40 protein-coding genes, 1 tRNA gene and 1 pseudogene (1 of these 42 running past the window's edge) are annotated in these 57,671 nt (G+C 65.7%); 28 read left to right on the forward strand and 14 right to left on the reverse strand.

Features of this window, described 5'->3' with window-relative positions; all coding sequences use genetic code 11:
• The 3 genes from ACTHN1_RS08780 to ACTHN1_RS08790 form a co-directional block, all read left to right on the forward strand.
• A partial coding sequence (locus tag ACTHN1_RS08780; RefSeq protein ID WP_440470570.1) for a sigma-70 family RNA polymerase sigma factor occupies nt 1–456 on the forward strand: 456 nt, incomplete at its 5' end.
• Between the two features lie 95 nt (nt 457–551).
• Nucleotides 552–627: transfer RNA gene (locus ACTHN1_RS08785), tRNA-Ile, on the forward strand.
• Between the two features lie 169 nt (nt 628–796).
• The gene (locus ACTHN1_RS08790) at nt 797–1,171 is read left to right on the forward strand and encodes an Arm DNA-binding domain-containing protein (RefSeq protein WP_440470571.1); all 375 of its coding nucleotides are present in this window, start codon (nt 797–799) and stop codon (nt 1,169–1,171) included.
• Here the strand turns inward: ACTHN1_RS08790 and ACTHN1_RS08795 are convergent.
• The 3 genes from ACTHN1_RS08795 to ACTHN1_RS08805 are packed head-to-tail and all read right to left on the reverse strand — an operon-like array spanning nt 1,105 to nt 5,525.
• On the reverse strand, nt 1,105–3,954 hold the full coding sequence (locus ACTHN1_RS08795; protein ID WP_440470572.1) for a TonB-dependent receptor domain-containing protein: 2,850 nt from the start codon (nt 3,952–3,954) through the stop codon (nt 1,105–1,107). The two genes, ACTHN1_RS08790 and ACTHN1_RS08795, sit on opposite strands and share 67 nt — an antisense overlap.
• A gap of 21 nt (nt 3,955–3,975) precedes the next feature.
• Nucleotides 3,976–4,968 carry a FecR family protein gene (locus ACTHN1_RS08800; protein ID WP_440470573.1) on the reverse strand — a complete coding sequence of 331 codons (993 nt, stop codon included), beginning with the start codon at nt 4,966–4,968 and terminating at the stop codon, nt 3,976–3,978.
• On the reverse strand, nt 4,965–5,525 hold the full coding sequence (locus ACTHN1_RS08805; protein ID WP_440470574.1) for an RNA polymerase sigma factor: 561 nt from the start codon (nt 5,523–5,525) through the stop codon (nt 4,965–4,967). Before ACTHN1_RS08805 ends, ACTHN1_RS08800 begins: the two co-directional genes overlap by 4 nt.
• 563 nt (nt 5,526–6,088) lie before the next feature.
• On the opposite strand from ACTHN1_RS08805, the gene ACTHN1_RS08810 reads away from it, so the two are divergent.
• The 5 genes from ACTHN1_RS08810 to ACTHN1_RS08830 all read left to right on the forward strand — a co-directional run bounded on the left by ACTHN1_RS08810 (nt 6,089) and on the right by ACTHN1_RS08830 (nt 17,572).
• Nucleotides 6,089–6,337 carry a helix-turn-helix transcriptional regulator gene (locus tag ACTHN1_RS08810; RefSeq protein ID WP_440470575.1) on the forward strand — a complete coding sequence of 83 codons (249 nt, stop codon included), beginning with the start codon at nt 6,089–6,091 and terminating at the stop codon, nt 6,335–6,337.
• A 188-nt stretch (nt 6,338–6,525) separates the two neighbouring features.
• Nucleotides 6,526–10,332 carry a DUF7507 domain-containing protein gene (locus ACTHN1_RS08815; protein ID WP_440470576.1) on the forward strand — a complete coding sequence of 1,269 codons (3,807 nt, stop codon included), beginning with the start codon at nt 6,526–6,528 and terminating at the stop codon, nt 10,330–10,332.
• A 12-nt stretch (nt 10,333–10,344) separates the two neighbouring features.
• A complete protein-coding gene (locus ACTHN1_RS08820; protein ID WP_440470577.1) occupies nt 10,345–14,052 on the forward strand; it encodes a hypothetical protein in 3,708 nt (1,235 codons plus the stop codon).
• Between the two features lie 134 nt (nt 14,053–14,186).
• Nucleotides 14,187–16,988, forward strand: a complete 2,802-nt coding sequence (locus ACTHN1_RS08825; RefSeq protein WP_440470578.1) for a beta strand repeat-containing protein — start codon at nt 14,187–14,189, stop codon at nt 16,986–16,988.
• A 362-nt stretch (nt 16,989–17,350) separates the two neighbouring features.
• Complete coding sequence (locus ACTHN1_RS08830) at nt 17,351–17,572, forward strand: helix-turn-helix transcriptional regulator (RefSeq protein ID WP_440470579.1); 222 nt, start codon at nt 17,351–17,353, stop codon at nt 17,570–17,572.
• Between the two features lie 763 nt (nt 17,573–18,335).
• On the opposite strand, the pseudogene ACTHN1_RS08835 reads toward ACTHN1_RS08830, so the two are convergent.
• From ACTHN1_RS08835 to ACTHN1_RS08850, 4 genes and pseudogenes are all read right to left on the reverse strand, one after another.
• Nucleotides 18,336–18,506: pseudogene (locus tag ACTHN1_RS08835) on the reverse strand (GMC family oxidoreductase N-terminal domain-containing protein); the annotation flags it as partial.
• Nucleotides 18,507–18,617: 111 nt separating this feature from the next.
• A complete protein-coding gene (locus ACTHN1_RS08840) occupies nt 18,618–19,406 on the reverse strand; it encodes an alpha/beta fold hydrolase (RefSeq protein ID WP_440470580.1) in 789 nt (262 codons plus the stop codon).
• Nucleotides 19,407–19,624: 218 nt separating this feature from the next.
• Nucleotides 19,625–20,407, reverse strand: coding sequence for an SDR family oxidoreductase (locus tag ACTHN1_RS08845; RefSeq protein WP_440470581.1), 783 nt, complete (start codon nt 20,405–20,407; stop codon nt 19,625–19,627).
• On the reverse strand, nt 20,404–20,733 hold the full coding sequence (locus ACTHN1_RS08850) for a nuclear transport factor 2 family protein (protein WP_440470582.1): 330 nt from the start codon (nt 20,731–20,733) through the stop codon (nt 20,404–20,406). Before ACTHN1_RS08850 ends, ACTHN1_RS08845 begins: the two co-directional genes overlap by 4 nt.
• A 100-nt stretch (nt 20,734–20,833) precedes the next feature.
• Between ACTHN1_RS08850 and ACTHN1_RS08855 the strand changes: the two genes are divergently transcribed.
• On the forward strand, nt 20,834–21,769 hold the full coding sequence (locus ACTHN1_RS08855; RefSeq protein ID WP_440470583.1) for a LysR family transcriptional regulator: 936 nt from the start codon (nt 20,834–20,836) through the stop codon (nt 21,767–21,769).
• A 66-nt stretch (nt 21,770–21,835) separates the two neighbouring features.
• Here ACTHN1_RS08855 and ACTHN1_RS08860 read toward each other — a convergent pair whose 3' ends face one another.
• From ACTHN1_RS08860 to ACTHN1_RS08875, 4 genes are all read right to left on the reverse strand, one after another.
• Entirely contained in the window at nt 21,836–24,829 is a 2,994-nt protein-coding gene (locus ACTHN1_RS08860; protein WP_440470584.1) for a sensor histidine kinase, read from the reverse strand.
• Between the two features lie 688 nt (nt 24,830–25,517).
• On the reverse strand, nt 25,518–26,030 hold the full coding sequence (locus tag ACTHN1_RS08865) for a hypothetical protein (RefSeq protein WP_440470585.1): 513 nt from the start codon (nt 26,028–26,030) through the stop codon (nt 25,518–25,520).
• Nucleotides 26,031–26,144: 114 nt separating this feature from the next.
• Nucleotides 26,145–26,903, reverse strand: a complete 759-nt coding sequence (locus ACTHN1_RS08870; RefSeq protein ID WP_440470586.1) for a hypothetical protein — start codon at nt 26,901–26,903, stop codon at nt 26,145–26,147.
• A 14-nt stretch (nt 26,904–26,917) separates the two neighbouring features.
• Nucleotides 26,918–27,448, reverse strand: a complete 531-nt coding sequence (locus ACTHN1_RS08875) for an HD domain-containing protein (RefSeq protein WP_440470587.1) — start codon at nt 27,446–27,448, stop codon at nt 26,918–26,920.
• Nucleotides 27,449–27,742: 294 nt separating this feature from the next.
• On the opposite strand from ACTHN1_RS08875, the gene ACTHN1_RS08880 reads away from it, so the two are divergent.
• The gene (locus ACTHN1_RS08880) at nt 27,743–28,369 is read left to right on the forward strand and encodes a LuxR C-terminal-related transcriptional regulator (protein ID WP_440470588.1); all 627 of its coding nucleotides are present in this window, start codon (nt 27,743–27,745) and stop codon (nt 28,367–28,369) included.
• Between the two features lie 121 nt (nt 28,370–28,490).
• Nucleotides 28,491–29,945: a catalase gene (locus ACTHN1_RS08885; protein WP_440470589.1), complete on the forward strand. Its 1,455-nt coding sequence runs from the start codon at nt 28,491–28,493 to the stop codon at nt 29,943–29,945.
• A 13-nt stretch (nt 29,946–29,958) separates the two neighbouring features.
• On the opposite strand, the gene ACTHN1_RS08890 is transcribed toward ACTHN1_RS08885, so the two are convergent.
• Nucleotides 29,959–30,147 (reverse strand): hypothetical protein, encoded by a 189-nt coding sequence (locus ACTHN1_RS08890; protein WP_440470590.1) that lies wholly within the window; start codon nt 30,145–30,147, stop codon nt 29,959–29,961.
• Here ACTHN1_RS08890 and ACTHN1_RS08895 point away from each other — a divergent pair.
• The 6 genes from ACTHN1_RS08895 to ACTHN1_RS08920 all read left to right on the forward strand — a co-directional run bounded on the left by ACTHN1_RS08895 (nt 30,146) and on the right by ACTHN1_RS08920 (nt 37,240).
• Nucleotides 30,146–30,973, forward strand: coding sequence for an alpha/beta fold hydrolase (locus ACTHN1_RS08895; protein WP_440470591.1), 828 nt, complete (start codon nt 30,146–30,148; stop codon nt 30,971–30,973). The two genes, ACTHN1_RS08890 and ACTHN1_RS08895, sit on opposite strands and share 2 nt — an antisense overlap.
• A gap of 84 nt (nt 30,974–31,057) precedes the next feature.
• Complete coding sequence (locus ACTHN1_RS08900; RefSeq protein WP_440470592.1) at nt 31,058–32,149, forward strand: SMP-30/gluconolactonase/LRE family protein; 1,092 nt, start codon at nt 31,058–31,060, stop codon at nt 32,147–32,149.
• Nucleotides 32,146–32,793, forward strand: coding sequence for an isochorismatase family cysteine hydrolase (locus tag ACTHN1_RS08905; protein WP_440470593.1), 648 nt, complete (start codon nt 32,146–32,148; stop codon nt 32,791–32,793). Before ACTHN1_RS08900 ends, ACTHN1_RS08905 begins: the two co-directional genes overlap by 4 nt.
• A gap of 32 nt (nt 32,794–32,825) precedes the next feature.
• Nucleotides 32,826–33,404, forward strand: a complete 579-nt coding sequence (locus tag ACTHN1_RS08910) for a hypothetical protein (RefSeq protein WP_440470594.1) — start codon at nt 32,826–32,828, stop codon at nt 33,402–33,404.
• A complete protein-coding gene (locus ACTHN1_RS08915; protein ID WP_440470595.1) occupies nt 33,401–34,198 on the forward strand; it encodes an SDR family NAD(P)-dependent oxidoreductase in 798 nt (265 codons plus the stop codon). The genes ACTHN1_RS08910 and ACTHN1_RS08915 overlap by 4 nt, the downstream gene beginning before the upstream one ends.
• Before the next feature lie 303 nt (nt 34,199–34,501).
• Complete coding sequence (locus ACTHN1_RS08920; protein WP_440470596.1) at nt 34,502–37,240, forward strand: TonB-dependent receptor plug domain-containing protein; 2,739 nt, start codon at nt 34,502–34,504, stop codon at nt 37,238–37,240.
• 129 nt (nt 37,241–37,369) lie between these two features.
• Here the strand turns inward: ACTHN1_RS08920 and ACTHN1_RS08925 are convergent, their stop codons facing one another.
• Nucleotides 37,370–38,443, reverse strand: coding sequence for a LacI family DNA-binding transcriptional regulator (locus ACTHN1_RS08925; protein WP_440470597.1), 1,074 nt, complete (start codon nt 38,441–38,443; stop codon nt 37,370–37,372).
• Nucleotides 38,444–38,898: 455 nt separating this feature from the next.
• On the opposite strand from ACTHN1_RS08925, the gene ACTHN1_RS08930 reads away from it, so the two are divergent.
• From ACTHN1_RS08930 to ACTHN1_RS08960, 7 genes are all read left to right on the forward strand, one after another.
• A complete protein-coding gene (locus tag ACTHN1_RS08930; protein ID WP_440470598.1) occupies nt 38,899–42,075 on the forward strand; it encodes a TonB-dependent receptor in 3,177 nt (1,058 codons plus the stop codon).
• Between the two features lie 158 nt (nt 42,076–42,233).
• Entirely contained in the window at nt 42,234–42,971 is a 738-nt protein-coding gene (locus ACTHN1_RS08935; protein WP_440470599.1) for a SapC family protein, read from the forward strand.
• 3 nt (nt 42,972–42,974) lie between these two features.
• Nucleotides 42,975–43,997, forward strand: coding sequence for a cupin-like domain-containing protein (locus ACTHN1_RS08940; RefSeq protein WP_440470600.1), 1,023 nt, complete (start codon nt 42,975–42,977; stop codon nt 43,995–43,997).
• Nucleotides 43,998–44,029: 32 nt separating this feature from the next.
• Nucleotides 44,030–45,550 carry a tryptophan halogenase family protein gene (locus ACTHN1_RS08945; protein ID WP_440470601.1) on the forward strand — a complete coding sequence of 507 codons (1,521 nt, stop codon included), beginning with the start codon at nt 44,030–44,032 and terminating at the stop codon, nt 45,548–45,550.
• 209 nt (nt 45,551–45,759) lie between these two features.
• A complete protein-coding gene (gene xylB / locus ACTHN1_RS08950) occupies nt 45,760–47,253 on the forward strand; it encodes a xylulokinase (protein WP_440470602.1) in 1,494 nt (497 codons plus the stop codon).
• 35 nt (nt 47,254–47,288) lie between these two features.
• Complete coding sequence (xylA, locus tag ACTHN1_RS08955) at nt 47,289–48,623, forward strand: xylose isomerase (RefSeq protein WP_440470603.1); 1,335 nt, start codon at nt 47,289–47,291, stop codon at nt 48,621–48,623.
• A gap of 50 nt (nt 48,624–48,673) precedes the next feature.
• Nucleotides 48,674–50,083 (forward strand): sugar porter family MFS transporter, encoded by a 1,410-nt coding sequence (locus tag ACTHN1_RS08960; protein WP_440470604.1) that lies wholly within the window; start codon nt 48,674–48,676, stop codon nt 50,081–50,083.
• 68 nt (nt 50,084–50,151) lie between these two features.
• Here ACTHN1_RS08960 and ACTHN1_RS08965 read toward each other — a convergent pair whose 3' ends face one another.
• Entirely contained in the window at nt 50,152–51,210 is a 1,059-nt protein-coding gene (locus ACTHN1_RS08965) for a LacI family DNA-binding transcriptional regulator (RefSeq protein ID WP_440470605.1), read from the reverse strand.
• Between the two features lie 113 nt (nt 51,211–51,323).
• On the opposite strand from ACTHN1_RS08965, the gene ACTHN1_RS08970 reads away from it, so the two are divergent.
• From ACTHN1_RS08970 to ACTHN1_RS08985, 4 genes are all read left to right on the forward strand, one after another.
• Nucleotides 51,324–53,501 (forward strand): alpha-glucuronidase family glycosyl hydrolase, encoded by a 2,178-nt coding sequence (locus ACTHN1_RS08970; protein ID WP_440470606.1) that lies wholly within the window; start codon nt 51,324–51,326, stop codon nt 53,499–53,501.
• Entirely contained in the window at nt 53,498–55,498 is a 2,001-nt protein-coding gene (locus tag ACTHN1_RS08975; protein WP_440470607.1) for a sialate O-acetylesterase, read from the forward strand. The genes ACTHN1_RS08970 and ACTHN1_RS08975 overlap by 4 nt, the downstream gene beginning before the upstream one ends.
• Nucleotides 55,499–55,599: 101 nt before the next feature.
• The gene (locus ACTHN1_RS08980) at nt 55,600–57,303 is read left to right on the forward strand and encodes a glycoside hydrolase family 43 protein (RefSeq protein WP_440470608.1); all 1,704 of its coding nucleotides are present in this window, start codon (nt 55,600–55,602) and stop codon (nt 57,301–57,303) included.
• Nucleotides 57,304–57,316: 13 nt separating this feature from the next.
• On the forward strand, nt 57,317–57,671 hold the start of the coding sequence (locus ACTHN1_RS08985) for a glycoside hydrolase family 3 C-terminal domain-containing protein (RefSeq protein WP_440470609.1). 2,348 nt of this gene lie beyond the right edge of the window; 355 of the gene's 2,703 nt are visible here — the first part of the coding sequence; it begins with the start codon at nt 57,317–57,319; the stop codon falls past the right edge of the window.

Consider the following 57,671-nt stretch of genomic DNA (forward strand, 5'->3'; position numbering starts at 1 on the left):
AACCGCATTTCCCGCCAGATGCTCCAGCAGTACGGCCGCGAGGCCACCCCGGAGGAGCTGGCCAAGGAAATGGACATGCCCGAGGACAAGATCCGCAAGGTCATGAAGATCGCCAAGGAGCCGATCTCCATGGAAACCCCGATCGGCGACGACGAGGATTCCCACCTGGGCGACTTCATCGAGGACACCAACGTGGAGTCCCCGATCGACAACACCACCAACATCAACCTGCAGGAAACCGTCCGCGACGTGCTGGCCGGCCTGACCCCGCGGGAAGCCAAGGTGCTGCGCATGCGCTTCGGCATCGACATGAACACCGACCACACTCTGGAAGAAGTGGGCAAGCAGTTCGATGTCACCCGCGAGCGCATCCGCCAGATAGAGGCCAAGGCCCTGCGCAAGCTGCGCCACCCCAGCCGCTCCGAGCAGCTGCGCAGCTTCCTGGACATCGACTGATTCCAGCCAGCAGGCAAAACAAGCAATGCAAAGAACCCGCCGCAAGGCGGGTTCTTCGTTTCCACCCCTGCCCCCCGCTACAATGGCCCAGCAGCGGGCCTATAGCTCAATGGTTAGAGCAGAGGACTCATAATCCTTTGGTTCCAGGTTCGAGTCCTGGTGGGCCCACCAAAAAGAAGTCCGAGGATGTCCATATACATCCAGAAAATCTGGAAACCATCGGAAAAATAGTTGAGGTTTCCGTCCGGATTCATCCAGGGATATCCGGTTGCATCCAAAGGAAAAGTGAGTCAGGACGTGAGTCGCGGGATAAGAGGGTGCTGCTCTGACTCACAGACGTGTGACTCGCATACTCACGGATACCAAGCCGCGCGCGCTAATGCCTAAAGATGCCCCCTGCCGGGTGGCTGATTCCAACGACCTGTGCATCGAAGTGCGGTCTGCTGGGGCGAAAGCATGGCGCTACTGCCATGCCGGTAAGCCAGGCATCGTGACGGTCGGCGAGTACCCTGCGATGTCGCTCATGCAGGCGCGTTCCGAACGAGACAAGTTGCGTGTGTTGCTGAAGGCAGGAGCCAATTCGGCCCATGTCGTCCGGGCCGAACGAGCTATTCAAGCAGGGCGGGCGAATAGTACGTTCGGAGCGATTCAGAATCTAAAGGTCGCACCGAGGCTGAAGTATCGTCCTAGGACGTCGTCGAATCCGATGTTGTAACCATCGGAGTATGCGCGGTAGTTGACCGGATCCCGGTCAAGCAGGTTGCTGACGGAGAATGAGTATGACCACCCGTTCCTGGCCTGATAACTCGTGGACAAGCCCAGCAGCGTCACGGGTGGGTTGTTGCATCTTCCTGCGATGCGATTGCTTGGAGGACAGGATCCGCCTGCGGGATACGCGCGTGAGGAGGAAAAGCGGTGGAGGCTCAAAGCGGAGGCCCAACTGCCGCGGCGCCATTCTGCACTGCCATGGAGCGTCAGCTTCGGAGTGTCGTGCCCGGCGTGGTCGACAGGTTTGCGCTGCATGGCGCTTGTGGTGATGTGCTGCGCAAGGTAATGACCCGTCACGCGGAACCTCCACTGCCCGAACGTGTCCTTGCGCAGCAGATAGTTCGATTCCAACTCCCAGCCGCGAATTTCGGATTTTCCAATATTCGCAAGATACCTGTTGACGCGATAAAGCACGCCGTTCGCATCGCGTACCAATCCATCCACAAAAATCGCAGGGTTGCTGAAAGCATCCGCGATACCGAACTCATTGGTGCGTTGGATGCGATAGCTGTCCAGACCAATGCTGAACTCCTGCGTGGGGGCCCACAGGATGCCCGCGGTCAGGCTGCGTGAGAATTCGGGCCGCAGTCTAGGGTTTTCGCCAACGCCGTATTCCACCACGCAGTAACGCGGGTCATCCTTATCCTGGACACATGGCAGAAGTCCGGGTCTGATGCGCATGCGGCGGGGATAGGTCATTCTGTCGAATGGAACCCTCTCATCGTTCAGGCCAGGGGGGCGATAGCCCTGGCCGACGCTGGCGCGCATCACTATCGACTCACCGGGATTCCATTTGATTCCGAAGCGGGGAGAAATACGGGTTTTGAAGCCCTGATAGCGATCCAGGCGAATCGCGGCATCCGCCTGTAGCGCGCGGTGCAGGGGCAAATCAATCTCGGCGAACATGGCGGAATCGCGGCTGCGAAGATTGTACGGTTTGATGCCGATCGCACCGGAGCTCAATTCGCCTTTGATCTGCCGGGGATCCGGCGTGTTTCGTCGACGCGTGGAATGAAACGACACGCCCCACTCGAGTTGAATGGGGCCGCCCGGTGCGTCGAAGATCCGACGGTTCGATGTCGCCTCCAGGGAATCGACAGAATAGGCGCCGGAAAAATCTATTGAATCGCGAACGGAGTTCATCAGATCGGCATTGTCCGAACCATCGATACGCAGCCTGCGGGCCATTTCCAAGTATTTCGATCTCAGGTAGACGTTGTCGACATGGCTGCGGACGCCGTTCTCGCTATGAGACAGACCGATGTTCCAGTGCCATTCGCCCGCGCTCCCTCCCAGATTGGCCGCAATGTGGTGGGTCACGCTCTGGCTATGGTTTCTAGCACCGCCGAGTTCATACAGCGGGTAGTAGACAAAGTCCGTATTCACGGGCGCCTTCGCGTAATCAGGATGAGCCGGCGTCAGCGTCAGATCGTAGACGCCGGGCTGATGCTGCAGTGTTTGCTCGCTTTCGGTGCGCAGGGCGGAGAGATTGAATGAGAATGAGTCACCAAGCTCCTGGTCCCAACGCGCATAAAATGAGGTGTTGCGTAAGGCGGGCTGTAGAGTTCGATATCTTTCGGTGTCGAAACGACAATAGGGGGAGTCCGGGTTCCCTCCCGCGGCTTGGCATTGGGGAAGCGGGAGCAGGAGCTGGGAATTCCAGGTAAAGAACCCGAGGAGCGGACGCCGGTCAGGTAAACCGAATCTGCTTCCATCCAGCGTATGCCAGTCGCGGCGCTCCCCCGCGAGTTCATCCTGGGAACTTGAGCTGGCCGCCAGCAAAAACTCGCCCCCCCAGCGGGTTCTCATTCCGTGGATCGCGGAAGCTTTGCGGAAGTGTGCGTCTCCCCGTTGCGAGACACCGGAGCGGTAGGAAATCTCGCTTCCCGAGTAATCCTTCTTCAGGATGATATTGACGGTGCCCGCCATCGCATCCGCACCATAGACCGCCGAGGCCCCTTCCCGCAGGATTTCGATGCGTTCCACGAAGTCCAGAGGAATGGCGCCCAGGTCCACGATCCCGCCGAGGTCGCTGGATGCAAGGCCGTACTGGGCGGCCCGTCTGCCGTCTATCAGGTACAGGGTCGCCCGTGGGCCAAGGGAATACAGGCTGGCCCCGGTGGGCGCCACCATCGGATAGGTCTGGAGCTGGTTTTCACGGGCAACCGCGATGGGCTGGTGGCTGACGAGGCCTGGTTGTTCGGCCAATAAGTCGTGCAGTGTCGTGCGCCCGCTGCGCTCGATGTCGTCAGCAGTGATGACCGTCATGGGAAAGGTCAACTCCAACGATGTCCGGGGAATACGTGTCCCGGTGACATCGACGGAAGCAAGCTCGGTCACGTGGGCCTGGGTGGACGTCTGGGGTAGCGTCGCGGCAGCCGGGGCGAATGTGGGTTTATTCGCGCCCTGCAGGAGATACGTGTTTGAACTGGCCGCGACTGCCGTCAAGCCATGTTCCGCCAGCAACCGAGCCAATCCCCCCGTCGGCGTGAAGTCGCCATGAAGGCCGGGGCTCTGTTTTCCGCGAACCAGCAGGGACGAGTAAATCAGTTGAAGATTCGATTGGCTGGCGAACGCCCGCAGTGCTTCATCAAGCGAACCAGCGGGAATTTCATAGCGAGCGCTGGGTTGCTGGTTGGCTGGATGTGCGACAACGTTTCCAGTCGAGAACGCCAGGCATGCGAGCGCGAGCAGACGCATCAGCGACGTGCTGGAAAACGGTTTCGGCATGGATGAATGCGCTCCCCAGCATTACTGTTTCGATTCGGACAACTCGATCCGATTTCCCCCAACAGGTCTTGCCTGCAGGCCCCAACCTTGGCGCAAGGCGGCGAGCAACGACGCCTGGTCACCAGCATGGAACACGCCACTGACCCGAATCTCCCCCAGCCCGCTCCCGGATAGAATCAATTGCTCATGTGAGTATCGATTGAACTGCGCGATCAGATCCGCAAGGCGTTCTTCCTTGAAGATCAGCCGCCCTTGCGTCCAGCTTTCGGTCACACTGCGGTCAATGCTTCTGGGGGAGCCGAGCTCGCCATCGCCGCCATAGGCCAGTTGCTGCAACGGATACAGCTCGATGGCATGACCGGATTTACCGTCCTCCGTACTGACGATGACACGCCCTTCCAGCAGGGCAACGACCGTGCCGCCATCCTGTCGTGCCACCTGGAAGAGGGTGCCTACCGCACGGATACGCCCAGGTCCCGAGGTCACCACGAACGGCCGATTGCCATCGTGCGCGACGCTGGCTTGCACGCGTCCCCTTAACAGGGCGACACGGCGCTGCGAACGTTCGTAAGTCACCTGAACGAGCGTGTTGGTATCCAGGACCAGCATGGAGCCGTCCGGCAGTTCGACACGGCGCTGCTTGCCTACCTCCGTCACGTACGAAGTGGATGGGGTGGTCCGGAAATCAGCGAGCAGCCAGAGCCCGCCGCTCACGGCCAACATCAGCGCGGCGGCCCAGGCCAAGGGGCGATACCAGGTGCGCTTGCGCCTGGATGTTTCCATGCGCGCCGGGGGAGATTCCGCGCCACGCCGCGCTGAATCCATCCCCAGAGCGCCGGCCAGTTGGTGAATACGTTCGACCTCGGCGTAGTCGAGTGCATTCCGGGAGGACATGGCCAGCCAGTCCTCAAAGGCCGCGTGGTCGGTCGCGCTGCAATCGGGTGACAGCAGGCGTGCCAGCCAACCTTCAGCCGAATCCGGAAACTCTTGGGAAGAAGGTGTCGCGGTGTTCATGGGAGCTGCCCAGGGGCGCCCATCGGGCGCGTTTGGTTGGAGAGCGTCTTCCTCAATGAGGACAGTGCCTTCCCGATATGTTTCTCGACCGCCTTGACGGAGATGCCGCAATGCCTGGAGATTTGGCTGTAACTCATCCCTTCGATACGGTTGAGCAGGTAGATCTCCCGGCAGCGTTCCGGAAGCAGAGCGATGGCGGCGCGCACACGTGCAAGCTCTTCCCGGTTTTCCGCCCATTGTTCCGGTCGTGGCATCTCGTCCTGGATGTCCTGCGCCTGGAGATCCATATCGGACAGGGAAGTCTGATACATGCCGGATTGCCGCCGCCGGGCATCGTGGAGCGCGTTGAGTGCGATCCGGTACAGCAGCGGCTTCAGGGCTTCGACCGGCAGATCGCGATAGCGCGTCAGCTTGTACAGGCTTTCCTGCGCGATGTCCTGGGCATCGTCGAGCGAGATCCCCCGGCCACGTAGATAACCGATCAGCATCGGGCGTTGCTCGCCCAGAAACCGCTCGAAGACCTGGCGGCTGATACCGGTATCTAGAATGGCACTCATTTGCCCCGGTCCACGGACGGAAGTCGCCTTTGTGACTGATTTTAACCAGCCAACAAAGCAATTTCACTATTCCGTGAGACGGCGGTCTTCGCCGGATCGACCCAATGACGGTACCGCCCCACGCGGACGGGGCGAGCCGCGACGGTGGTTTGTCCATGCCAGCCAACTGCTTCCCGGACGCCTATCGCATTTTTCGGTCCGCGCGGGTTGGAGACGGTAGGGAGGTACGGGCGGTTTTGCGTTACTGGAAACCGGGGCTGGTCCCGCCTCCCTGCAGACGATGAAGACGCAGGACCGGAACGCCAGGGGGCCGTGGCATGCGCGAGCGGTGGACGCGCGGCGGGACCCGTCGCGCGGGGCAGTCGCGAGGGGGTGAGTATCAATCACAAGGGGTGATGAGCAGCGCGATTTTTCGGTGTTTCCACAGCGGGTCTCCGCTGCCGGCCCTCAGGCCGCCGGAATCGACCGTGCGGATCCTTTGCAAGGGAGAACGGCGTGCGCGAGGGAAACTCCGGCCCGTTATCCGAAGGTAGGGATGGGAGTGTGGTTTTGCGTTTCCGCAGGTGAAGCTTGATTCGGGGCGAACGATGGAAGATATGGCGACGCGCATACGCACGGCGCGCCTGCGGGCGGCAATGACGCAAAGTCAGCTGGCGGAACGGATCGGGGTGACCCGCAGCGCGGTTGCAAATTGGGAAATCAGTACGCGCCCCAAGCCGAACGTCGCAAATCTGATTGCAATCGCGATTGAAACGAATGTGTCGTTCGAGTGGTTAGCCTTGGGGCGTGGCGACATCGAACTCAAGGTGTGAGTGTTCGGGCCGTTGGGGAGGGCATGAATCACCAGGCGTGATTCACGACTGACTTCTCCGCCCGCAGGGGACCAGGTTTTCTTCAGTGCCGCCTGCTCTCGGCTGATGGGAGCGGCCGCATCCGATTTTCTGTCTTGCGCGCGTCCAGTTCCGGGGAGTCATTCCGCGTGTCGCCTAATTCCAGGTTCATGATGTGGACGCGCCGCATTCCACTCTGTGTATTCGCGGTGGGGCTGCTGCTCGCCACAGCGTCCTCGTTCGCGCAGACAGCGAGCAATACGGTCACGGTCACTCCGCCGACGGGTGTGATTGATCCCGTGTGCGATGTCGGGAACGCGCTGTGCAACGGCGCGACGGATACCGACACGGTCCTGTATGGCATCACCCTGGGCAAGCGATGGTCGGGCGGGGCGGCCGGCGACACCATTGCCTTGACCATTGGTGGCGCGGGTATCGTCAACGCGGCGACGGGCAGCTCGAACGCGGCGGGCACGACCACCCCTGCGACGGCCAATGCGCCGGGCGGTACTTCGATGACCCTCACGGAAGCCTTCTCCGTCGGCGATGTGGCCGGCTACGCGATCACGTTGAGCTGCAACGGCGCCGCCGTACCGGTGATTGTCGATGCCGGCACGCATACCGCGACGGCGACTTTCACCACGCCAGCCACCGGCGCCGTCGCATGCGAATACGTCAATACCGCGTTGAACCAGGCGCTGACGAAAGCGTTGACCAGCTATGTCGACGGTGACAGCAGTGGCACGGTGAGCCTGGGTGACGTGCTGACCTATACGGTCACGATGACCAACACCAGCGCCGCCGGCGACCTGAGCAACGTGGTGGTGAGCGACAGCAAGACAACGCCTTCCGCAATCACCTGCGCCAGCGTCGCGCCCGGAGCGACGTGCGTGCTGACGGGTACCTATACGGTGACCGTGGCGGATGTGGCGGCGGGCAGCATCAGCAATACCGCGACCGTGACCAGCCCGATATGCACCGTGGGCAGCACCGATCCGGCGTGTTCCACGACCATCGATACACCGGCCGCGCATCGGGTCATCGATGCCGTGGACGACGCCTATGCAGGCCTCAGCGGTGCGACAGGCAATGCCAATGCGGGCAATGCCTACACCGGAAACGACAGGCTGAGCGGCCAGCCAGTGAATCCGGCCGGCATCGCCGGTGTGGTAACGACGCCGGCGACGCCGATCAATGGCGGCCCGGTGCCGGCACTTGATCCGGCCACGGGCGTGGTGGGCGTGCCGGCGGGAACATCGGCGGGAACCTATGCGATCACTTATCGGATCTGCGAGCGAGCGGATCCGACGAACTGTGACACGGCGACGATCACGGTGACGGTCGTCGCCGCGGCGATCGATGCGGTGGACGACACTTTCCCGTCGATCGACGGCGGCACGGGCGGCATGACGCCATCGGTGCTGATCAACGACACGCTGGGCGGCCAGCCGTTGAATCCGTCCGATGTGACGCTGACGCCGGGGGACAGCCCGAGCCTGGGCCTGACGATGAATCCGGACGGCGCCATCGCGGCGGCGCCGGGTACGCCAGCGGGTACGTATATCTATCCTTACCAGATCTGCGAGGCGCTGAATCCGACGAACTGCGACAGCGCCAACGCCATCATGGTGATCGGGACGGCTCCCATCGTGGCCAACGACGATACGTATCCCGGCATCAGCGGGGCGACCGGCAACGCCAACGCAGGCAACGCGTACACCAACGACACGTTGAGTGGTCAGCCGATCATGGATGTTTCCCTGATCACGGGTGCGGTGACGACGCCGGCGACACCGGTCAACGGTGGTCCGGTACCTGCGCTGGATCCGGCAACGGGGGTGGTAAGCGTCCCGGCCGGCACGCCCGCGGGGGCTTACACGATCACGTACCGGATCTGCGAAAGGCTGAATGCGGGCAACAGCGATACCGCCAATATCACGGTAACGGTGCTCGCACCCGTCATCGACGCCATGGACGACATGCCGGAACCGATCGGTACCGGCGCCGGCGGCGTCGCGCCCAGCGTGCTGGTCAACGACACCCTGGATGGCGGCCCGGTTTCGACCGTCACCGTCACTCTGGTACCGGGCACCCGCCCGCACGCGGGTCTGACGATGAGCCCCGATGGCACCATCACGGTGGCGCCAGGCACGCCGCCGGGTCTCTACCGCTATCCATATGCGATCTGCGACAAGGTCAACCCGACCCACTGCGATACGGCGGTGGCCACGGTGACGGTCATTGGCCAGGCGCAACTGCGCCTGGTGAAGACGGCGGGTATCCGCGAAGCCAGGATAGGCGATCTGGTCCGCTACACCCTCACGGCCGAGAACGTGGGCGATGCCGATCTGATCAACGGCTACTTCGTCGATACGCCGCCGGCGGGCTTCAGTTACGTGGAAGGTTCGTTGTCGGTGGTGGACGGCGACGATGCGGGTACGGTGTCCGGCGGTAGCCCGGTTCGTTTCGGTGGACTGGACATCCGGGCCGGCGAAACGGCGACCCTGGTCTACCTGATGCGGATCGGCGCGGGCGTACGTCCGGGCACCCATGTCAACCAGGCGCAGGGCTACTCACCCACGGATCGGCCGCTCTCCAACGTGGCGACGGCTGAAGTCGCCCTGGTCGCGGATCCACTGGTGGACAACAGCCTGATCCTCGGCACGGTGTTCGACGATCGCGATGGCGACGGCTGGCAGGACAGCGCGGCATTGAGCGGGATCCGCGTGCAGGGGGGCTTCAGTCGCTCGGTCTACGTGCCCGATTCCACCAGGATCGACCGCGGCGCGGGTCCGCAGCCCGAATCTGGCGCGGATTCACCGATGCCGGGCGGCATCGCCATCGGCGCGATCAGCGGCCGCCAGTCGGTAGCCGACCCCGAGAGCGCGCATCAGGTAGTGATCCGGCAGACGCTCAGGTCGCCGGACTTCACCGACGACTTCGTGCTCACCAGCGCGCAGGGCGTGACCGTGCGCATGGACAAGGCCGGCAACACCACGCTGGAGAAGTCCGGTGAAGCGGCCAAGGGCCTGAACGCTGCAACGCCTAAGGTCGAGCGCAGGATCGCGCAGGGCGAGGGCGGCTATGTGGTGGACTACACCATCTCCAACGCCGGCATCGACGAACGCGGCATTCCGGGCGTGCGCATCGCGTCGGTGGAAGGCCTGTTGATCGAGACCGATCAGTTCGGGCGCTATCACCTGCCGGATGCGTTCGGGGGTGCCGACCGCGGCCGAAACTTCATCCTGAAGGTGGACCCCTCCACGTTGCCCGCCGGTGCCGGGCTCACCACCGACAATCCGTTGCTGCGTCGCCTGGTGCCGGGCTTGCCGGTGCGCTTCGACTTCGGTGTGAAGCTGCCGGTGGAGCAGATCCCGGGCGGCAGCGAACCGATCGAACTGGAGATGGGCCAGGTGTTCTTCGCCCCGGGCAGCGCCGGCGTGCGCGCCGAGTACCTGCCAGTGATCGGCCGGATGGCCGACAAGGTCGAGCAGCACCAAGGCGGCGAAGTGGTCATAGCCGCCAACGGTGAGACCGACGCGCTGGCGTTCGACCGGGCCATGGCGGTGAAGGCCGCGTTGATGGACAAGCTTGACACCGAATCGGCCAAGGCGGTGCGGATCAGCGTCCGCACGCAGGTCGATGATCCGGCCTCGCTGCTGGTCGGCGTGGAGGATGGCGGCGCCCTGCTGGGCACCGTGCTGTTCGACACCGACAAGGCTGCGATCCGGCCCGAGTTCGAACCGCTGCTGGACAAGGTCGCGGCGACGCTGGAAGAGATGGGGGGCGGCCGGATCGGCGTCACCGGTCATGCCGACGTGCGCGCCTCGCGCGAGTACAACCTGGCGCTGGGCCTGCGCCGGGCCAGAGCGGTGTACGAGGCATTGGCCAAACGCCTGAGCCCGGCGATGCGGGCCAAGGTCCGTGTGGAAGCGAATGACGATCCGGTCGCCGCTGTCGGCGCGCAGCGGAAGTAGGGGGCACGGATCATGAAGACGCAAATGAAGCTGCTGGACTGCACCCTGATCGCCATCCTGGCGAGCTTGACGTGGCAGGCGGGCGCGCAAGACACGACGGAGCGGGCAGCGGCGCCGCAGGGCAAGGCGGAAGACCCGCATCAGCCGTTCGATTGCACCCATGAGGCCTGCACTTCGCAGGAAGGCCTGCTGTTTCGCTTGCGCAGCCGCAGCTACGACACGCCGGTCAGCGAGGGCACCAGCAAGCAATCCTCGTCGCTGGAACTGCAGCCTGACCGCCGCGTCACCGTGGCGGTCGAACCACCGGGCCAGGCGAGCGCGCTGGGAAAATTCTCGATCCAGTTGCCCAACGGCGGTGCTGTCTGGGCCACCGAAGACCCGACGCTGGGCGATGCCACCTTGACCGTGTCGGCGCCCTCCCTGGTGCCGTTCGACGGCAAGGCGATCGTCAATCCGGTGCGGTTCTACGTGCGAAGCAATTACTCGGCCTTCGTGCAGCGCTATGAACTGGTCATCTATCGAGCGGCGGACGCGGACCTGATCGAGCCGATCGCCACGCTGCCTCTGACGGTCGGCAACGTCGCCAGCGCCGAATGGGACGGCAAGCTGCCAGGAAAGTACCCGTTCCGCCTGGGCGACGAACTGGTCTATGTACTGCGCGCATACGACGCTCAGGGAAACTTCGACGAGACTTACCCGGACAGGTTGCAGCTGGTCAAGCCGGAGGAGTTCGAGCGTGGCGCCAGGCTGCTGCGCGACAGCAGCCAGAAGAGCCTGGGCATGTCGCTGAGCATCGAACAGGCGCAGACCAGGAGCCTGCTCGACGCGACGTTCGCGAAGAACGGCCTGCGCCAGCAGAACATCCCGTTGCACGGTTCGCGCATCCGCATCCAGGGACGCAATCTGCCTGACCTGGCGCCATTGAAAATCAACGGCGAAAGCTATCCGGTCGACATGGAGCGAAAGTTCGCCGCCGAATACCTGGTGCCCGTGGGAAGACACCGTTTTGAGATCGCGGTGGGCGAAGGGCCCGCCGGCGGCGGCGCATCCCATGCGCTGGATGTGGACGTCACCGGAAAGTACTTCTTTGGCGTCGGCCTGGCCGACGTGACCTTCGCGAAGAACGAAGTCAGCGGTTCACGGGCGACGTCCAACGCCGACGTGCGCTACGACGACGACATGATCAGCGATGGCCGTCTGGCGTTCTATGGAAAGGCCAAGTTGCGCGGAAAGTACCTGGTTACCGCACAGGCGGACACCACCGAGAAGGATCTGGAGCATCTGTTCGATGGCTTCGGCCGGGCGTACCCGCAGGACATCTTCCGCCGGCTCGATCCGGACCTGTACTACCCGGTGTATGGCGACGACTCCTCGGTGTATCGCGATGTGGACACCATGGGCCGGTTCTACGTGCGTGTGGACTGGGACAAGAACCAGGCGCTGTGGGGCAACTATCAGACCGGCATCGCCGGGACCGAGTTCGCGCAGTATGTGCGTTCGCTGCATGGCGCGGCCCTCGACTGGCGCTCGCGCGGCGCCAACCCGTGGGGCGATCCGATGCGCGAATTGCGCCTGTTCGGCTCGGAGGCGCAGAGCGCACCGGGGCACAACGAGTTCATCGGCACCGGGGGAAGCCTGTACTACCTGCGCCACACCGACATCCTGCCGGGATCCGACGTGGTGGTGGTGGAAGTGCGGGATCCGACCACCGGCCGCATCGAGGAACGCGCCACGCTGACCCGCGGTGCGGATTACGAAATCGATGAACTGCAGGGCCGCATTCTGCTGACCCGGCCGCTGTCAGCGATCACTCGCGACAACGTGTCCACGCTGACGCGCGATACGCCATTGGGCGGATTCGAGCAACGTCTGCTGGTGGACTACGAATGGATCCCGTCCGGATTCGATCCGGGCGACGTCGCCGCCGGCTTCCGCGGCAAGCAATGGTTCGGCAACCATTTCGCCGTGGGCGCCACTTACGTGGACGAGAACAGCGCCGGGGATGATTACAGCATCGCCGGCGCCGATCTGACGTTGCAGGCGGGCAAGGGTACCTATCTCAAGGCCGAATACACGCAGACCGAAGCGTCCGTCGCGCCAGTGTTCTTTTCCGACAACGGCGGCCTCAGCTTCAGTCGGATCAACGATGTCACGGGCCGCCGCGAAGGCGACGCCAAGGCGATCGAGGCGCGGGCCAACTTCAAGGAACTGGGCTGGACCGAACAGGATTGGAGCGCTGGCGCGTGGTGGCGGGAGGTCGGTGCCGGCTATTCGACCGGGCGCCATGGTGGCGGCGAACGGATTGCCGAATACGGCGCGGAAGTGCTGGGTCAATTCACCTCGAATGTCGGTGTCTACGCGCGTTTCAGCAAGGCCGAGCGCGACGATGAAAGCCTGACCCAGGTACAGCTGACCGGCGAATGGCGCATTGAAGAATCCAGGCTGCTCAGCGGTGAACTGCGACGCGTCGAGGAACGACGCATGGGGGGCGGTGTCGCCGGCACCCTGGCCGCCCTGAAGTACACCCAGCGCCTCGGGACAAGCGTCGACCTGTACGGGCAGGCCCAGTTCACGGTGGACGACGATGGCGGCCGCTACGCCGACAACGATCTGTACACGCTGGGCGCCAAGTATCTGTTCGGCGACCTGTCCAGCGTAGGCGCGGAAGCGAGCCATGGTGACCGCGGTGACGCGGCCACGGTCAACGCCGAATACCGGCTCGGTCCCGAGAACACGATCTATGGTGGCTATACCTACAGTACCGATGCCACCGATTACGACCCGCTGTTCAATCCCCACCGGCAGACGGGCTGGACCCTGGGCCAGCGTTGGCGCCTGTCGCATCAGGTCAACCTGTTCAACGAAAGCCAGATGCTGAAGGAGCGCGGCGAGTCGGGCCTGGCGCATACCTTCGGCATGGATTTCTACCCGGCGCAGGGCTGGAACCTGGGCTTCACCCTGATGAAGGGCGAGCTGACCAACGTCGATGGAGGCCAGGTGCAGCGCAGGGCGGTCAGCCTCAACGGCGGGCGTACCTCGCCGGAGACCGATTGGCAAAGCAAGATCGAGTGGCGCCAGGACACCGGCGCCGAACGTCGCGAGCAGTGGGTCAGCACCCACCGTCTGACCCGGAGGATAAACGACAGCTGGCGCATCGCCGCGCGGCTGAACTACTCCAGGACCACCGACGAACTGGATGCGGCGGCCGGCGCGAAATTCATCGAAGGCAACGTCGGCTTTGCCTACCGTCCGTGGAACAGCGTTCGCTGGGGCCTGTTTGGGCGCTATACCTATCTCTACGACCTGTCCACGCTGGGGCAGAGGGGCGGCGCCGACTATGACCAGAGGACGCAGGTGGTTTCTTTGGAAGGTACGTACAAGGCGACGGCGCGGTGGGAGTTCGCCGCGAAAGTGGCACGCCGCGAAGGCGAAGTGCGCCACGGCCGCGATGTCGGCGACTGGGCCGACTCGACCACGGACTTCGCCGCGGTATCCGCACGCTATGACCTGGCCGGCCAGTGGCATGCGCTGGCCGCATATCGCTGGCTGGACGTGAAGCGTGGCGGCAGCACCCGCGGCGCGCTGCTCGGACTGGATCGGGACATCGGAAGAAACTTCCGGGTCGGCGTCGGCTACAGCTTCACCCGGTTCAGTGATGATTTGACCGATTTCGACAACGACCACAAGGGCTGGTTCATCAACCTGACGGGCAGATACTGATGCCAGGCCAACGATCCACGGCGCGAGGCAACGAGTCGCAATCCAACCTCCATCTCCAGGATGAAGGCGTCGCATCGGACATGGCGGGATTGGCTTCTCATGGCGAAAACAGAAAACCTATGCGTACATTCATGATGCCCATCAAGATCTCGAAGGTTCTACTGTTCGCAGGGGTACTCCTTTCATTTCGTGCCTACGCCGACACTTACACGGTGACCACGCTGGGCGATGCGGCGGGTTCATGCACGGGCGTCAGCCCAAGCTTCAGTTGCACCACGCTGCGCGCGGCCATTGACGAGGCCAATGCCACTACGGGGGTGGCTGACACCATCGTGTTCAGTGTGTCCGGGGCCATCGTGCTGGGTTCGACGCTCCCCGGGGTCATCGATACCGTGGTCATCAACGGAGGCAACGTCGTCAGTCTTGCGGGTGGACCCTTCGACACCTTGAATTTCTATGATTCGGGAGCCGACAACAGCCAGCTTCTGAACATGGGGTTCACCGGGACCACCGACCCCGCCAGCACGGTGCGTGTCCACAATGTCTCGAACATGTTGGTTCAAGGAAACACGTTCGTCATGGGCGCGACGACAGGCAGCGCCATCCTGGTGAGCGACAGCGACAACGTCACCACGGACGGCAACCGCGTTTCCGGTGGCGTCTACAGCATCAACTACTACAACACCGAAAGTTCGCCATACCTTTCGAACCCGGCTTACAACGGCACCATCACCAACAACACGGTCACGGGAGGTTCTTCCGGCATCGCGCTCTTCACGGCGAGTAATCTGCTGGTGGACGGCAACACCATCACCAACAGCACCGGTAGCGGCATCCGATTGGGCATGCAGTTCGACGGCCCCTACGGTTCCGGCAACAACACCATCACCAACAATACCGTGACCGGCGGAAGCGGCGCGGGTATAGCCGTCACCGGCTACGGTGGGGGGACCCAGACGGGCGTATTCAACGACAACCTGATCCAGGGAAACACGATCGCCAACAACTTCGGCGCCGGGGTACTGCTTGCCAGCGCGAACCTGATCCAGACAAATGGCAACGTCATCACCGGGAATACCATCACCGGCAATCGCGGGGACGGCGTGAACATCACCGGCATCAACGCCGCCGACAACAGTGTATTCGCCAACGCCAATATCTCGGGGAACAACGGACTGGGTATCGATCTGGCCGCCAACGGAGTCACCCCGAACGACGCGGGAGACATCGACACCGGGCCCAACGGCGTGCAGAACTTTCCGGTGGTCACCGGCGTTTCGGGCAACACCGTCAACTTCGTTCTCGATACCGTCGCAAACCCCAGCGGTTATCGAATCGATTTCTACAACAACCCCGGTGGCGTGGATCCGACCGGCTACGGCGAAGGCCAGGTCTGGTTGGGGTCGTGCATCGTCGCCAGTCCCAGCGCCACCATTCCCAGCAGCTGCAGTGTCGCGAGCGTGGACGCCGCCACCCTGCGCATGACCGCGACCCGCTGCCTGACCGCGGCCTGCGACGCTGGCGCGACCTCCGAATTCAATGGTCCGTCCACCACCAATCTGACCCTCACCAAGACCGATGGACAGGCGACGTATGTCTCCGGACAAGATCTGACCTACACGATTGTGGCGACCAACAACGGCGCCGTCACGGTCAGCGATGCGGTCTTCACCGACCCGGTGGTGAGCGGCCTGTCGGTGAACGCCGTGACCTGTGGAAACGCCACGCTCGGTTCGCAATGCCCGACCGCGGCCAATACCACTGTGGCGCTGATGCAGGGACCGGGCATCGTCGTTCCCCTGCTGACCCAAGGTGGCAGTGTCACCTTCACGGTCACGGCGACAGCCACGGCCACGAGCGGCAGCCTGACCAACACGGCCCTCCTGGCTGTGCCGGCCGGCGTGATCGAGTCGACCCCGGCCGACAACACCGCCAATGACACGGACGTGCAGAGCGGCAGCATCACCATCGTCAAGGACGCGCTGCCCGACGACGCGCAGGATTTCGCCTTCGTCACCACGGGCCCGGGCTTGAGCGACTTCAGCCTGGACGATGACGCCGACGCCACGTTCCCGAACACCCGGACGTTCACCGGCTTGGCCGCGGGCAGTTACAGCGTGGCCGAAACGACGGTGGCCGGCTGGACCTTGACCGGCCTGGTCTGCGCCGACCCGGACAGCGGCACTACTGTGAACCTGGGCACGGGCGTGGCCACCATCGACCTGGACGCGGGCGAGGACATCACCTGCACCTACACCAACAGCAAGCAGGCCATCGTGCGCCTGCAGAAGTCGCTGCCCGACGGTCGTTTCAATGCCACGGACCAGTTCACCCTGGGCATCGCCGGTGCGGGTGCGCCCGCGCCCGTCACGACCGGTGGCAGCGGCAACACGGCAACAGGGACGGTGACGGTGGGAGCGGCGACCCTCGGCGGGACCTACACCCTGTCGGAATCGGCCGCGGCCGGAGCGGAACTGGCGAATTACGCCACCACCTACAGCTGCATCAATGCCGCCGCGGGCGGGCAAACCCCTGCTGGCAGCGGGACCATCTTCAGCGTGACGCCGGCGGCGGGCGACGACCTGACCTGCAGCTTCATCAATACGCGCAAGCCGAAGGCGGATTTGTCGGTCACCAAGACCAATACGGCCTCGTCAGGGCCGGACGATCTGGCCAACGATACGGTGACCAGCGGCACCGCGACGAGCTATACGATCGTGGTGAGCAACGCGGGTCCGGACGCGGCGGACGGCGCGCTGGTGCGGGACACGGTCAGCGGCCTGACCTGTACGGCGGTGAGCTGCGGCGGGACGACCGGGGGCGCGATGTGTCCGTCCGCGCTGGATGTGAGCACCCTGCAGGGCCCCGGAGTGGCCATCGCCACATTTCCGGCCAACAGCAGCGTCACCCTCATCGTTACCTGCAGCGTGCCGTAGGCGCGCGGCGATGACGCACCGACCGATGATGGTGCTGCTGGCCGCCCATGCGGGAGATCATGGCGCCGGCCATCGACCGCGTTGCCTGGCCGCGCAGCAGGAAATCCGAATGGATCGACCTCTTCAGGGCGCGGGCGGCAGGAAGCAGGATCGGATGCCGGGATAAGTCCCGCGACGGCGGGGTGGGGCGCGATACGGGAATGCGCGCTTCTGTTTCGCACCTGGACGGAACGAGTTCCGCCTGCGCGGACGCAGGCGGCCATCCCTGAATGGTTCATCCATGGCGCCCGCGAAGGGAGGTAGGGAGGCAGGGGCCGATCCGCGTTTGACTCCCGAAGAGAATTCGATGGGGGCGAAAAACCATGGACATGGCGACGCGTGTGCGTGTGGCGCGCCAGCGTGCGGGGATGACACAAAGTCAGCTGGCGGAACGGATCGGCGTATCGCGCGGTGCGGTCGCCAATTGGGAGGTCAGCGAACGTCCCAGACCCAGTGCAAGCAATCTGGTGGAAGTGGCGACCATGACAGAGGTCTCGGTTGAATGGCTGGCGACCGGCCGCGGTGAGATCGCGCTTTCCAGATGAACGAGACGACCGGTTCCAAGACATGGTGAGTATCAATCACGGAATGTCGCGCGCGGACTTTTTTCGCGGTCCGCCGTTACCCACCACTTTTTCGCGGCTGGTTCCACGTCGCCCATCAATCTCCAAAGAAACGATTTCAATGAGCGCCAATTCATGTGATCAGGCGACGCGTTCACCGGGTGTCTGCGTATGGACCGGGTCGCCGCCACGCGGGCAACGGAATGCGCCGACGCGCGGCGGTCGGTCCTGCGGCTGGCCGGCGCTCTGGCCCAGATTCGGCCAGCGGAGAATCAAGTGAACATCCGCGCCGCCCTGTTGGGGTTCGTGTTTCCGTGCCTGGTGGAATCCAGCTGCCCCCCGTTGCCCCAGGACGCGCGTGGCTTGCCGGAGTTGACAGATCACGGCTACTTGGAAAGCGCCGAGGGAAGGCAGGACATTCCCGTGGTCCCGAGAAGCAGCGCCACTTTCGGTTAGACGGGGATGCCGAGTGGCGGAAATCCGCCCCCGGCGCGACGCGGCATGCGGAGAAGTCCGGAATCCGGCATTTCCTGCTCCATGGGGGTTCGTCGAGCACATGCGGACGAACCGAGGGGCAATGATCCGGCCGGTGACACGCGGAGCGGTCGCATCCAGCTGCTGGTGAACCGCAGCGACGGGCTGGATTCCGGAATCCGGGCGGTGGGAAACCGAACGAACGGGGAAGTGGGTATGCCCACTTCGAACCCCCATCTGCCCGATGCCCGCTGATTCACAATCGCTTGACTCACATGCTGACTGACACCACGTGGGCTTTGCGTGCGAAGTGCTCCCGGTCGCTCCGATGGCCGCGCGCCCTCACCATGGCATTGATGCAGGAGCTGCCGCCCAGCACTTTGCCCATGTTCAATGGCATTGCACGGACATTGAGATGCGAAACGGGGGAATCCCCGGCAAGGGCAGGACATTGCGCCGTCGCGTGGCCGCCCGTCGTGGGGAGGGATGTATCGGAAGAGGGAGGCCGGACGCGACCGAGGTGTCGGCGTCCGGCGTTTTTGCGCCCGGGGCCTTATTTGGCTGCGCTGCCCGCTTCCTTGGCCGCCTGGTCGATCGTGTGGGCGACCACCTTGGGCTGCGTCATGAAGACCGCATGGCTGGCGGACACCTTGGTGATGCGCGCGTTGATGCGCTCTGCCATGTGGATGAGCATGGCCTGGTCGAACGCCTTGTCCTCGGTGGCGATGACGGCCCAGCTGGGTTTCGTGCGCCAGGCGGCCTGCGTCAGCTTCGTGCCGAACGCCGACATGTTGATGGGCACCTGCGAGTCGCGCAGGAATGCCGCGTCGGCATCCGTGGTGTCGTGCGCGAACCCGGCCTTGAACTTGGCCGGACTGATGAATCCGTAGCCGTCGTTGCTGGTCTCGATGACGAACTCGGGGGTGGGAGCGAAGCCTTCGTATTGCTGGGCGGTGGTCTCGCCTGCGTCGGGCGCGAGTGCCGACACGTAAACCAGGCCTGCCACCTTGTCGTGCACGCCGGCTTCGGTGATCACCGTGCCACCCCAGGAATGTCCGACCAGAATGGTGGGGCCATCCTGACGGTCGAGCACGCGCTGCGTGGCTTTCACGTCATCCGCGAGCGAGGTCAGCGGGTTCTGCACGACCGACACCCGATAACCGCGTGCGGTCAGCTCGTCGTAGACCGGGCGCCAGCCTGCGCCATCGGCAAAGGCGCCATGGACCAGGACGACGTTCTTTACCTGGCCGGCATCGCGAGCGGCGGCATCGGTGGCGTGGGTGGAGGGGCTGAAGCTGGCCGCCAAGGCGGCGGCGAGCACGGCGGGAATGAGCTTGAACATGGTCGTTTCCTCGAGTGATGGGTGATGGCGGAGCGGTGTGCGGCGTTGGCCGGCAGGGCTACTCTGCGCCGCACGCCCGTACCGTGGGCCACCTGTAGTCCTGATAACTTGACCTGGCGTACGGACAACACTGGAGGAGGGCGCCCAGGATCAGCGGACGATCCCGCCAGACGCATGCTTCGGGGGCGCGCATTGCCGATGCTACTCCTTGGCGCTGCTTACGCCGTCGGCACTGTTCCGCCGTCGATGATGTGCTCGGACCCTGAGATGGAGGCCCCCCGGGGCGAGACCAGGAACGCGATGAGATCGGCCACTTCGCTCGGCTTGGCCGGACGCCCCAACGGAATTCCGCCCAGCGCATCCATGACCATCTGCCTGGCACCTTCGTAGTCCGTGCCCGCATTGGCCGCGATGCCGCCGAGGAAATCGACCGACGCTTCCGTCTCGACCCAGCCCGGCGAGACGCGGACCACGCGCACGCCCTTGGAGGTCACTTCCTTGGACAGCGCCTTGCTGTAGGTGGACAACGCCGCTTTCGCGGAGGCGTAGGCGATCGTGGCGTCATGCAGCGGCAGCAGGCGTTGAATCGACGTCACATGCAGGATCACGCCGGATCCCTGCGCGAGCATCGCGGGAAGCAGGGCGCGATCCATCCGCACAGCCGACAGCAGGTTCAAGTCCAGCGCCTTGGCCCACTCCGCATCGTCCAGCTTTGCAAAGCCTCCCGCGGGCGCCGAAGAACCGCCGACCACGTTGATCAGAATGTCGACTCCACCGAGCCGTTCCCGAGCCGCCTCGACCACGTCGCGAACACCCTCGACCGTCGCGAGGTCGACCGCCACGTAGTGGACGCCATCGACAGGCTGCTTCGGCGCCGCGCGCGCGGTCGCGACGACCCGCGCATCGAGCCGGGACAGCAGTTCGACGACCGCCGCCCCGATGCCTCGCGTGCCACCCGTGACCAGGACGCGCTTTCCCGCCAGTTGGAGGTCGAAGCTCATGGCGCGACCTCCAGCGAGGCGATCTTGCCGCGTTCCAGGAGGAAGGTGTAACGCAGATCCAGCGGGCTGCCCGGGAAATCGCCCGACACCTGGCTGGTGACGACGTAGCGCCCGTCCTGGACTTCCAGCGTGCGAGGCTCGGCGGTATAGGAGTACTTGGCAGACGCCTCGTTCTTCCAGGCTTCGATCGCGGCCGCGCCAGAATGAGTCCTGCCCTCGTCGAGGACAACACCGTTCCTGGTGAAGCAGCGGGCAACCGCGTGGCCGTCGTGGCGGTCAGCTTCGAAGTAAGCCGAGATCGGCTCGGGCAGGTCCAGGTCTTTCATTGCAATGCTCCGGTTGGGGTGTGCGGAGCCAGATTGAGCCGTTTCCTGAGGTTAGAGAATCACCTATTATCCGATTAGGCTATGTAGGAATCAGTGCACAATGCGTGGCTCCGAATTTGCGGAACTCAAAGCCTTCGTGGCCGTTGTCGAGCGAGCCAGCTTCGCCCGTGCTGCCGATCACCTGGGGCTGTCGCGGTCCGCCCTCAGTCAGATCATCCGTCAGCTGGAAGCCCGGCTCGGCGTCCGCCTGTTGAATCGCACCACCCGCAGCGTCTCACCGACCGAGCCCGGACGGCGGCTGCATGAGCGCATGGCCCCGATGCTTCGCGACATGGACGAAGCCGTGGCGCAGGCGGTGGGCACGAGTGCACGTGCGGCAGGCACCTTACGCATCAACACGCTGAGCATGGCGGCGAAGCGCGTGCTCGCGCCGCGGCTGGGGCGTTTCGCGCAGGCCAATCCCGATGTCGTACTCGACATCGTCATCGACGACGGCCTGAGCGACATCGCGGGAGAGGGGTTCGATGCCGGCATACGGGTGGGCGGCCGGCTGCAGAACGACATGGTGGCGGTCCGGCTGACGCCAGATTTCGAACTGCTCGCGGTCGCTTCGCCCGATTACCTTGCCCGGCATGGCGAGCCCAGGACGCCGGCGGATCTGAGCGGCCATGCCTGCATCAACTGGCGCTTCCCCGGCAGCGGCAAGGTCGCGGGCTGGCCATTCAGGAAAAAAGACAAGGCGATAGAGTTCTTCGGCCAGGGAAAGGTGATCTCGAACCATCAGGACATCATCGTGCCAGCCGCGCTGCAGGGACTCGGGATCCTGTATGCCTACAACGACGACGATATCGCGGAAGCGCTGAGGGACGGACGCCTCAAGCGCGTGCTTGCAGACTGGTCGCCGACGGTGCCCGGTCTCTTCCTCTACTACTCGAGCAGGCGCTACATGCTGCCGGCGCTGCGTGCCTTTATCGACTGTCTGCTTGATCGAGACGTTGGTGGTGAAGCGCCTTCCAGGTCGGGCACTTCCCGCTGACCGACGCGATGGCGGTCCATGTCCTCCCGATGCCTGCGGCAGGAACCGGACCACAGACAACACAGCTCAGGACCCAGGCGCTGGATAGGCGCGATCCGCTCTGACGCTGAGTCGCACTTCCGTGCCTCCGCCGGGCCTGCGGGTGACGGAGAGCCTGGCGCCTATCATGGAAGCGCGTTCGTGCATTCCACTCATGCCCCAATGGCGTTCGGTGCTGATCTGATCCTTGGCGATGCCCAGACCGTCGTCCTGGACCATCAGCACGACGGCGGTGTTGCCGTATTCGAGGAGGATGTCCAGGCGGGTGCCTTTCGAATGGAGGCAGGCGTTGGTGATCGCTTCGCGACCGATCTGACGCAATTCCTCGTACGCGAGGAAATTCAGTGGCCGGGGCGGGTGGGGTACCGAAAAATCGCACAGGAGCTGGTGATCCGTCGCCATCTCCTGAGCGTACTGACGAAGATAGTCGGACAGATCCATCGTGCTCGCGGCGGGATCGCGCAGCAAGTGGATCCGGTCACGGCCTTCCCGGATGGCTTCCTGGGTGCGGTCCAGGACACGCTCCATCTGCTGGCGCAGCACGGCGTCGGGTGGAAGCTTCGAGGCCAATGCCTGGAAACTCAACAGCGTGCCCTGCATGCCCTGGAGCAAAGTGTCATGCAGGTCGCGGGCGATTCTGTTTCTTTCGGCAAGCTGGGCATCGAACCGGTCCCGCAGGCGGGCCGTCTCGTAGCGCAGCCGCAGTGCGTAGAGGCCCCACAGGGCCAGCGCCAACGCGCCGAGCATCAGGGCCTTGAACCAGAACGACTGCACGAATGTCGGCGGTACCTTGATTGCAAGGGTGGCCCCCTCCTTGTTCCATACGCCGTCATTGTTCGCCGCAATGACATGGAACCGGTAGTTGCCCGGTCCAAGATTGGTGTAGATCGCCTGGCGCCGATTACCGGCATCTATCCAGCCGTCGTCCACGCCCTCCAGTCGATAGCGGAACCGGACCCGTCTGGGCACGGCGAGGCTGAGCGCCGTATAGTCGATTTCAATCCGCGACGCGCCGGCGGGAAGACTGGCCGCCCCGGGATCCCGGATTTTCCGCCCTCCATACACCAGGCCAACGATCTTGACCGGAGGAGGCACCGGATTACGGGCTAGGCGTGTCGGCAGAATCTCGGCCACGCCGTCGGTCGTCAGGAACCACAGCCTGCCGTCGCCGCCGCGGGCGGCGCTGTTCCTGGCATAACCCGGCGCGGGAGGAGCCCGCAGACCGTCGTCGAAGTTCATCACCTCGACTTCGAGAGGCCGCAGCGGATTGTCGAAGCTGCGCATGAAGGCTTCCAGGGGCACGCGGACGATGCCCGCCCGGGATTGCAGCCAGAGATGACCGTCCTGGCTTTCCACGATTCCGGTGATGCCCTGCAGCCAGGCGTCCTGGCGCCTGAGCAGCGATATCTTTCCCTCCCGGAGACGGGCCACGCCACCGAGACTGGCCACGATCACATCTTTGCCGATCGGGTACAGCACCATGACTTCGCCACCCGGGATATCGGCGTTCGGCCATAGCATCCGCGGGGTGGAAGAAGTGAGGTGCATCAAGCCTTGCGAGCGCATGTACGCCAGCAGGCCTCCCCCAGGCGCCGCGATCAGCGCCGGAATCTTCAATGGGCCGTCCGGTCCGTCGGCAAGACTCTCAATCCATGCGCCCTGCTCATAGCGCATCAGGCCCCCGCTGACGCGACTGAACCAGAGTTTTCCGTCCGGGGTTGCCACGCAATCCAGGGCCGCGCGGCGCTTGTCGGGCGTGGGCATGCGTTCGAAACGACCCTGCTTGCCGCTAAACAGCGCGTCGCCCGTCTTCAGCCAGACGATGCCCTTTTCGTCCTCGCACAGTGCCTGTGGATTCTTCAAACCATCCAGCAGCCTGGTCGCCGCACCGCCCGGGGCGATGCGGAACAAACTGTCCGAATCGGCGATGTAGACAGTGCCGTCGCGCGCAGCCATCAACACATAGCCGAACGGCGAGTGGGACGGCACGTTGGTGGCGGGACGAATGTTGGCGGGACGGAAGCGATCCAGGCCCGCGCTTGTGCCGACCCAGATGTTGCCTTCGCGATCCTCCAGGATGGCCTGGGCCCTGTCGGAGGACAGGCCTTCTTTCGCGGTGAAGCTTTCCTCGACGGGATGTCCTCCCGCATACAGGCTTTGTGGCTGGGCGATGCGATAGATCCCCGCCGAGTAGGTGACCCCCCAAAGCGCGCCATCCCGATCGAACAGGAAGGTCCGATAGGAGTGTGCGGCCGATGCAACCGGCACTGCGGGAGCGTTGGGCAGTTCGCCCGCTCCGCCGGGCGCCTGCGGCAAACGGCGTGTTCCGCTGAAAGCGCTCGACCGCCAGATGCGCCCGGCGCGATCCGTCCCCAGTCCGAAGTTGTCGCCCTGCGCATCCACGGTGGCGATACCGGCGTCGCGGAATCGGCGCTGTCCCGGCGGCAGGGCCAGAGTCCTCTTCCTGTCGCCCAGCCATAGGCTGCCGTCCGCGGCCTCCGCCATCGACCAAGCGTAGTTGGCTTCAAAACCCCAGTCCGCCCCGATGTGTTCCCACCGGTCGCCGCTGAAGCGCATCAGCGGATGCCGGGTATTCCCGGTCATGGCCCAGATCGCGCCGGTGCGATCCTCGACAAACCGGAATATCCATCGGTCGCTCGACGGCGGAGAACGATCCACCAGCGTGTGGCCTCGCAATACCGCCGCCCGCCCGGACTGATAGCCAATCCACAGATCCCCGTTGCGCGCGACCATCAGCGCCGAAACCGGCTCGTTGCCCGTTGCTCCCGCGGACACAGGCTCCAGCTCGAACCGCACGCCATCGAAGCGATGCAGGCCCGCATCGCTGCCGATCCACAGAAAGCCATCCGGCGTCTGTGCCAGCGCATAGATGCCCGGCGGAACACCATCCTCGGCAATCCAGCGATTGTGCTTCAACTGGACGAGGGCCACGTTCGGATCCAGCGCCCATGCCGGCGCGGCGCATTGAAACAGACCAAGTGCACCCAGCAGGATCGTCAATAGACAGCGCACAATGTGGCAGCCCTCCCGCAGGCAGCCTGATTCTTGACCATCGGCATGTCAGCCCGGTCTTTCCCCCGGATCCCCCGGCGCATTCTAGCCCGTAACGAAAAAACGCATGCCACCGGGCCACGGAGGTTGGAGGGCTTTTCTCGCGCACCCTTTGGCCAACGATGTCCTGGCAACGCCCTCCCTGGTTGCGGTCGTCACCGGCGAAGAATGCAAAGGGCCACGCCCGTTATTCCGGAGCCCGGCTGGAGTCGGGATGCGGGTGACCTCGGGAGAAGGATCTTGCTCCGGAAGCGACGGAGGCATCTCGCCCGTGCGTGCCGCAGGGTGGCATCGGGTGCTCATCCGGAAATGCCACGGGTGACGCCTTTGCGGCTATTCAATCCGACGCAGGGTGATGCCCCCGCGCGGGAGGAACGCGGGCCACGGCGCCCGCCGCCCGCCGTGCGGACGAATCACCGTACGTCGAGGAGATCAATGAAAGAGACCGACCGGGCATCCCCGGTCGCCGAACACATCAAGTGATCCCGCCGTCCTCGATGGAATTGGGCCGTGCCCGCGCTATCGCGCCGACGGCCGGTGACGCGTGCCGCTCGCCGCGATGGCAGTGCTTCCTGCCCTGGGACCCCTGCATGCGGTGAAGGCAGAGACGTTGTTCCGCGTCCCTGCCCGGAATGCCTCACAAAGGAGTCGACAAAGGTGCGCGAGCCCGGCTCGGGCGCAGCAACCGACGGGCCTGCAGGACCCCATAGACCGCGAAAACCAGAAAGGTCGCACCGACCAATGCAGAGAGAAGGGGGTCTTCGGGGCCGCTCAGCAGCGGCTTTCCCGCCGGCAAGCGGGTGAGGGTTTCGTTGTAGCCGGGGATGAAATGGAAGAACACGGTGGCCGTGTACGCCAGCGCCGCGAGGCAGCGGCGCATGCCGTGGGCCGCCGCGCCCCGGTCGAGCATCCAGGCCACCAGCAGGACCAGCAACGTCGCTATCCCCAAGGCGTGGGCCTGGCTGAAACCGCCGTGGCGCACGATGAAGAAGCCGGTCACGCAGGTCGCGATCGTCCCGAACACGTAGATTTTGCCGTTGGGGCTGGCGTAGCGGATGTCGCCGTGCCGCCACAAGCCGTAGAGGCCTGCCAGCAGCGATACCAGGCTGACGGCGGTATGAAACAGGCCAAAGGGCGTTATTCCGGACATGGTTTTATCTCCAGAGAAGGGAGCCCTTGCGTCGGCGTCAGGAGAGGAGATCGGCCGCCGCAAGGGCGAGGGACACTGGGCCGGCGGAACGTCGGCGCCGTGGGACGGTTTCGACTATTGATTGGGCGTGCCGGGCAAACGCAGATCACCGGAAGCGATCTTGAACACATCCGCCACACACAACAGCGGCGCGTGCACGCTGGCATTGACGCGGAGACCGGCGGTGACGCCGTCAAAATGCCCGGCGGTGACCACGCCGATGTCGTCGAACGGCACCTTCACCTCCACCGTTTCCGCCGACAGGGTCGGACTCCAGCCCGGGCTGTCCAGGAGCATGGGAAAGCCCGGCCAGGTCTTGGGGAGCCGGGGCTTCTGACCGTCCGGAATGTCCACCACCGCAAGCGCGCCGGGACCGCAGGCGTCATTCGGCTTCAGCACTACCCAGTGGCTGTGCCACAGGTTGCCGTCATTGTCCCGCTTGCCGTCGCCGTTCTCATCATAGAGCGGCGTATCGTCGAAGTCCGGATGGGAGGTGACGGCCATGGCCAGGATGCCCGTGCCACGTTCGAAACCGACCTCGAACGGATCGATCGTCGTGGGCCAGACATAGGAGAACACATCGCTGCCGGCGAGCTTGCCGGTAGCGGCTGGCGTTGTCTGGCCGGCCTTGCCGGACACGGCCATGTGAAAAGTGGCGACGTTGCCTTCGGTGGAAATCTTGGTGTGGACGATGTCGAAATCGGCGACGACCTTGGCGCTGGCCGGGCTCTTCAGGCCGCCGGCGTGCTTGCCTGCCTCATGAGCGGAGGCGGGTGGCGAACAAAGGACTGCGAGCAGCGCGGCGAATGGAACAATCCGGGCATGGAGGTGCATGGGGTTTCTCCGGGTTACCAGCGGAACATGGGCAGGGGATTGAGGGGGTGGCGCATCAGTCTCAGAAGGAACAACTTCAACAACAGCCGATGGAATCCGGCATCCGGGAAATACGCCATGACCTGGGCGACCGCGTGGCGCGACAGGCCAAACCGGATCCACCCCATGGACACGTCCACCCAATCCGCGCGCCGGAACAGTTCCACCGATGGCGGTAGTCCGCGACATTGCGTGAGCTTGTGGTGATTCCGGATCATCGCGGCAATCTCCTCGGACCACGCCGCCCGATCGCTTTCCACCAGGTAGGCCGCTGCAAGCAACAGGGAGGGCGGCAGATAGTCGAACGTGCCCGCGGTCCAGATGCCGATGTCGTGATAGGCCGCGGCAATCACCACCTTGTCGAGTTCGAATGCCTCGCCGCTTCCGAGCAGGCTGTGAAAGTTGACGACCCGGTAGGTGTGGTTTCGATAGGCCTCGAAATCGGCGCCCAGCGCATCGGCGTGGCGTTCGAGCAGCGCGTCCAGGCAGGGAACGTTGACCAGCATCCGTATGCTCCTCGACGTTGGGGGGCGCAGTGGGAGATCGTCTGTCCGACCCGCATGTTCCTGCCTCCTGCGAAGGCTAGGACGACGCGGGGAGGAGGGGGATCGGACATCCATGCCGGGAATGGCTCCCCCATTTGGGGGGCATGGCCACGCCAGTGCCCACGCTGCCCCGCCCGGGCCGGTTCGGTGTCGGATCCGATGGACACGGGGGACGGGCGATTTCCTTGCCCGCCCACAAGATTTATCCTGCGCGAACAGCCGCCCTATGGCAGTCCCGGAAAGACTGCGTCCGCCATGCCGATCCGCATCCTGGCCATCGACGATCATCCGATACTGCTTGAGGGCCTGGTTGCGATGCTGGCGGCCGAGCCGGATCTGGAAGTGGTGGGAGGCGCGGCCGACGCGGAGACGGGCCTGGAACTGTTTCGCGCCCTGCTGCCCGACATCACCCTGATGGATCTGCAGATGCCCGGCATGGGGGGACTGAAGGGGGTGTGCGCGCTGCGCACGGAGCACGCGGCGGCCAAGGTCATCGTGCTGACCACTTTCCGCGGCGATGCCAATGCCCGGGAAGCGATGGCGGCCGGCGCGGCCGGCTACCTGCTCAAGAGCGCGCTGCGCTGTGAACTGATCGGCTGCATCCGCAAGGTCCACGCGGGCGGACGATACGTGTCCCCCGAGGTCAGCGCGGACATCGCGATCCACCTGGGCGAGGAAACCCTGACCGCGCGGGAGCGGAGAATCCTGGAATTGCTGGCCGAAGGGCTGGAGAACAAGCGCATCGGCACGCAGTTGGACATCTCGCCGGAAACGGTCAAATCCCACCTTACCCGGATCTTCGAGAAGCTCGGTGCGCGCAATCGCACCGAAGCCATCCGCATCGCCACACGACGCGGCCTGCTGGGGCAGATCCTCCCCTGAGTTCCTCCCCCGGATGGGGGAGGACGCTCCCCACCACTTGAGGCAAGACACCTTCAGGCGGGGTAGCCAAGCTGATGCCCATCCCCCGCCTTGCGGCCGCAGCCGGCCCGAGGAACATGCGATGAGCAGACGCCTGACCCATGCCAACGGTTGCCCGGTGGCGGACAACCTCAACATCCTCACCGCCGGCGCACGCGGGCCGGCGTTGCTGGAGGACGTGTGGCTGCTGGAGAAACTCGCGCATTTCGATCGCGAAGTCATACCGGAACGGCGCATGCATGCGAAGGGCGCGGGCGCCTATGGAACCTTCACGGTCACCGGTGACATCACCCGCTATACGCGAGCCCGCCTGTTTGCCGAGATAGGCAAGCGCACACCGGTGTTCGTGCGTTTTTCGACCGTCGCCGGCGAGCGCGGAGCCGCCGACGCCGAGCGTGACATACGCGGATTCGCGGTCAAGTTCTACACCGAGGAAGGAAACTGGGACATCGTGGGAAACAATACCCCGGTGTTCTTCTTCCGCGACCCGCTGCGGTTCCCCGATCTGAACCATGCGGTCAAGCGGGATCCCCGCACCGGGATGCGCAGCGCCGCCAGCAACTGGGATTTCTGGACGCTGTTGCCCGAGGCGCTGCACCAGGTGACCATCGTGATGAGCGATCGCGGCATTCCCCACAGCTATCGCCACATGCATGGCTTCGGCAGTCATACCTTCAGCCTGATCGACGCCAGCGGGAGCCGGGTGTGGGTGAAGTTCCATTTCCGCAGCGCCCAGGGCATCGAGAATCTGGAGGACGCCCAGGCCGCCGCCGTCATCGGCGCGGATCGCGAAAGCCACCAGCGTGACCTGTTCGATTCCATCGAACGTGGCGAGCATCCCCGCTGGACGCTCCATGTCCAGGTGATGAGCGAGACCCAGGCCCGCACGCACCGGCACAATCCATTCGACCTCACCAAGGTCTGGCCGAAATCGGAGTTTCCGTTGATCGAGGTCGGCGTCCTGGAGTTGAACCGGAACCCGGAAAATTTCTTCGCCGAGGTGGAACAGGCCGCGTTCTCCCCCGCGAACATCGTGCCTGGCATCGGCTTTTCACCTGATCGCATGCTGCAGGCGCGGCTGTTTTCCTACGGGGACGCGCAGCGATACCGCCTGGGGGTGAACTTCGCCCACATTCCGGTCAACGCGCCACGCTGTCCGTTCCACAGCTATCACCGCGACGGCGCCATGCGCGCCGACGGAAACCTGGGCCGGACACCCGGCTACTTTCCCAACAGCCTGGGCGAATGGCAGGACAGTCCGGAACAGGAAACGCCGCCGCTGCCATTGGAGGGCGAGGCCATGCACTGGGATCATCGCGTGGACGATGACCACTTCGAGCAACCGGGCGCGCTGTTCCGCCTGCTGACACCGGATGAGCGGCAGCGCCTGTTCGCCAACACCGTCCGCTCGCTCGGTGATGCGCCGCCCGCGGTGAAGCAGCGCCATATCCACAACTGCTGGCGCGCCGACGCGGCCTATGGCGAGGGCATGGCGCAGGCGCTGGGCATGGCAAGGCCCCAGGCGGAGCCGGCCTGACCGCTTCACAACCTCAAACACGGAGGATACCGATGAAACCCGCAACTCCGTCCGCCATCGATGCCGAACGCCGCGCGCTGCTCATCGGCGTCGCTTCGATCGCCGTCGCATCGCAGCTACCGCTGGCGGCCTGTTCGCAGACGCCATCCAACCCGGCCGTTTCGGCCGCTTCCACACCCAAGCCCCCGGAGCGCAGGAACATGAGCACAGTGACCACCCAAGACGGCACCCAGATCTTCTACAAGGATTGGGGAACCGGGCAGCCCATCGTCTTCCATCATGGCTGGCCGCTCAGTGCCGATGACTGGGACGCCCAGATGATGTTCTTCCTGTCGAAGGGATACCGCGTCATCGCGCACGACCGGCGCGGACATGGCAGGTCGTCCCAGACCGACAGCGGCAACGAGATGGACACCTACGCGGCCGACGTCGCGGCCCTGGTCGCCCATCTGGATCTCAAGAACGCGATCCACATCGGCCACTCCACCGGCGGCGGCGAGGTGGCCCGCTACGTGGCCAAGCACGGCGGCGGTGGCCGGGTCGCCAAAGCGGTCCTGATTGGCGCGGTCCCCCCCATCATGGTCAAGAGCGCCGCCAATCCCGGCGGCCTCCCGCTGGAAGTATTCGATGGCTTCCGCGCGGCGCTGGTGGCCAATCGCGCGCAATTCTACGTGGACGTTCCGGCCGGGCCGTTCTATGGCTTCAACCGCCCCGGCGCGAAGGTATCGCAGGGCGTCGTCGACAACTGGTGGCGACAGGGCATGGCCGGCGGAATCAAGGCGCAATACGACTGCATCAAGGCGTTCTCCGAAACCGACTTCACCGAAGACCTCAAGAACATCGAGGTTCCCACGCTGGTGATGCACGGCGACGACGATCAGATCGTGCCCATCGCCGATTCGGCACTGCTCTCGATCAAGCTGCTCAAGAAGGGAACCCTCAAGGTCTATCCCGGCTTGCCGCATGGGCTGTGCACCACCCATCCGGATACGGTCAACGCCGACCTTCTCGCGTTCATCCAGTCGTAACGGCACCGCCGCCCGCTGCCGCCGGCAGCGGGTGGCACTCCGCCTGCGAGGCCCGCAATGCCACATGTACCGTTCGCCAGAGCGATGATCCTGCTGGGCCTCGGCCTGATGAGCGCCGGCGCCCTGGCCCAGGCGATCCGGGGGCCGGCCCGGCTGCCGGTGCGCCTCTTCGCGTTGCTGCCGGAGGATTTCAGGCATCCGGAAAGCCTTGCCGCGGATCCCCTGACCGGCACCATTTACGTCGCGTCGTTCGACGCGCGGGAGCCGGAAAGCGCACGCAACAACCAGGTGCTGCGATTGTCCAGCGATGGAACGGTGCTGGCGCGTCGCGCACTCGGGGCAACTCCGGTCACGGGATTGGCGTTCTCCGATGGCTACCTGTACTTCCTGAACTTCGGGCAATCGCGTCTGCAGCGTCTTCCCGCCGGATTCGACGCCGGATCAAAGGTCGAGGAGGTGGCTTCATTCGGCGCATTGGACCCGGCGTCGCCGGGGACCCGTCACGTCGACAACCCCGACGGCAGCAAGGACGCTATCCAGTACGGTTCAAGCGGATTTCCGGCGGTCAACGGGATGGTGTTCGATCGCGCCGGCAATCTGTATGTCTCGGATTCGTTCCAGGGCGCCCTGTACCGGATTCCGAATGCGACGAATTGCCGGCCCTGCCATGTCGAGGTGGTGCTTCACGATCCTCTTCTGGCGACCACGGCGCAGCTTCCCTTCGGGGCAAACGGATTGGCCCTCGGCGAGGATGAAGGGACGCTCTACATCAACAATGCCGGAGACGGCCGGATTCTCGCGCTGAACCTGGCCGACGGCGCATTGAAGGTCTTCGCGGAGGGCGTGCACGGGGCGGATGGATTGCTGCTCAAGGACGGCCTCCTCTGGGTTTCGGCCAACCAGGACGACACCGTCATCGCGATCGATGGCGATGGCCGCGAGTATGCCCGGGCCGGAGGATTCCTCGGCATCCGGGCGGATGGGTCCCCGGACGGACTTCTGTTTCCCGCGGCTTCGATTGCGCTGGGACGGCGCATGGTGGTCGCCAATCTGGCGCTCCCCATCACCGACCGCGCGGGCGACGAGTGGGAGGAGTCCGTATCCAGGTGGAATCTGATGACATTCGATCTTCCCGACGTGGGAAGCGGAATTCACAAGGTGGGGCAGACAAAATGAGCGGAACGCACGCTTCGGATGGGTACCCGCGGGACAGGACCGCGATACTGCTGGTCGACCCGTACAACGATTTCCTTTCGGAAGGCGGAAAGCTGTGGCCACGCGTTTCCGAGTTGGCCACCCGGTTCAATCTGCTCGCGAACATGCGGTCGGTGCTGGGCGCCGCCCGAGCGGTGCCGCTGCCCGTGTTCTACGTGCCCCATCATCGGTCCGAGCCCGATGATCTCGCGCACTGGGACCATCCGACCCCATATCAGATGGGCGCTTCACGAGCGCAGGTTTTCGCCAAGGGAACCTGGGGAGGCGAGTGGCATCCGGACTTTCTTCCCCAGCCGCACGACATCCTGATAAAGGAACATTGGGGCGGCAGCGGATTCGCCAACACCGACCTTGACTTCCAGCTCAAGCAGAAAGGCGTCACGCACGTCATCCTGATAGGGCTCATCGCCAATACCTGCATCGAGACCACCGGACGATTCGCCTCCGAACTGGGCTATCACGTGACCCTGGTCCGCGACGCGACGGCCGCCTTCAGCGAAGCGGCGCTGCATGCGGCCCACGAGATCAACGGACCCACCTACGCGCATCGGATCTGCACCACGGAAGATCTGATCGTCCTTCTCTCCGCCCGGGCCGGGAACTGATACCGGGGATGCCGGATATCGAGGTGCTTGCAATGAACCAGACCCCCTTCGTTGACTCCATCTGCCAGGCCACGGTGAATGCGCCGATGGAGGCGATCGATCTCACCACCTGGTTGTTCACCCTGGGCGACGCCGAGTACCAGGCGTGCTCGAAGGCGCACATCGCCGCCGGTTCGAGTGTCCGTGCCGATGGACGCAGGGTTTCCGTGAACGTCGAGATGCCCGGCGACACCTTGATGGTCCAGCATTACGTCGAGGACCTGGCGGAACGCGGACGTTGCCGGGTGGATTCGGTGACCGATGCGCTCACTCCGTTGGGGAGAACGCAGTGGCGGGTCGTCTGGCAGTTGTCCCTCGCACCGTCCGGCCCGGACTCGTGCGTCCTGACGAACCGGTTCTCGGTCCATGCGACCGAACACTTCCTGGGATTGCTGAACGCCCACGGGGCGACCTTGGAGATGGCCGCGCCGGCGGCCCAGAAAGTCGCCGACGAGCACAACCGGGAAGAGGCGCCGCTGTTCGCATCGGACATCGAGCGAAAGGCGCGTCAAGGCATATGGACGCTGGCGCCGTCGAGTCAAACGGCCGGCCACGCGGGAGACGGGACATGAAGGCCCTGGTGACGGGCGCATCGTCCGGCATCGGAGCCGCCTATGCGGCGCAGCTGGCGGCGCGCGGCCATCCCCTGGTGCTGGTGGCTCGCGACGAGGCGCGCCTGACGGCGCTTGCTTCCGGGCTGGCGAACGAACATGGCGTTGCCGTCGACGTGCTGCCCGCCGACCTCGCCCGGCCGGCCGGCCTGGAAGCGGTGGAAGCCCGGCTCTCCCGGGATCGGGAAATCACCTGGCTGGTCAACAACGCCGGGATATCGGCCGGAGGCCAGTTCACGTCACTGACGGTCGGCCAGGTGGATCAGATGGTCGCGCTGAACGTGCTGGCGGTTACCCGGCTGGCGCTCGCGGCGGCCCGCCGATTCGCCGAAGCAGGCGGCGGCACGATCATCAATATCTCCTCGGTGACGGCGCTTCTGCCCGAGAAGTTCGAACCGGTCTATCTGGCCACCAAGGCCTACGTTCTGTCACTGTCGCAGGCCATGCACGGGAGCCTGGCCGGGCAGGGCGTCCGCATCCAGGCCGTGCTTCCGGGAGTGACCCGGACCCGCATCTGGGGGGAGTCGCTGGAAAACGTCCCCGCCGAGATGATCATGGAAGCCGATACCCTGGTCATGGCGGCGCTCGCGGGGCTGGAGGCCGGCGAGCGGGTGACGATCCCGTCACTGGGAGATCTGACCTATTGGGACAACTACGAACGCGCCAGAACGCAGCTGGCTCCCTATCTCTCGCTCCGCCTTCCTGCGGACCGCTATCGGGTGCGATCCGGTGACGGCCCCGGTGAAGGGTGCTGACGCGCAAAGCGGTGCTCATGCCGGGTTGCCGTGCACCGCCCTGGCATGAGCCGTCCGGACGTCGACTCCATTGCTATCGCGTGGCTTGCACTCGAAACTAGCTGCGCTTCAAATGTGAAATTAAATACTTTGAAATCAAATACTTGCATGTAGTTCGTCCTCTTCCTATGTTCGTGGCCCGAACCATCAGGGGTTCGGACGCAGGGTGCTTCGCGCCCTGCCATCGACTAAGGGGAAGTCATGCAAGTCCATCACGTATCAGGTCGTCGCCCCATCGGCGCGGCCGTCGCCTTCGCTGTCGCGATGCTTTCCTTCCATGGGCCGACGTGGGCGCAGGAAGAGAGCGGCACATCCGACGACGGGCCATCCACCACCAGCCTGGACAAGGTCACCGTCACCGGCTCCCGCATCAAGCGGGTCGACATCGAAGGGCCTTCGCCGGTCACCGTCATCACCGCGGACGACATCCAGAAGGAAGGGTTCTCGACGGTCTATGAAGCACTCGCCACGCTCAGCCAGTTCACCGGCAGCGTGCAGAACGAGCTCAATCAGAGCGGCTTCACGCCGAATGCGCAGTTCATCAACCTGCGCAGCCTGGGCCCGGGTTATCAGCTGGTCCTGCTCAACGGCAAGCGGATGGCCGACTATCCGATGCCCTACAACAGCCAGTCCAACGCCGTCAGCCTGAGCAGCATTCCGGCGGCAGCGGTGGAACGCATCGAGATCATGACCGGTGGCGCCTCCGCCATCTATGGTTCCGATGCGGTGGCGGGCGTGATCAACATCATCACCAAGTCCAATTTCGAAGGCGACTCGCTGTATGTCCGGGGCGGCACGACCACACGCGGCGGCGGCGATACCGGCCTGTTCCAGTGGACCGGCGGCAAGACGGGCGAACGCTGGAACCTGATCTACGCGCTGGAATACTTGAACCGTGAATCCATCCTCGCGTCGCAGCGCGATTTCATGGATTCCTATCATGACAACCCGAGGTACCGGGACGACCCTCAGAATGCGACCGCCGCCAGCGGCGTCTATCTGTACCGGAATGGCGCGGGTTATGTCTGGCCCGACGCGAACGGTAAACTGTCCGGGTCGGTGGACGCGCTGCGCTCGGCGTGCGCGGCGACGTCCCCGGACTTCCAGCCTTACCGATCCGCGCGCAATGTCGCCAACGAGAACCGTTGCGGCTACTTCGGCTATCCGGCCACGCAATCCATCCAGAACGGTTTCGACAAGGCGTCGGCCTACCTGTCCGGGACGCTGGATTTCGGCCAGGACCTCCAGGCCTACGGTCAACTGCTGTACACCCGCTCGAAGAACACCGGCGCGAGCGCGACGCGATTCTGGCAGACCGCCGGTTGGGTGCACGATCCGGATCTCGGATACCTGCAGGCGCAACGCATCTTCACGCCCGCCGAGACCGGAGGGTCGCAGAAGTCCGTCTTCAAGGAAGAATCGCTCAGCCTGAATCTGGGACTGCGCGGCACGTGGTGGGACGGGCGTTTCGATTGGGATGCCGGCATCTCGCACTCGCGCTACGACATGACCCTGGAGGTGCCGTACTTCACGACGGACCGCATCAACGACTACTTCTTTGGCGACCTGCTGGGATATGTCGGGGCGGCCAGATACCCGAGTTATCACGTCCGGGTGGATCGCCTGTTCAGTCCGATGTCGCCGTCGGACTACCGCTCGTTGATCACGACCGTCCATTCGACGGCCGAATCCCAATCCACCCAGGGCCAGTTCACCCTGACCGGCGATCTGTTCGATCTGCCGGCCGGGCCGGTCGGCGTGGCGTTCGTGCTGGAAGGCGCGCGCCAGAAGTACGCGCTCAACCCGGACCCGCGCAGCGCCACCGATTACACCGGCAAGGACAGCATCTACAACCTGACCAGCACGCGGGGTGGCGGAAGCCGGGATCGCTACGCGCTCGGCCTGGAGTTTGGCGTGCCCATCCTGCACAACCTGAAGGCCAACCTGGCCGGGCGCTATGACCGCTACGACGACCAGACCGACGTGGACGGCGCGTTCACCTGGCAGGCAGGCCTGGAGTGGCGTCCCGTGAGTTCGCTATTGTTGCGTGGCACCCACGCGACCAGCTTCCGGGCGCCCGACATGCACTATGTCTATGCGGGAAACTCGGGCGGCTATACCTACATCACCGACGCCTACCTCTGCCGGATGAAGGGCATCGACCCGACCTCTCCGGATTGCTCCGGCCCCGATTACAACTACCAGGTGTTCCGCACCTACGAGGGCAGGAAGGATCTGGCGGAGGAAGAGGGCCGCTCCAGCACCGTGGGCGTGGTCTGGGACGTGATGAGCCAGATGTCCGTCAGCCTGGACTACTACAGCATCAAGCTGGAAAACCAGGTGGGCGAAATCGATTCCGACTATCTGATGCGCACCTACGCCGACTGCCGCCTGGGCACGGACATCCGCGGCAACCCGGTGGACGGCGGTTCGCCCTCCTGCTCCCACTTCATGGGTCTCATCAGTCGTGACGAGTCCTCACTGGGCAACGGCAAGGTGGACCGTTACTCCGCCTATCCCGTCAACCAGTCGATGATCCGTTCGGACGGATTCGATGTCACCTGGAAGTACACGCTGGACACGGACCGCCGGGGCAAGTTCAGCTTCCAGGCCAACTACACCCATGTCACGAAGCTGGATCTGCAACGCTTCGCCGACGACGAGGTGGACAACATCCGCGACAACCGTCGCTACTACAGCTTCCGCAGCCGGGCCAACTGGATGGTCGGCTGGGAGAAGAACGACTGGCAGACCAACCTGTACGGATACCGCTACGGCTCGCTGCCCAGCTGGGACGAATCCACGCGCATCGCGCCGTACTTCCTCTGGAACCTGGACGTGCAGAAGAAGATCACGCCGAAAGCCACCATCGGCGTCAGCGTGGTCAACGTCTTCGACAACCTCCATCCCCGCGATGACAGCTACACCAGCTATCCCTATTTCTGGCGGGCCTACAGCCCGGTGGGGCGCCAGGTGTTCGCCAACTATCGGTATACGTTCTGACGATCGAAGCGTTCCTTGCGGTTCGCTGGGACCCGGCGCAAGCCGGGTCTTTTTTTGCCCGGCAGAAACAGGGTAGCGGCATATTTTCGTGGCGAATGGCCGGCGCGGAAATCGTGCTTTCCCAATCTTCTACCGTCCGCTGGCCTTGCGTTTTCCCAGCGTCCCGACCGAAGCGCGCTTCACCAGCTGGTGCGGGACGACATGGTTGACCAGGGTGCGCGCCGCCGTGTCGGGGCGCCGGATCTCGCGCAGCAGGATGTCGACGGCGGCGTCGGCCATCGAGGCGACCGGTTGGTGGATGGTCGTGAGTTCGGGCCACACCATGGTAGACGCGGAGGTGTCGTCGAAGCCGACGACGGATAGATCGCGCGGCACGTCCAGGCCGCGGCGATGGGCGACGGATACCACCGCCGAGGCCATGTCGTCGTTGCTGGCGAAGATCGCGGTCGGCGGCCGGCGCAGGGCCAGTAGATTCTCGGCGGCCTCCAGTCCCGAGCGGTAGGTGAAATAGCCGGGCTGGACGAGCTTTTCGTCGAAGGCCAGGCCAGCCTCGGCCAGGGCGTCCTGGTAGCCGCGCAGGCGATGCGCGCTGGCGGTCTGGTTGGGGTCTCCCTTGATGTAGCCGATGCGGGTGTGTCCGTGCGCGATCAGGTGCGCGGTCATTTCCTGGCTTGCGCGATGGTCGTCGATGCGCACGCAGGAAATCTTCTCGCTGAAACGCGCGGAGGCGATGGACACCACGGGGACCCCGGCCTGCGCGAACTCCATGACGATCGCCTTCGATTCGCACAGCGGCGGCGGCAGGATGACACCGGCCACGCTCTTGGCCATCTGGCGGGCGGCCGCGCGCCGGCCATCGGCGTCGAGCGTGTCCCAGGTGGCGATCACCAGCTGCGCGGCCGCGCGCGCCGCGCCTCGCAATGCGCCGACCAGCAGTTCGCGCAGATAGCTGGAACTGGGATTGGTGTAGATCAAGGCGATGCAGGTATGTTGCGCGGCGGCCAACGCACTGGCGGCGAGATTGGGCCGATAGCCCAGTTCGTGCACGCTGCGCATTACCCGTTCGCGGTTGCCGTCGCGCACGCCCTCGTGGCCGTTGATCACGCGCGACACCGTCATCGGCGAGACGCCGGCATGGGCCGCGACTTCATCGATCGTGATCGCCCGCCCCTTGCGGCGGACCGACCTGCTGGGCTTGTTCATGCGGGAACTCATCGGTAGGCATTCTGTGTGATCGGGGGAGTGTCGCCACGAAACGGTCGTTATCCGCGCAAGTCAGGGCTTGGAATCGTTTTCAAAAGATTTGCGGACCATCGCTGGCCGCGCTTTTTCAAGCGCTTTCCGTGGATATGTTGCGCTGCATGGTGACAACGGCGAAGAGGCGTGATTAGTCTGCACCCCACGTAATGGTAGCGCTAACATTCGGCGATGGATACTTCCGCCAATGGCCTGCCTCTCCATCGCGCGTAGTCGCTCGACCACGTTTCAAAGCTGGAAAACCGGACCGCGCACCCGTCGGGTAGCGGTCCCGGTTCCGTCAGGAAGTACGGGCCCTGCCCGTGGGCGCCCTTGGGAGGGCGATACATCCATCGATCGTGAAAGGGGAGATCCATGAACGCGTGCAGTTTCCGTGCAACTCCAGACCTGAGGGCAAGTTCATGAGCCGGAAGTTGGCGAGATTCAAATCGAGGGCCATGTTCACCTTCGTGGGTGGCGTGCTGGTCATCAATCCCGCGTTCGGCCAGGACGCCGGCGCGCAGCAGGCCCCGCCCGCGGATGCGCAGGCTTCCCCGGCGGCCGCGTCCGACCAGGCCAAGACCCTGGACACGGTCGTGGTCAGCGGCATCCGCAGCAGTCTGGACCAGTCGATGGGCATGAAGCGCGACGCCATCGGCGTCGTGGACGGCGTAACCGCCGAGGACATCGGCAAGTTCCCCGATACCAACCTGGCCGAGTCCCTGCAGCGCATCACCGGCATCTCGATCGAGCGCCGCGATGGCGAAGGCGCGCAGGTGACGGCGCGCGGCTTCGGTCCGCAGTTCAACATGGTGACCCTCAACGGCCGCCAGATTCCCGGCGCGGACGCGTTTGGCGCGTCGGGCCAGATCCCGATCGGCGGCGTGGACGGCGGCACCCGTGCGTTCAATTTCGCCCAGTTGGCTTCCGAGGCGATCAGCGCGCTGGAGGTCTTCAAGACCGGCCAGGCCACGGTGCCCAGCGGCGGCATCGGCGCCACCATCAACATCCAGACCGACCGGCCGTTCAACCACACCGGCGTGGTCGCCAGCGCCGGCGCGAAGGCGGTCTACGACGACTCGCAGCCCTTCGACACCGACATGACGCCCGAAGTCTCGGGCATCTTCAGCTACACCAACGACGACAAGACCTGGGGCGTCGGCCTGGCGGCCAGCTACCAGAAGCGGCACGGCGGGTCGGTGCAGGCGACCGAGAACGCCTGGAACATCCAGCGCTGGACCGGCACCGACCCGGCATTGCGCGCCGGCGCCGAGGTGGTCAACGCACCGGCCATCGGCCAGCTCTACGCGATGCCCAACGATCTTCGCTATGCCTTCGCCGACTTCGAACGCGAACGCATCAATGGCCAGGCGGTGCTCCAGTTCGCGCCCATCGACAGCCTGACGCTGACCCTGGATTACACCTATTCGACCAACGAGATCTCCGAGGACCGCGGCGAGCAGACCATCTGGCTGCAGCGCGCCAACAGCTTCACCCATCTGGCCTTCGACACCAACGAGGCCGTCGCGACGCCGGTCTACCTGCGCGACATCGTCGGCTCCAAGGACTTCGGCTACGAGCAGCAGCACAACGAGCAGAAGTACAAGCTCGATTCGCTGGGCTTCAACGCCAAATGGGACGTCAGCGATCGGTTCCGGCTGAACTTCGATGCCCACAACACCAAGTCCAGCAGCAAGCCGAACGACCCCCTGACCGGCGGCGGCGCGACCTACTTCAGCCTGGCGGGCACCAACAACTGCACGGTCGGCCCGTACTGCGGCGGCAACTGGGCGCAGGAGCTGCGCTTCAACAACAGCCTGCCGCTGGGCGCCCGCACCTGGTATCCGGACGCGGCGGCGGCGGTGGCCGGCACCGGTGGCACCCTGAATCCTGACTTCCCGCCCGAGCAGTTGGGTTCGCAGGTGCTGCGCATCAACGCCCAGACCCAGGAAACCGAGATCAAGCAGGGACGGATCGACGGCGAGTTCGATTTCGAGGAGGGCCGTTTCCAGTTCGGCGTGGACTCCTCGCGGATGACGATGAGGCGCCAGCAGGCGACCGAGATGTACGCCACGCTGGGTGACTGGGGCGTGGCCAATGCCGGCAACGAGCCGGGCATGACCGATCTGCTGCGGCGGACCAGCATCATCGGCATGTTCGACGACTACAGCGCCAACGGCGCGGCGCCCGGCGCCTGGCGCGGCAATGCCAGCGATCTGGCGCGCTGGGCGGCCGGCGAGTACGGCGTGAGCAACCGTTACAACCCGCAATTGGCCGCGGACAACAAGATCGAGGAAAAGACCGACGCGGTCTACGTGCAGCTCGAAATGCAGGGAGAACTCGGCGGGATGCCCACGCAGACGCGGATTGGCGTGCGCTACGAGCGGACCGACGTGACCTCGACCTCGGCGGTGGCCGTGCCCAACGCGATCGAGTGGCAGGCCAACAACGACTTCCGCATCCTGCGCTCGGACGAGGTGCAGCCATTCAGCGAGACCAACCGCTACAGCTACCTGCTGCCGAACCTGGACTTCGGCATCGATTTCACCGATACCCTGAAGGGCCGCGCCTCGTTCAGCAAGACGATCGCGCGTCCGCCGTACGGCAACCTGTACGCCGGTCCGAATCCGAACCAGCCCACCGGTTCGATCCTGGTCAATCCGTCCACGCGCGCCGGCGGCGATGCCCAGAACCCGGCGCTGGAACCGCTTGAATCCGACAACCTGGACCTGGCGCTGGAGTGGTACTTCGCCGATGCCAGCTACGTGTCGGTGACCTACTGGAACAAGTCGGTCGACAACTTCATCGGCAACACCGTGGTCCGCGAGTCGCTGTATGGCTTGACCGATCCGACCTCGGGGCCGGACGCGCAGGCGGCGCTTGCGTTCCTGCAGAGTCAGGCGTGCGTCGGCCAGGTGACCGCCGCCGGCAACGACGTCGATGCCGCCTGCTCGGCCAACGACACCGCGTTGTTCACCGCCCTGGCGATGCTGCGCAACGCCGGCGCCACCGGTGGACTGGGCGCCTACGACGGTAGCTCGGCGCAGGTGCTGCAGATGGAGACCAACTACAACCTGGTCGGGGAAGCGGACGACCCGCTGTACATGTTCGACGTCAACCGGCCGGTCAACCAGAACAAGGCCAAGCTGCGCGGCTGGGAAATCGGCGGGCAGTACTTCTTCGGCGACAGCGGCTTCGGCCTGTTCGCCAACTACACCATCGTCAACGGCGACGTCGGCTTCGACAACACGGTGCTGGACCGCGACCAGTTCGCGCTGCTGGGCCTGAGCGACACCGCCAACCTGATGCTGATGTACGAGAAGCATGGCTGGTCCGCCCGCTTGGCCTGGAACTGGCGCGACGAGTACCTGATCGCGGCCAACCAGAACGGATCCAACCGGAACCCGTACTACGTCGAGGCGTACGAGCAGTGGGATCTCAGCGTCAACTACGCGCTGTCGGACCGCTGGTCGGTGGGCTTCGAGGCGATCAACCTGACCGGCGAGGACGTGCGCTGGCACGGTCGCTCGAAGAAGCAGGTGATCAAGCTGGTCGACCAGAGCCCGCGCTACATGCTGGGCGTCCGCTACAAGTTCTAGGGTCCAGCGAGACCGCCCTCTCCGGTCATCGCGAAGGATGGGATCGCCGTTTCGGCGGCGATCCCTTTTTCCACCCGGTCGCCTTCACCGGCGGCGGCTCTTTCCATTCCGACAGGGACGGTGCATAACTTGCGCTCGCCACCCGCTCCCGAACCGCCATGGCACGACACGAACTGTTGAACAACGTTGCGCACAAGGACCTGAGGGTCATCACCCGTTTCGGGCCGGAATTCGGCGACGACGTCGGCATGGTCACCGCCTTTCCGACCGAGTTCGCCGAGCTGCAGCGTGAATATCCGATCTTCTTCCGCCGCGATCGCGACGGCGCCTGGCAGGCGGTCGCCCTGCTGGGCTTCGAGGCACGCGAGAACCTGTTCCTGCGCGATGGCCACTGGAACGCCACCTATCTGCCGGGGATCGTCGCCAAGGGGCCTTTCCTGATCGGTTTCCAGGAGCGCGGCCTGGACGGCGAGCCGCGACGCGAGCCGGTGATCCATGTCGACCTCGAACATCCGCGCGCCAGCTTCCATGAAGGCGAAGCCGTGTTCCTGCCGCACGGCGGGCACAGTCCCTACCTGGATCATGTCTCGGCGGTGCTGCGCGGGGTCCACGACGGCATCGAGGCGGGCGCACCGATGTTTGCCGCCTTCGACGCACTGGGCCTGATCCAGCCGCTGGGCCTGGAGTTGCAGATCGATCACCAGCATCAGGTCAGCCTGACCGGCCTGTGCGGCCTGGATCGCGAACGGCTGGCCGCGCTGGACGCCGAAGCGTTGCATGGGCTGCATCGCGCCGGCTACCTGGAGGGCGCGTATCTGGTCCTGGCGTCGATGCAGAACCTGCGCCGGTTGATGGCCGAGAAGCAGCGGCGCCTGCGCCAGGCACGGGCGGCCTGAGCGATGTTGACCGCTGCCGCGCCGCTTCCGGAAATGGCGTTCGCACCCGGCGAAGACGTGCCCCTGAAGGCGCTGCTGGAAGGGGGCGAACCCGTGGTGCTGCGCGGGATCGCGCGCGACTGGGAACTGGTGCGGGCCGCCGGCGAATCGATGCGTGCCGCGATGGACTACCTGCGCGGCCAGGACAACGGCCAGCCGGTCACCTATTCGTGGGGCGCGCCGGACATCGGCGGAAGGCCGTTCTACGATGCCGCGTTCACCGGCTTGAACTGCGAGGTGCGCCGCAGCGGGCTGGCGCAGGTGCTCGACGAGATCGAAGCCTGCGCGGAGGACGCGCGGCCGCCGACGTACTACGTGGCCTCGTTGCCGGTGGACAGCCGTCTTCCGCGGCTGCGCGCCGGCAACGACCTCCGGCTCGGCGCCCAGGGAATACACGCGCCACCCAGCATCTGGATCGGCAACCGGGTGATCGCTTCGTGCCATTACGACGCCCTGAACAACATCGCCTGCTGCGCCGTCGGCCGGCGTCGCTTCACCCTGTTTCCTCCCGAGCAGATCGCCAATCTGTATCCCGGCCCGCTGACGCCGACGCCGGGCGGGCAGGCGGTCAGCGTGGTGGATTTCGAGGCACCCGACCTGCAACGGCATCCGCGCTTCGCCGAGGCCTGGGCGAACGCGCGGCAAGCGGTACTGGAACCCGGTGACGCGATCTTCATGCCGAGCCTGTGGTGGCATCACGTGCAGGGGCTGGAGCCGTTCAACGTCCTGATCAACTACTGGTGGAGCAGCATGCCGGCCTACCTGCCGACGCCGATGCATGCGCTGTACCACGCGATGTGGACCCTCCGTGACCGTCCCGAGCGCGAGAAGCGGGGATGGCGGGCGATCTTCGAGCATTACGTGTTCGCCGCCCCGGGACACGCCGGCGCTCATCTGCCGGAAGAGGCCCGCGGGGTGATGGGACCGTTGGACGAAGCGATGGCGCGGCAGTTGCGCGCCATGCTGATCGACAAACTCAATCGCTGAACGAACCGCGCGGGAAAAAAGGGAACGAACGGATGGATGCTGGACGGATACGCAAGGTGGTGATTGCCGGAGGCGGCAGCGCGGGCTGGCTGGCCGGCGCCGCGCTTGCGCACCAGTTCCGCGACCTGCTCGAGATCACCCTGGTCGAATCCGAGCAGATCGGTACCGTCGGCGTGGGCGAATCGACGGTGCCGCCCATCCGCAGCTTCCATCGCTTCCTGCAGATCGACGAGCAGGAGTTCCTGCAAGCGGTGGCGGGTACGTTCAAGCTGTCGATCTCGTTCGAGAACTGGCGTCGGCACGGCGAGCGCTACATCCATCCGTTCGGCATCACCGGACAGGGCACGCTGGTCTGCGCGTTCCATCACTTCTGGCTGGAGAGCCTGCGGCGCGGCCAGTCCTCCCGGCTCGGCGACTTCTGCCTGGAAACACAGGCTTCGCTGCTGGACCGGTTCGCCCTGGGGGGAGATCCCCAGGTCAACTACGCCTACCACCTGGATGCCGGCCTGTACGCGCGCTTCCTGCGCCAACGCGCCGAGCGCCACGGACTCAGGCGCATCGAGGGCAGGATCCGGGAAGTGCGACAGGACGCCGGCACCGGCGATGTCCGCGCGCTGCTGCTGGAAGACGGGCAGCTGATCGAGGGCGATCTCTTCATCGACTGCACCGGGTTCCGTGGATTGCTGATCGAGCAGACGCTGCGCACCGGGTACGAGGACTGGAACCGCTGGCTGCCCAGCGATCGCGCGATGGCGGTGCAGACCGAACCGACGGGCGCGCCGGTTCCCTACACGCGCGCGATCGCGCATGCCGCCGGCTGGCGCTGGCACATTCCCTTGCAGCACAGGGTCGGCTGCGGACTGGTGTTCTCCAGCCGGCACATGTCCGACGACGAAGCCAGCGCCCGCCTGCTGGCCGACGTCGGCGCGGCGCCCATCCGCGAGCCCTGGCTGGTGCCGTTCCGCACCGGGCGCCGGTTGCGGGCCTGGAACAGGAACGTGGTGTCGCTGGGGTTGGCGAGCGGATTCATCGAGCCGCTGGAATCGACCAGCCTGCACCTGGCGATGACCGCGATCGTGCGTTTGATCGAGCTCTTCCCGCTCGACGGCATCGACGAGGGGCTGGTGCGGCTTTACAACGAGACCAGCCGGATCGAGATGGAGCACGTGCGCGACTTCATCATCCTGCATTACCACGCCAACCAGCGCGACGAACCCATGTGGCGCGAATGCCGCCACATGGACCTGCCGGATTCGCTGGCGATCCGCCTGCAGGCCTGGCGCGAGCGCGCGCATGCCTGGCAGGGCGCCAATGAACTGTTCCGGGTCGATTCCTGGACCCATGTGATGCTGGGCCAGGGTTTGATGCCGCAGGCGCACCATCCCTTGGCGCGCGGCCTGGCGGATCCGGATCTGAAGCATCTGCTGGACGGCATCCGCGCGCCGATCGCGCGGGCCGTGGCGGCGATGCCGGCGCAGCACGACTTCATCCAGCGCTACTGCCCGGCGAACGCCGAGGTGTGGCGCCAGCGTCCGGCGTCGACGCGGGGTTAGGCGGACATGGCGATGCGCGAACGTCGACTCGATGGCCGTCATGCGGAGGCGGATTCCGCGTCGCAGCATGTGCCGGGGCGCGGTCGTGTATACAGTGCCCGAACGCTGGAAGCCGCGCCGTGGCGGCGGTGTTTCCGGGGGCATTCGCGGGAGCGGATTTTTTTTGCCGATGAAATGGTAGCGCTAACTTTTTGTTCCGGGGATTTCGCATGAGACTGACCGCCGGTATCGACGCGGGCACGCAGAGCCTGAAAGTGGTGGTGTACGACCCGGACGCGCGCGTCGTGGTCGCCGCCGCCAGCATGCCGCTGGCGCTGACCGGCGGCGAGGACGGCAGCCGCGAGCAGGCGCCCGCGGATTGGGTATCGGCGATGCGGGAATGCTTCGCCCGGATCGACCCCGGCGTGCGTGCGCGCATCGGCGCGCTGGCGGTGTCCGGCCAGCAGCACGGCTTCGTCGCGCTGGACGCCGACGGCCAGGTGCTGGCGCCGGCCAAGCTGTGGAACGACACCAGCACGGCGGGCGAGTGCGACGAGATCATGGCGGCGGTCGGCGGCGCGCGACGCGCCATCGAACTGGCGGGCAACCCGATCCTCGCCGGCTATACCGCGTCCAAGCTGCCGTGGACGCGCAAGCACCGGCCCGAGGCGTACGCGCGGCTGGCGACGATCCTGCTGCCGCACGACTACCTCAACTTCGTATTGACCGGCCAACGCTTCTGCGAGTTCGGCGATGCGTCCGGCACCGGCTGGCTGGACGTGCGCACGCGCACCTGGTCCCAGGCGATGCTGCACGCCACCGACCCGGATCGCGACCTGGCCGCCTGCCTGCCGCCGATCGTCGCGCCGGACGCGCTGTTCGACATCGCGCCGGCGATGGCCGCGCAACTCGGCCTGCCCGCCGGCGCGAAAGTGGCGGCCGGTGGTGGCGACAACATGATGGCGGCCATCGGCACCGGCTGCGTGGCCGAGGGACGGCTGGCGATGAGCCTGGGCACCTCCGGCACGCTGTTCGCCTACGCCGACCGGCCCGTGGTCGATCCGGCCGGCGCATGGGCGGCGTTCTGTTCGTCCACCGGTGGCTGGCTGCCGTTGATCTGCACGATGAACTGCACGGTGGCGACCGAGCAGGTCGCGCGCCTGTTCGGCTTCGACACGCGTGACGGCGATGCACGCATCCAGGCGACGCCGCCCGGCGCCGATGGGCTGGTGATGCTGCCGTTCCTCACGGGCGAACGTACCCCGGATCTGCCGCAGGGCAAGGGCGTTCTGGCCGGCATGGACGTGCACAACACGACGCCGGCGCACCTGTACCGCGCCGCCATGGAAGGGGCGACCTACAGCCTGAAGTACGGCTACGACGCCTTCGTCCGCGCCGGCATGCATTTCGACCGCATCGTGCTGACCGGCGGCGGCGCCAACAGCGCGGCGTGGCGGCAACTGGTGGCCGATGTGTTCGGTTTGCCGGTGGACGTGCCGCGGCATGCCGAAGGCGCGGCCTTCGGCGCGGCGTTGCAGGCGCTGTGGGCGTGGAATCGCGCCGGTGGCGCGCAGGATTCCATCGCCGAACTCGTGCGCGCGCACGTGGCCATCGAGCCGGCGTTGTCGACCGTACCCGAACCTTCCCGCAGGGAGGCGTACGCCAGCGCCTACCGGCGCTTCCTCCAATACCTCGACGCCGTCACGCCCCTGCAACGCGGCTGACGCCTCCTCCCGGCACAACCCAAAGGAAACCCATCATGAGCACGCAGCCCTTCATTGGCGCCAAGGAATACTTTCCCGGCATCGGCCGCATCCCGTTCGAGGGCCGCGGATCCGACAACCCGCTGGCCTTCAAGATCTACGACGCGGACAGGAAGATTGGCGGCAAGACCATGGCCGAGCACCTGAAGTTCGCCGTCTGCTACTGGCACACGTTCTGCAACGCCGGCCATGATCCGTTCGGTCCCGGCACCCGGCATTTTCCGTGGGAAGCCGGTTCGCCGATGGCCACCGCCGAGGCCAAGGTGGATGCGGCGTTCGAGTTCTTCAGCAAGCTGGGCGTGCCGTACTGGTGCTTCCATGACGTGGATCTGGCGCCGGACGCGGAAGACATCGCCACCTACGAGAAGAACCTCAGGCACATGGTCGGGCTGGCGAAGGAACGGCAGCAGGCGACCGGAACGAAACTGCTCTGGGGTACCGCGAATCTGTTTTCGCATCCGCGCTACATGAATGGCGCGGCCACCAATCCGGACTTCGCCGTGGTCGCCCGCGCGGCCGTGCAGGTGAAGGCCGCGCTGGAGGCCACGGTGGAACTGGGCGGGGAGCACTATGTGTTCTGGGGCGGCCGCGAAGGCTACGCCTCGCTGGTCAACACCCACATGAAGCGCGAGCTCGCGCACTTCGCCCGCTTCCTGACGATGGCGCGCGACCATGGCCGCAGCATCGGACTGAAGGGCAACTTCCTGATCGAGCCCAAGCCGATGGAGCCGATGAAGCACCAGTACGATTTCGACAGCGCCACCGTCGCCGGCTTCCTGAAGGAGCACGGGCTGGAAAAGGATTTCAAACTCAACATCGAGGCCAACCACGCCACGCTGTCGGGCCATACCTTCGAGCACGACCTGCAGGTGGCGTCCGATCACGGCCTGCTGGGCAGCATCGACGCCAACCGCGGCAATGCGCAGAACGGCTGGGATACGGATCAGTTCCCGACCGACCTGTACGACACCGTCGGCGCGATGCTGGTGGTGCTGCGCCAGGGCGGGCTGGAGGGCGGCCTGAACTTCGACGCCAAGGTTCGCCGGGAGTCGACGGATCTGGAAGACCTGTTCCTCGCCCACATCGGCGGCATGGACGCGTTCGCGCGCGGCCTGGAGGTCGCCCATGCCCTGTTGACGGAATCGCCGTGGGAACAGTGGCGCGCCGAACGCTATGCGAGTTTCGACAGCGGCGCGGGCAAGGACTTCGAGGCGGGTGGTCTGGACCTGCCGGCACTCGCGGCGCTGGCGGCGCGCAACGGCGAGCCCCGCCAGATCAGCGGCAAGCAGGAACGCTACGAGAATCTGCTCAACCAGTACCTGTTGCGCTGAACGCGGACGCGGCCGCGGCGCGGCCAAGCACTGAACGAGGGGAGGGCGACATGAGCCAGGCATTGACGGACAACGAGAACACCCGGCTGATCGTGCTGATCAGCGTGGTGGCGACCATCGGCGGGTTCCTGTTCGGATTCGACAGCGGGGTCATCAACGGTACCGTGGACGGCCTGCAGCAGGCCTTCGGATCGAGCAAGGCGGGGCTGGGCTTCGAGGTGGCGTCGATGCTGCTGGGCTGCGCGGTCGGCGCGTTCTTCGCCGGCCGCCTGGCCGATCGCTGGGGGCGCCGCAGCGTACTGATCATTTCGGCGGTGCTGTTCCTGCTGTCGGCGTTCGGCTCCGGCGCGGCGACCGGTTCGCTGGTCTTCGTGGCCGCCCGCGTGCTGGGCGGTTTCGCGGTCGGCGCGGCCAGCGTGATGTCGCCGGCCTACATCGCCGAGGTGGCGCCGGCGCGTTATCGCGGCCGGTTGGCCACGGTGCAGCAGATCGCCATCATCAGCGGCCTGTTCGCCGCGTTCCTGAGCAACTACCTGCTGGCCAACGCCGCGGGCGCCTCCACCGGGACGCTGTGGGTCGGCCAGCCGGCCTGGCGCTGGATGTTCTGGATGATGACGGTGCCGTCGCTGCTGTTCCTGCTGCTGCTGCTGACCATTCCGGAGAGTCCGCGCTATCTGGTGGTCAAGCGCCGCAAGGACGAAGCGCTGCGGGTGCTGACCCGCCTGTTCGGCGCGGCGGAGGCGCGGGTGAAACTGGCCGAGATCGATGCCTCGCTGTCCGAGGATCACCACCGGCCGCGCCTGTCCGATCTGGTCAGCAAGGCGACCGGCAGAATCCGTCCCATCGTCTGGGTGGGCGTCGGCCTGGCCACCTTCCAGCAGCTGGTGGGCATCAACGTGGTGTTCTACTACGGCGCGGTGCTGTGGCAGGCGGTGGGTTTTTCCGAGGCCGACGCGCTGCTGATCAACGTGCTGTCCGGCGCGCTCAGCATCGGCGCGTGCATCGTCACCGTGCTGCTGATCGACCGGGTGGGACGCAAGCCGCTGCTCTGGCTGGGTTCGACCGGCATGGCGCTGGCCCTGGCGCTGGTGGTCTGGGCGTTTTCCAGCGGCGCGCTGGTGGATGGGCACCTGCAACTGCCCGCGGGCATGGGCACGCTGGCGCTGGTGGCGGCCAACGCCTACGTGGTGTTCTTCAACATCTCGTGGGGCCCGGTGATGTGGGTGATGCTGGGAGAGATGTTTCCCAACCAGATCCGCGGCTCGGCGCTGGCGGTGGCCGGCGCGGCGCAGTGGACGGCCAACTTCCTGATCACCGTCACCTTCCCGATCCTGCTGGCCGGCATCGGCCTGGCCACGACCTATGGCATCTATCTGGTGTCGGCGGTGATTTCGGTGTTCTTCGTCCTGAAGTACGTACGCGAGACCAAGGGCAAGGAACTGGAGCAGATGGAAGGATGAGCGCGCGGCGACGCCGGAACCGGAGTGTCGCGATCTTGCCGCCCGGCCCGGCGGGCGTGCGCGATGCGCTATCGGCGCCCGGGCGGCGCCACCGATTCGCGGCTGACGAGTCGGTACGGGACAACATGATCCACCAGCACGCGCGCGTTCTCGCCCTTGCGCCGGATGCCGCGCAGCAGGATGTCGACGGCGGCGTTGGCCATGGATGCGATGGGCTGGTGGATCGTGGTCAGCTCGGGCCAGACCGTGGTCGCGGCCGAGGTATCGTCGAAGCCGACCACCGACAGGTCACGGGGAACGTCCAGTCCGCGCCGATGGGCGACCGAAACCGCGGCCGCGGCCATGTCGTCGTTGCTGGCGAAGATCGCGGTCGGCGGCTTGCGGCGCGCCAGCAGTTTCTCCGCGGCCTTGAGGCCGGAGCGGTAGGTGTAGTCACCCTGCTGGACGAGATCGGCGTCGACTTCGAGCCCGGCCTCGTGCAGGGCGGTGACGAATCCGTCATACCGCCGCGCGCTGGCGCTCAGATCGTTGCGGCCGCGGATGAATCCGATCCGGGTATGCCCGTGTGCGATCAGGTGCCCGGCCATTTCCTTGCCGGCGCCAAAGTCATCAATCCGGACGCAGCCGATGTCCTGGCTGAACCGTCCCGACGCGATCGCGACCACCGGTACGCCGGCCTTGACCAGTTCGGTCACCGCGATGCGCGATTCGCACAGCGGGGGCGGCAGGATCACGCCATCGACCCTGCGCGCGAGCGCGCGCGCCGCGTCGCGTTCGGCACCGGCGTCCAGGCCATCCCAGTAGTCCACCACCAGTTGCACGGCCGTGCGCGAGGCGACGCGCAACAGCCCCAGCAGCAGTTCGCGAAGATAGGCGCCGCTGGGATTGGTGTAGATGAGGGCGATGCGCGTGTGCTGCGCCGCCGCCAGCGAACTTGCGGCCAGATTGGGCGTGTAGTCCAACTCGCGCACCGCCCGCATCACCCGCTCGCGCGTCGTGTCGCGCACCTTTCCCTTGCCGTTGATGACGCGCGAGACGGTCATCGTGGATACGCCGGCCAGGGCGGCAACTTCATCGATGGTCACGCCGCTGCTCTTGCGGCGGACCGGCTTGTTCGCTTTATCCAACCCGTTTTCCTTTCTTCGGCGGTGGCGGCGGCTTCCCGCGGCGGCCCGATCCGGTCCAGGCACGCGGCGAGATGATGGAACACAGCACGCCCGCGCGTCCGTCCGGCCGCACCATGTTAGCGCTAACGAATGTTCGGGGCGACCTGTCGTGGCGGTTCATGCTGTTGTGGCTGGTGCTGCTGGCCGGCGCGGCCCGCGCCGAAGACGGCCATGCCCTGTGGATGCGTTACGTCCCGGTGGATCCGCCACGCGCGGAGGAATACCGCGCGCGCTTCCGCGAATTGATCGCGCCTGACGCGACGCCGACCCAGCGCGCCGCGCGCGCGGAACTGCTGGAGGGACTGGAGGGCCTGCTGGGCCAATCGCCGCGCCCGCATGCCGGCGCACCCGGCGAAGGCGCGCTGTTGCTGGGCACGCCCGATTCGTCGCCCTGGCTGGTTCCGCTGCGGAAGGAAATCGACGGCCTGGGAGCGGAAGGCTATCTCATCCGGCGGACGTGGGTCGGCGCGAAACAGGTCACCGTGATCGCCGCCCGCAATGACATCGGCGTGCTGTACGGGGTGTTCCACCTGCTGCGGCTGTTGCAGACCGCCGCTCCGATCGGCGACCTGGAGATCCGCGAGACGCCGCGCGTCAAGCTGCGGGTGCTCAATCACTGGGACGATCTGGACGGGCATGTCGAACGCGGCTACGCGGGCGCGTCGCTATGGGACTGGCACAAACTGCCGGACTGGCGGGATCCGCGCTACACCGACTACGCCCGGGCGAATGCTTCGCTGGGCATCAATGGCACGGTGCTCAACAACGTCAATGCCGACGCCCTGAGCCTGACGCCGATGTACCTGCGCAAGGCGGCGGCGCTGGCCGATGTCTTCCGTCCGTATGGCATCCGGGTATACCTGAGCGCGCGATTCAGCGCACCGATGGAGATCGGAGGACTGGATACGGCCGACCCGCTGGATCCGCGCGTGCGGCGCTGGTGGCGTGACAAGGCGGATGAGATCTACCGCCTGATTCCCGATTTCGGCGGCTTCCTGGTGAAGGCCAACTCCGAGGGCCAGCCCGGCCCGCAGGACTACGGCCGCTCGCATGCCGACGGCGCCAACCTGCTGGCCGACGCGCTGGCGGATCACGGCGGCGTGGTGATGTGGCGCGCCTTCGTCTACTCGCACGCCGTGCCGGCGGATCGCGCCACGCAGGCCTACGCCGAGTTCATCCGCCTGGACGGCGGGTTTCGCCGCAACGTGCTGCTGCAGGTGAAGAACGGCCCCATCGACTTCCAGCCGCGGGAACCGTTCCATCCGCTGTTCGGCGCGATGCCGGAGACGCCGCTGATGATGGAGTTCCAGATCACCAAGGAGTATCTGGGCTTCGCCACGCATCTGGTCTACCTCGGAACCCTCTACGAGGAGACGCTGCGCGCCGACACGCACATGCGCGGCCCCGGCTCCACCGTGGCCAGGGTCGTGGACGGATCCCTGCACGGCGCGGCGCTGACCGGCATGGCGGGCGTGGCCAACGTGGGGACCGACCGCAACTGGACGGGCTCCCATTTCGACCAGGCCAACTGGTACGCGTTCGGCAGGCTGGCCTGGAATCCCCACCAGTCCGCGCGCGACATCGCCCGCGATTGGGTCGCGATGACGTTCTCGCCCGATCCGGAGGTGGTGCGTCCGGTGGTGGACATGATGATGGCCTCGCGGGAGGCGGCGGTGGATTACATGACGCCGCTGGGACTGCACCATCTGATGGCGCGCGGCCACCACTATGGCCCGGGGCCGTGGGTGGACGGCGGCCCGCGCGCGGAATGGACATCGGTCTATTACCACCGCGCCGATCGCGATGGCATCGGGTTTGATCGCGGCGTCCACGGCAGCAACGCGGTGGCCCAGTACGCGGCGCCGGTGGCGCGCGAGTTCGGCGATGTTCGACGCGTTCCGGAGCGCTACCTGCTGTGGTTCCACCATGTGCGCTGGGACCATCGCATGCGTTCCGGGCGCACGCTGTGGAGCGAGCTGGTGCACCGCTACTCGGACGGTGTCGCCCGGGTGGGCGCCATGCGCGGCACCTGGGAAGGCCTGCGCGGCAAGGTGGATGAGGCACGCCACCGCGAGGTAGGTGCGTTCCTGCGCATCCAGCAGCAGGAAGCGCAATGGTGGCGCGACGCCAGCGTCGCCTATTTCCAGTCCCTCAACGGCCTGCCGCTGCCCGCCGGCGAAGCGCCGCCATCGCGGCCCCTGGAGTACTACCAGGCCCTGCAGTTTCCCTACGCGCCAGGAGACGGGCGATGAGTCGGTGGTCCGCGTTCGCCATCCGCCTGGCCTGTGCCGCACTGGCATGCCTGTTGTTGCATGGCGCGCATGCGCATGCGCACGACGCGCCGCCCGCGGAATTGCTGCACGCGCTGTTCCAGGATCACGCCGTGCTCCAGCGCGATGCGCCCCTGCGACTCTGGGGCCGGGCGTCGCCGGGGCAGCGGGTCGAGGTTTCCTTCGCCGGCGCGGCATCGACCACGCGGGCGGGCGCCGATGGCGCGTGGGAAACCATCCTGCCCGCGCGTGTGGCCGGTGGGCCCCACGTGCTGGTCGTCAAGGCGGGCGAGGCGGTGCGGACCGTGCGCGATCTGTGGATCGGTGATGTCTGGCTGTGCGCCGGGCAGTCGAACATGGAACTGCCGGTATGGCGCTCGCTGGATGCGGCCAGCGAGATCGCCTCCGCGACGGACGCGGGCATCCGTCTGTTCACGGTGCCGCGGGCGGGCGCCATCGCGCCGCAGCCGCGTTTTCGCGAGTCGCCGCGCTGGCAGGCGGCCTCGCCGGAATCGGTCAGGGATTTCTCGGCGGCGTGTTTCTATTTCGCCCGCGAACTGCGCAAGACGATCGACGTGCCGATGGGCCTGATCCAGGCGGCCTGGGGCGGTTCCCGGATCGAAGCGTGGACCTCCGTGGAAGCATTGCGCGCGGACGGGCAGGCGGACGAAGACCTGCAGGTGCTGTCCCTGTACGCCACCGATGTGCCGGCCGCCCTCGCTAAGTGGGGCGCGCGCTGGCAACGCTGGTGGACGGCGCGCGAAGAGACGATGGCGAACGACGCGCCCTGGCGCGCCGACGCGTCCGCCGATCCGGCGTGGCGGAAAGCGCCGGATGCATTGGGCGCCTGGGAGCGCTGGGGCGTGCCCGGACTGGCCGCCTACGACGGCATGATGTGGTACCGCACGCAGGTGGAGCTGACCGCCGCGCAGGCCGCGCGCGGCGCGGTCCTGGAACTGGGACCGGCCGACGAGACCGACATGACCTGGGTTAACGGCGTCGCGGTCGGCAGCAGCGACGGCGCCGGTGAGCCACGCGCCTACGGATTGCCGCCCGGTGTGCTGCGGGAAGGCGCCAACAGCGTTGTGGTCAACGTATTGGATACCTACCGTGACGGGGGACTCGCCGGCCCGCTGGCGGCGCATGCGCTGCGCTTCGACGATGGAACCCGCGTGATCCTGGACCAGGGCTGGCGCTACCGGCCCGCGCCGGGTGCGGACGCGCCGCCGCGTGCGCCCTGGCAGGCGGCGGCGGGCATGTCCACGCTGTACAACGGCATGATCGCGCCGCTGGGCCATTACGGCCTGCGCGGCATGCTGTGGTACCAGGGCGAGTCCAACACGGGAGACGGTCCCCGCTACGCGGCGCAGCTGCGGATGCTGCGCGCTTCCTGGCGCGCGCAACTGGGCGAAGGCGTGCCGATGCTGGTGGTGCAACTGGCGGGCTACGGCATGCCGCCTTCGGCGCCCCGCGAGAGCGGCTGGGCCGAGGTTCGCGAGGCGCAGCGGCGGGTCGTCGCGGAGGATCCGCGTTCGGGCCTGGCGATCGCCGTCGACATCGGCGATGCCTACGACATCCATCCGCCGAACAAGCAGGAACTGGCCCGGCGGCTGGCGCGCGCCGCGCGCCATGTGATCTACGGGGAGCGCGCGCTGGCGCCTTCGGGACCGGTGCCGCGCGGCGCACGGCGCACGCCCGATGCCGTGGTGGTGACATTCGACGGCGTGACGGAAGCGCTGTCGGCGACGGGCGCCAACGGCCCGATCGGATTCGAGCTGTGCGGCCGCGCCGCCGGGAGCTGCCGCTACGCGGAGGCGGCCATCGACGGCGATCGCGTGGTGCTTGCCGCGCCGCGCGCCGGCGACGTGGACCGCGTGCGCTACTGCTGGGCCGATGGCCCGATCTGCACCTTGCGCGATGCCGCCGGCTTGCCCGCCGGACCTTTCGAACTTTCGTTGAACGCAACCGGGACGCCCTGATGGCCACGCCTTCCTGCAATCCAATCCATGCATGCGCATCCGACATCCAGACTCCGCCAACGCGTGGCATGCGGCCGCGCCGGACAGGCACACGCGCGGGGATGCGCGCACTGCTCGCATGCGGCCTGGTCCTGCTGCTGGCCACCGCGCAGGCCCAGGTATCGCAGCCTGGATCGGCACGGGAACCCGCGGCGGCGCCGGTGTTCTTCGACTGGTTCGAATACACCGGTCGCGACGCCGCGTTCGAAGCGCCGCTGCCGGACGGGCACTACCGCAATCCGGTGCTGGCCGGTTTCCACGCCGACCCCAGCATCGTCAGCGCGCGCGGCAGGTTCTATCTGGTCAACTCCAGCTTCACCTTCTATCCCGGCATCCCGGTGTTCGAGAGCGCCGATCTGGTGCACTGGACGCAGATCGGCAATGTCATCGACCGGCCCACGCAGCTGGATTTCGACGGCTTGAGCGTTTCGCGCGGCATTTTCGCGCCCACCATCGAGTACCACGACGGCGTGTTCTACGTGGTCACCACCGCCACCGACAGCGGCGGCAACTTCATCGCCACGGCGCGCGATCCGGCCGGGCCCTGGTCCGATCCGCACTGGCTGCCCACCATCGGCGGCATCGATCCGTCGCTGTTCTTCGATCCGGACGGCAAGGTCTATCTGCTCAACAACGACGAACCCGTGGGCGCGCCACGCTACGACGGCCATCGCGCGATCTGGATGCAGGAACTGGATCTGGAGCGGCTGCAGCCGGTCGGGCCGCGCAAGGTCCTGATCGATGGCGGCGTCGAACCGGAAAAGAATCCGATCTGGATCGAGGGACCGCACCTGTACAAGCGCGATGGCTGGTACTACCTGTCCGACGCCGAAGGCGGGACCGGGCCGCAGCATTCGCAGGTGGTGCTGCGCAGCCGGAATGTCTGGGGACCGTATGCGCCGTACCCGGGCAATCCCATCCTGACCCAGCGCGATCTGCCCGTGGATCGGCCGCTGCCGATCACCAACGCCGGCCACGCCGATCTGGTCGAAGGTCCGGACGGATCCTGGTGGGCCGTGTTCCTGGCCAGCCGCAACTACCAGCGGCGCCACTACAACACCGGCCGCGAAACCTATCTGCTGCCGGTGCAATGGCGCGACGGCTGGCCGGTGATCCTGCCGGCCGGGCAGGTCATTCCCTACGTCGTGCGGGCGCCCGCGTGGATGCGCGACACCGCCACGCAGGCGCCGTCCACCGGCAACTTCGTCCACCGCGACGAGTTCGACGGCACCGCGCTCGCACGCGACTGGCTGCGTGTCCGCGTACCCCGGCGGGACTGGGCGGATCTGGCGGCGCGGCCCGGCGCGCTGGCCATCCATCCCTTGGCCGAAGGCCTGGACACGCTGCGCAATCCGGCGTTTCTCGGTCGCCGCCAGCAACACCTGCGGTTCGACGCCAGCACCGCGATGTCGCGTCCCGGCCCCGGGATCGCCGCCGGGCTGGCGGCGTTCCAGAGCGAGACGCACTGGTACTTCCTCGGTGTCCGCCCATCGGCGACCGGCCGGTTGCAGGTGTTCCTGGAAGGGCGCTGGGGTGCGGGCGCGGCGCGCACGCTCGCCACCCGCGACGTCGATGCCGGCGACACGCTGCGGCTGAAGATCGACGGCGACGAGGGCGCCTACGGATTCGCGTTCGACACCGGCGACGGCCGCGGCTGGCAATCGCTGGCGCGCGGCATCGACGGCACCGTGCTGAGCACTGATCGGGCCGGCGGTTTCGTCGGCACGCTGCTCGGCCCCTTCGCGCGCGACGAACGAACCCATTGAGCGGGAGAGACCGATGACGACTCCACATCCGGAACATCGCGTGGTTCCGCGCGCGGCAACCGGCCTGCGCGCGCTGGCGGCGTGCGCGCTCGCATTGCTGACCGCGCCCGCGCTGGCCGCCGGGCCGGAGCCCTGGCTGGACACCGGCCGCACTTTCGAGGCACGCGCCGCGGCGCTGGTTGCGCGCATGACGCTGGAGGAAAAGGCCGCGCAGATGCAGAACGCCGCGCCCGCCATCGAGCGCCTGGGCGTACCCGCCTACGACTGGTGGAACGAGGGCCTGCACGGGGTCGCGCGCGCCGGCCAGGCCACGGTGTTTCCCCAGGCCATCGGCCTGGCCGCCACCTTCGACGTGCCGCTGATGGGCG

Source organism: Pseudoxanthomonas sp., from assembly GCF_051953815.1.
Taxonomy (GTDB): Bacteria; Pseudomonadota; Gammaproteobacteria; order Xanthomonadales; family Xanthomonadaceae; genus Pseudoxanthomonas_A.

Coding starts and splice junctions, on each gene's coding strand:
- ACTHN1_RS08795 (WP_440470572.1), bottom strand. CDS start 3,954: ATGCCGAAACCGTTTTCCAGCACGTCGCTGATGCGTCTGCTCGCGCTC.
- ACTHN1_RS08800 (WP_440470573.1), bottom strand. CDS start 4,968: ATGAACACCGCGACACCTTCTTCCCAAGAGTTTCCGGATTCGGCTGAA.
- ACTHN1_RS08805 (WP_440470574.1), bottom strand. CDS start 5,525: ATGAGTGCCATTCTAGATACCGGTATCAGCCGCCAGGTCTTCGAGCGG.
- ACTHN1_RS08815 (WP_440470576.1), top strand. CDS start 6,526: ATGATGTGGACGCGCCGCATTCCACTCTGTGTATTCGCGGTGGGGCTG.
- ACTHN1_RS08820 (WP_440470577.1), top strand. CDS start 10,345: ATGAAGACGCAAATGAAGCTGCTGGACTGCACCCTGATCGCCATCCTG.
- ACTHN1_RS08825 (WP_440470578.1), top strand. CDS start 14,187: ATGCCCATCAAGATCTCGAAGGTTCTACTGTTCGCAGGGGTACTCCTT.
- ACTHN1_RS08830 (WP_440470579.1), top strand. CDS start 17,351: ATGGACATGGCGACGCGTGTGCGTGTGGCGCGCCAGCGTGCGGGGATG.
- ACTHN1_RS08840 (WP_440470580.1), bottom strand. CDS start 19,406: ATGTTCAAGCTCATTCCCGCCGTGCTCGCCGCCGCCTTGGCGGCCAGC.
- ACTHN1_RS08845 (WP_440470581.1), bottom strand. CDS start 20,407: ATGAGCTTCGACCTCCAACTGGCGGGAAAGCGCGTCCTGGTCACGGGT.
- ACTHN1_RS08850 (WP_440470582.1), bottom strand. CDS start 20,733: ATGAAAGACCTGGACCTGCCCGAGCCGATCTCGGCTTACTTCGAAGCT.
- ACTHN1_RS08855 (WP_440470583.1), top strand. CDS start 20,834: ATGCGTGGCTCCGAATTTGCGGAACTCAAAGCCTTCGTGGCCGTTGTC.
- ACTHN1_RS08865 (WP_440470585.1), bottom strand. CDS start 26,030: ATGTCCGGAATAACGCCCTTTGGCCTGTTTCATACCGCCGTCAGCCTG.
- ACTHN1_RS08870 (WP_440470586.1), bottom strand. CDS start 26,903: ATGCACCTCCATGCCCGGATTGTTCCATTCGCCGCGCTGCTCGCAGTC.
- ACTHN1_RS08875 (WP_440470587.1), bottom strand. CDS start 27,448: ATGCTGGTCAACGTTCCCTGCCTGGACGCGCTGCTCGAACGCCACGCC.
- ACTHN1_RS08880 (WP_440470588.1), top strand. CDS start 27,743: ATGCCGATCCGCATCCTGGCCATCGACGATCATCCGATACTGCTTGAG.
- ACTHN1_RS08885 (WP_440470589.1), top strand. CDS start 28,491: ATGAGCAGACGCCTGACCCATGCCAACGGTTGCCCGGTGGCGGACAAC.
- ACTHN1_RS08895 (WP_440470591.1), top strand. CDS start 30,146: ATGAGCACAGTGACCACCCAAGACGGCACCCAGATCTTCTACAAGGAT.
- ACTHN1_RS08890 (WP_440470590.1), bottom strand. CDS start 30,147: ATGTTCCTGCGCTCCGGGGGCTTGGGTGTGGAAGCGGCCGAAACGGCC.
- ACTHN1_RS08900 (WP_440470592.1), top strand. CDS start 31,058: ATGATCCTGCTGGGCCTCGGCCTGATGAGCGCCGGCGCCCTGGCCCAG.
- ACTHN1_RS08905 (WP_440470593.1), top strand. CDS start 32,146: ATGAGCGGAACGCACGCTTCGGATGGGTACCCGCGGGACAGGACCGCG.
- ACTHN1_RS08910 (WP_440470594.1), top strand. CDS start 32,826: ATGAACCAGACCCCCTTCGTTGACTCCATCTGCCAGGCCACGGTGAAT.
- ACTHN1_RS08915 (WP_440470595.1), top strand. CDS start 33,401: ATGAAGGCCCTGGTGACGGGCGCATCGTCCGGCATCGGAGCCGCCTAT.
- ACTHN1_RS08920 (WP_440470596.1), top strand. CDS start 34,502: ATGCTTTCCTTCCATGGGCCGACGTGGGCGCAGGAAGAGAGCGGCACA.
- ACTHN1_RS08925 (WP_440470597.1), bottom strand. CDS start 38,443: ATGAACAAGCCCAGCAGGTCGGTCCGCCGCAAGGGGCGGGCGATCACG.
- ACTHN1_RS08930 (WP_440470598.1), top strand. CDS start 38,899: ATGAGCCGGAAGTTGGCGAGATTCAAATCGAGGGCCATGTTCACCTTC.
- ACTHN1_RS08935 (WP_440470599.1), top strand. CDS start 42,234: ATGGCACGACACGAACTGTTGAACAACGTTGCGCACAAGGACCTGAGG.
- ACTHN1_RS08940 (WP_440470600.1), top strand. CDS start 42,975: ATGTTGACCGCTGCCGCGCCGCTTCCGGAAATGGCGTTCGCACCCGGC.
- ACTHN1_RS08945 (WP_440470601.1), top strand. CDS start 44,030: ATGGATGCTGGACGGATACGCAAGGTGGTGATTGCCGGAGGCGGCAGC.
- xylB (WP_440470602.1), top strand. CDS start 45,760: ATGAGACTGACCGCCGGTATCGACGCGGGCACGCAGAGCCTGAAAGTG.
- xylA (WP_440470603.1), top strand. CDS start 47,289: ATGAGCACGCAGCCCTTCATTGGCGCCAAGGAATACTTTCCCGGCATC.
- ACTHN1_RS08960 (WP_440470604.1), top strand. CDS start 48,674: ATGAGCCAGGCATTGACGGACAACGAGAACACCCGGCTGATCGTGCTG.
- ACTHN1_RS08970 (WP_440470606.1), top strand. CDS start 51,324: ATGTTAGCGCTAACGAATGTTCGGGGCGACCTGTCGTGGCGGTTCATG.
- ACTHN1_RS08975 (WP_440470607.1), top strand. CDS start 53,498: ATGAGTCGGTGGTCCGCGTTCGCCATCCGCCTGGCCTGTGCCGCACTG.
- ACTHN1_RS08980 (WP_440470608.1), top strand. CDS start 55,600: ATGCGCGCACTGCTCGCATGCGGCCTGGTCCTGCTGCTGGCCACCGCG.